The following is a 57,671-nucleotide window of genomic DNA, read 5'->3' on the forward strand; positions in this document are numbered from 1 at the left end:
TTCGTGCTAAAAGCTCCAATGCGGATTTAAGTGCTTTGACCGTAGACGGAACGAGCGTAGCGGATTTTGCGGCTAATACGATTGAGTACACGGTGAATGTGTCGAATGCGAAAACATCGGTCACGGCGGTGGGGACGATAGCTGAGGCTAATGCCAGCGTGGTTGTGGCAGGCGGAAGCAACCTAGTCGTGGGAAATAACACGATCACGGTGACCATTACGGCGCAAGATGGAACGACCGTGAAGACTTACACGGTAACGGTGGTTCGTGCTAAAAGCTCCAATGCGGATTTAAGTGCTTTGACCGTAGACGGAACGAGCGTAGCGGATTTTGCGGCTAATTCGATTGAGTACACGGTGAATGTGTCGAATGCGAAAACATCGGTTACGGCGGTGGGGACGATAGCTGAGGTTAATGCCAGCGTGGTTGTGGCAGGCGGAAGCAACCTAGTCGTGGGAAATAACACGATTACGGCGACGGTAACTGCGCAGGATGGAACGACCGTGAAGACGTACACGGTAACGGTGGTTCGTGCTAGAAGCTCCAATGCGGACTTAAGTGCACTGACGGTAGACGGAACAAGCGTAACGAATTTTGCAGCTGGCACGTTGGCATACACGGTGAATGTACCGAATGCGACAACATCGGTAACAGCAGTGGGAACGAAAGCTGATGCAACTGCGACTGTGGCTGTAGAAGGCGGAAGCAACCTAGTCGTGGGAGATAACACGATCACGGTGACAGTAACCGCGCAAGATGGAACGACAGTGAAGACGTACACGGTAAACGTGGTTCGTGCTAAAAGCTCCAATGCAGATTTAAGCGCATTGACGGTAGACGGAACGAGCGTAGCGAATTTTGCAGCAGGCACGTTGGAGTACACGGTGAATATACCTAATGCAACAACATCGGTCACTGTAACGGGAACGACCTATGATACAAACGCGAAAGTGGTTGTGACGGGCGGAAGCAGCCTAATCGTAGGAGATAACACGGTAACAGTTACAGTAACTGCACAGGATGGAACGACGGTGAAGACATACACGGTAACCGTGGTCCGTGCAAAAAGTTCCAACGCCAATCTCAGCGCATTGACGGTAGACGGAACAAGCGTAGCGAACTTTGCAGCAGGCACGTTGGAGTACACGGTGAATGTACCAAACGCGACTACGTCGGTAACGGCAGTGGGAACGAAAGCTGATACAGCTGCGAAAGTGGTTGTGACGGGCGGAAGCAGCCTAGTCGTAGGAGATAACACGGTAACAGTTACAGTAACCGCGCAGGATGGAACAACAAGTCAAGCCTACATCATTACGATTAATCGTGCAGCAAGTGGGAACGCACATCTGAGCGGCTTGACGGTAGACGGAACAAGCGTAGCCAATTTTGCAATGAGCACGTTGACCTACACCGTAAATGTACCGAACGCGACAACGTCTGTCACAGTAACGGGAGTTACCTATGATACAACGGCTACAGTGAGCGCACCGGTTGTGAGCCAATTGGTCGTAGGTAACAATGTGATTACCGTCACGGTTACTGCTCAGGACGGCTCAGTGAATGCATACAGAGTGACAATAGTACGGGCGCCGAGTAACAATGCAACATTAAGCAGTCTACTGCTATCGAGTGGGTCTTTAAGTCCTCTTTTCACATCAGGAGTATTGGAATATACGTCTTCAGTCACCAATGGTGTATCAAGCCTTACGGTAACTGCGAATGTGTATGACAGTCAGGCTAGTGTTACAGCGAATGTATATAACAGCAGTCATGTATCTGTGTTCGGTCCCATTGACCTAAAAAGTGGACAGGCTTCAGCTCCACTTCCGCTGCAGGTGGGTAACAATTCAATCAAAATTAAGGTGACTGCACAGGACGGAACAGAGGCTATCTATCTCTTAAATATTTATAGAGGTGAAGAACCTAGCACGGGCCCAGGTCCTATCACTGGTGGACCAGGCATTCCAGCACCTCCGGTGACACCTCCGATAACAGAAGCAGGGGTTACGAAATATTTGGTAGATACGGAGAAACTGACGAAAGCTTTTGGCTCAGACCAACAAGCACTGGCTACGTTTGAACTTCATACGACCGACCCTGTGGTCAAAATTGAATTCGCTGCATCGACGCTTTTAAATGAAGCAAGCAAGCGTCCGGGCGCATCTGTGGAGATAAAAGTGGATGGAACCATCTACACCCTTCCTCTCTCCATATTTAAAAATGTGTCTAAGGAAGCCATTATTAGTGTTACGATAACCAAAGTATCTGGTCAAATCAAAGAGGATATCAACAAAGCGGCAGCAGAGCAAGGCTATAAACAGTTGCTGAATGACCCTATTGACTTTTTAACACATATTGAAGGTAAGGCGGTTATCGACTTTAATGGTGTATATGTAGATCGTACGTTGACGTTACCGTCTGTCGTAGATGTCAGTAAGGTAACTGGCGTATGGGTGGATGAGAATAATACGATGCATTTTGTACCCTCTTTTATTAGTGGGAACACAGGCACTATAACGATTCATTCCCCACACAATAGTATTTACACGGTCATTCAATCTGATAAGTCCTTCACAGATCTGAAGGGTCACTGGGCCAAAGATGATGTAGAGCTGCTGGCTAATAAATTAATTATTAATGGTACAGCAGGCAACATGTTTGAACCGAATAATAAAATTACACGCGCTGAGTTTGCAGCTTTGCTGGTTCGTTCACTTGGCCTGCTCGAAGAGAAGCCGGGGCATACATTCACGGATGTAAAAGAGACGGATTGGTACGCAGGAGCTGTAGCTACAGCACAAAAAGTAGGTTTAATCAGTGGTTATGAAGACAATACGTTCAAACCTAATGCAAATATCACACGTGAGCAAATGGTGGCAATGATCGTACGGGCCATTCACGTGGGTGGAAAAGAAGTAAAAGCAGAAGGTAAGTCCCTAGAGCACTTCTCAGATGGTTCTACCATTGGGGATTGGGCCAAAGAGGCAGTAGCTCAAACGGTTACGGCGAAAATTATTGAGGGTACAACACCTACAACATTCGCGGCCAAAGAGAACGCAACACGCGCACAAGGGGCCTCGATGTTGAAACGGATGCTGCAATATTTAGCTTTTATTAACTAATCACTTAGTCCGCCATGCATGCATGGCGGACTTTTTCATTTGTGAGATGTGATTAACGATGGAGCGCTTGGAAGGAGAACAACATTCTTGGAAGAGGGTTTAAATCAAAAAAGGCGCCCGGTGTCCTCAAGTGGACTAGGGCTACTTCACTTTAATAACGTTCAACAACCGGAACACGACTGCAGCCAAGGCGCGCCAACAAGTGGAGCTGCAAGGAATACCCAAACTTGCGAGAGAGATTGCCCGCCAAGCAGAATCGCAGGCCCCAAGCTTCTTGCCGGATTGACTGAGGTTCCTGTTAAACCGATGCCAAGAATATGGACGAAGGCAAGTGTGAGCCCGATAACCAAACCTGCTACGTTGTTATTGATCTGGGAAGATGTAACACCTAAAATCGTATAAATAAAGACGAAGGTTAATGCAATCTCGACGATGATAGCCATAAAAGCGGAAATGCCAATCCCGTAACCAGTTCCGAAACCGTTTTGACCTAGACTCGTCACGGCTTTGCCGGTAGAATCCATGATTGCGTAAAGAAGTGCTGAACCTGCAATAGCACCGACAACTTGCGCTATAACGTAGCCTATGAAGTCTACGCCGGACAACTTTCGGCTAATCAACATGGCAAATGAAACCGCCGGATTAATATGACAGCCAGATACCGGACCGATAACGTAAGCCATTGCAACAATGGATAAACCAAAGGCGAAGGCGATTCCCAAATAACCGAGTTCCCCTCCCGCAGTTGCGGCGCTACCACAACCGAACAAAACGAGTACAAACGTTCCAATGAATTCGGCTGCATATTTTTTGAAAGATGTATGCATCGTATTCCCCCTTATTGATATGATTTTCTTTATTGTATGTCATATAAATATACAAAAACTGAACAAATGAGAACATGATCTATCAAGAGGTCGGGGGACCAAAGCATTGTGAAACAGATGGAACGTTTCGTTGACATCATGTTCCGTACCATCCATTTCAATAAAATGCAGCCAATAATAGAAAATAGTTGACTAACGCTTGGGCAGCATATTCACATATTGATCTGACAATTTCATTAATGTCATGACGTAGTCATAATCGCTTTTGTATGCTTTGAAGTCAGCAACGGGCTGAAGTGTCTGTAAGGAAACAGCCGTTCCGTCATCAAATCCTTTTCCCGGTACAAACAAAATATGGTCATTGAAAAAAGAGCCAGTAGGCAAATAATACCTCATGCCGAATGCATTTTTCTTTATATTTAATAGATCCTGACCAAAGTGAACGACTCCCTGCTCTTTCAAGGAAACGCCTACCAGATTGGCAATTGTCGGCATAATATCGAGCTGTCCCCCAACTTGATTAATCACTTCGCCTTTCGATTGACGCGGCATATGGATAAACAACGGAATGTTAAAGCGCGTAATCTGATCATGATAAGTAATTCCCAGCTCGCTGCTGAGCTTGTCAGCCTTAATATCCTCCGGCTGCAGCCCAAAGTGGTCGCCATAAGCGATGAAAAGGGTTTGATCCCACATGCCTGAAGTTTTCAATTGATCGATAAACTTCCCAAGCGCATAATCGGCGTAATTGGCCGCGACTAAGTAATCGCCGATTTGCTGCCCTTGCAAAGCAGGGGGTACGGCTATTTTCTCGAAACTGGCGGGAACTGTGAATGGGAAATGGCTCGATACCGTTATAAACTGCGTGTAGAATGGCTTTTTTTGATTGTGCAGCTCAGTTAGTTTTTCACTGCCCACGCGGAACAATTCTTCGTCAGAAGCCCCGAATGAATTAAAATTATCATTGGTGTAATAAGGCTTGTCAAAATAATGAGTAAACCCGATCGCAGGATACAATTTAATCCGATCCCAAAAGTGAATCTCATTTACATGAAAAGTGTCCGCTTCATATCCCTTTTCCTCCAAAAGTCTCGGCAGACTGGGGAGCATCCGGTCACCATAGCCGGTTGACATGGGAATTGTACCTGTTGGATAAATCGACGTATTGGACATAAATTCGGCGTCGGATGTGTTGCCTTGGCCGATTTGCTGATAAATATGCGGAAAGTAGAGGCTTTCCTCAGCCAAATTATTAAGAACCGGCGTAATCTCCTTCCCCTGGTAAGTAAGATGAATCAAAAAGTTTTGAAAAGCCTCGATCTGTACAACAACAACATTCATCCCCTGCTGCGATGCAAAATAGTTCGGCTTATCGGCAGGATTCGCCCCCTGATTATATCCATAGTCGGCTTCTACCTGATTGATGACCGTTAGGGCTTGCGTCAAATTTGCGAAATTCGTTTTGTTTTTTTCGCTGATTCCGTTAACGGCAACGGATACCTCATAATTCATAAAACCAAGCTGCTCAGCCCGGACGATTTCATTCGTGATATCCTTGTCTGTTTTGACAAACCAAGCGGACACCATGATACATACCAGTGTCAAAACGAAAAGAGCAGACCGGCGCATGGGTCGTTCGTTTATTAGAATAGCACCGTGCCGTCTCGTTGCAAGCCATATCATAAATGCCAGTATAAAGTCGGCAAAAAACAAGTAATCCATCGGATGAATCGTCGCTTTAATACTTGACGAAATTTGCAGCAACTGTTTGATCTCCAGAACAGATGTATAGGTGATAACCGACCCGAAATGCTCAAAATAAAGCGTAGCTGCAAAACAAATCAGCGATAAAATGGCATTAAAAGCCCAATATGCGGACCGCTTGGCCTGATTCGCGAAGCGAATCTCCATAAATCCTGTAAAGACCAAGAGACTGAACAAATCCAGGAGCCACCACTTCAAATCCACTTTCCCATAAAGAAAATACCTTAGCAGCGCAAACTTTGCCCACAAAATAATTGAAAATACAACAAAATAACTTCGCCATAACCTGTTCCATGAATGCGTCATTGCTACCTCCATCATTGTGTTTACTAAAATCTATTGCTGTCATATAGCATTCTTTGACCAAATAGTTTCAATATAAACATGCGGATAAAAGATAAAAAAAGAAACGCTCTTATTCATGGTTAAAGAGATAGCGTAGTAAGAGATCTCCACGAATGGAATTAGCGATTCTGCCATAAATACAAAAGAGGACAACCTTACTGGCGCGAAGGTGTCCTCTTTTGTATTTACTTAGCTGCAAGCCGTTTGTCTCTGCGATCCAGTCCGTAACTGACAAAGCCCAGAATCAGGCCAACCACGGGCAAGCGCCCCCATCTAACGCATAGCTCGTAATGAGCTGACCGGCTTGCGAAATCGTGACATTGAGATCGTCGGCCACATTGGGCAGAAGGCCCATAATGACAAACTCGGTCATACCAATGGCAAAAGCGCCTGCGGTTAATGAAAAAAGGGAAATGGGAAACCGTCCCTTCGCCACTCCATTTCCATCTAAAGCTTGATCTTGACTCATACGAGAGGGTTCCAACCTTTCTCAACTATGACGATGTAACTCTCTGGATGAAGCCGCAATGGCAAGCTATAAAATAGATACGATTATTCGGATATCTCTTTGAACACTTCCGCTACAATTTCATAAGATCTAAGACGAGCTGCATGGTCATAAATCTGACCCGCAACAATCCACTCGTTCGCGGCTGTTTGCTGCTGCAGCTTAAGCAATCGTTCACGCACCGTATCTCGGCTACCGACAATTGAGAAGCTTAATGTTTTTTGTACGTAGGCTTTCTCCTGCGGGCTCCATAAAGACTCCATACTGTCCACCGGAGGACTTAGCATACCGGGACGGCCCCTCACAATATTCAAGAATTGCTGATGCTGTGATGTCGCGAGATGCTGTGCTTCCTCATCCGTGTCGGCGGCAATAATGTTGATTCCAACCATGGCGTACGGTTTTTCTAACGCGTCAGACGGGCGGAATTCACGGCGATATAGATCAAGTGCCGCGTATAAATAGTCCGGAGCAAAGTGGCTGGCGAAAGCAAAAGGAAGGCCCAGCTGCCCTGCTAACTGGGCACTGAAATCACTCGATCCGAGCAGCCAGATTGGAATATCCAGCCCTTCGCCCGGCACGGCGCGCACACCGGGTATGCCTGTACCCAGCGCCGGGTTTAGATAGCCGCGGAGCTCGCTCAGCTGCTCTGGGAAGTTCTGACCGTCGCTGCCCAAGCCGCGGCGAAGCGCTCTTGCCGCCGGCTGGTCGGAGCCTGGGGCGCGGCCAAGGCCCAAATCGATGCGGCCCGGATGCATCGATTCCAACGTACCGAACTGCTCGGCGATGACGAGCGGTGCATGGTTGGGCAGCATGATGCCGCCGGAGCCGACACGAATTTTCTCTGTAGCCATCGCGACGTAACCGATGACGATGGAAGTGGCCGAGCTGGCAATGCCCGGCATATTATGATGCTCCGCAAGCCAATATCTATGGTAGCCCCATTTTTCAGCGTGTCTAGCTAAATCAACGGAACGGTGAAAAGAATCTCGGGGTGTACCTCCCACAATGACGGGAGCCAAATCTAAGACGGATATAGGAACCATTGTTATCAACCTCCATGGAATCTAACGATAAGCAAGTAACTACTTTAATTTATATAGGTATATTTTATATACGATTATACCAGTCGCTGTTCGTGGAGCCTACTGTTTATAATGAAGCTTACAATAGTATTGTGATTGTGGAGAAATAATAAACAAACAAAGCTCCTGTGTGAAAGGCATCTTGGCCTATCGCAATCAGAAGCTTGTTCGTATAATGTTTATTCTAGATTGGCATGTCGGCCATACATGGTCTCGTTGGAATATCCCTCTTTTTCCATCAACATCAAAATGAGAGCATCTGCAAAAAGGAGAAGCGTTTGTTCAAATAGGGAGCCCATAGGCTGAATGGTTGAATATGCGCGATGGAGAGGGTCCTTCGGCGATCCGGGGAGCTTCACGACATGATCTGCCAAACGCCCAATTGACGATTCAGGAAAAATCGTTACAGCTGCAACGGAAGCACCCAGATTTTTTGCTTTCTCGGCCATGGACAGCAAACTGCTTGTTTCACCGGAACCTGAGCCGATGATAAGCAAGTCCTGTGCTGATAAGCTTGGTGTTACCGATTCTCCAACTACATAAGCTTGTATCCCCAAGTGCATAAGTCGCATAGCTAGAGCCCGCATCATCAAGCCTGAGCGTCCAGCGCCAGCTACAAAAATCTTGCCAGACTGAGTGATACGCTCGACCAGCTTTTCTGCTTGATCCTCATCCAACTGCTTCGCTGCGATTTGCAGCTCTTGAATGATGTTGACCAGATAGGTATCATTTTTCATTGATATTAGGATCCTTGTTTGATCAGTTTTGCATTTCAGCCGCAGCGGCTTGCTTGTTTTCATGTCCAGTGATGCCACCGCCAACGATGACAAGGTCTGGTTGCGCTTGAATCACTTCCGGCAGTGTACTTAGCTTAATGCCTCCGGCAACAGCCGTTTTGGCATTTTTGACTACGCGTTTAATGGTCAACAAGTCCTCGAATGAGCTTTTTCCTACAGCTTGGAGGTCATAGCCGGTGTGTACACAGATATAATCCACGCCGAAAGCATCGATTTCACGTGCGCGCTCTTCCAGGTTTTTCACAGAGATCATGTCGACTAGAATTTGTCTGCCTTGCTTTCTTGCTTCTTCAACGGCGCCTTTAATCGTCATGTCTTCAGAAACGCCCAGTATCGTGATGATGTCGGCACCAGCCTCCGATGCTTTCATAACCTCGTAGCCACCCGCGTCCATGACTTTTAGATCAGCCAGCACTTTCAAATGTGGAAAAGCTTCCTTCATTTCTTTAACTGCACGAAGCCCTTCGTTAATGACAACTGGAGTCCCGATTTCTACGATATCTATATGGGCCTCTACTTCTTTCACTAGTTGCAGGGCTTGTGGAATGTCAACCAAATCTAGCGCTAACTGAAGTTCCATGAATAGCTCACTCCTCTGTTTTGTATGTGTTCGTTCATGGGCTTTATTCTAAGGTCTTACTTATAAAAAAGGAAGTACGCACTATTTAGTATCATAGTACCCATTAAGAAACTAAGGACAAAAAAGAGACCTATCAAAGGTCTCCTAAACATGCTCTTTTACTTTCTCTTGATGTTTCAGTCCCCACTCTGCCATGACGTCGAGAACTTCCTTAATGCTGGCGCCATAACTGGTTAAAGAATATTCTACCTTAGGAGGTACTTGGGTGTATATTTTACGGTCAACAATGCCATCTTCCTCTAATTCCCGCAACTGCTGGGTTAACATTTTTTGAGTGATATCAGGCATATCGCGTTTTAATTCACCGAATCGACGAATGCCATCAGTTAGATGGCAAAGAATAACAGGTTTCCATTTTCCTCCGATTACTTTCAGCGTCAACTCTACCGAGCTCTTGAATACGGGATCTCCCAAGCCGAACGACTCCTTTAGTATAATAATGAAAACTAGGTTACAATAAAGTGGATATTTGTTAATCAGTATATAACAAGAACGAAGCATTTGCTTAACGCATATTACGAAGCAGGAGGAGAGAAACGGATGAACTTACATAATAAAACAGCTATTATTACAGGAGCTGGCAAAGGGATTGGCAAAGCCATCGCCATCGCATTAGCCAAAGAAGGCGTTAATCTGGGGCTGATTGCGAGAAATGCGGCGGACTTAGAAGCTCTCCAACAGGCACTGGTGAGTACTTGTGGTGTCCGTGTTTATATAGCTACGGCGGATGTGGCAGACAGGGTTGAGGTGGATATTGCCATTGAGGCACTTATCCATGAGTTAGGTTCCATTGATATCTTGCTCAACAATGCCGGAACGGCTCAATTCGGTACTTTAGTGGATATGGGTACCGAAGAATGGGAACGTATTATTCAAACGAATTTAATGGGGACTTATTATGTTACCCGAGCAGTACTTCCATCGATGATTGCTCAGAGCAGCGGCAGCATTATTAACATCGCTTCTACAGCAGGAGAACGAGGCTTCGCTACGGGTTCCGCTTATTGTGCCTCGAAATTTGCTGTTCTGGGGTTAACGGAATCCCTTATGCAGGAAGTTCGCAAATTCAACATTCGCGTAACAGCTTTGACGCCAAGCACAGTAAATACGGAACTTGCCGTTAGAACAGGACTTCCCGTCGGTGATGAAGACCGCATGATGCAGGCTGAAGATGTTGCTGAGCTTGTATTGGCTACATTGAAACTACCGGCACGGGTTTTCATTAAAAATGCGGGCATTTGGACAACAAATCCGCAATAAACATACATGAACCATGCATTGCAAAAAGAGCAGCCTCCCACAGATCCATTGGGGCTGCTCTTTTTGCAATCTCTCACATGAAGTCAAGATAGGAGAAGAAGAAATCAAAATAACGTTATATTTACCTCTTGGGATTTTTCTATAATAGACACATAGAGAGTATACAAACATCAAGATAGAGGTGAAGATCTTATGAATGCTACAACGACTCAAACGCTAACTAAAGCCAAAACTCAACATAAAAGAAGGACATTGCGCCGGCAAGAAAGCCTCGCAGGATTCCTATTTGTTTCTCCAATGCTGATCGGTGTTTCCATTTTGACCTTATTGCCGATTCTCGCTTCGTTCGTACTCAGCTTTGCGGACTGGAATTTCGTAGCCGGATTAAATGGTCTCAAGTGGGTTGGTTTTGGTAACTTCGCCAAGCTGCTAACAGATGAAATCTTCATCAAGTCGCTCGGCAATAACCTTATTTTCCTAATTACCGTACCTATCTATATGATGATTTCGCTTGTTCTTGCTGTTTTAATTAATAAATATGTGTATTGGAAAAGTTTTTTCAAAGTGGCTTACTTCATGCCTTACATTTCCAGTACCGTTGCTGTAGCTATCGTTTGGCAAGTGCTGTTCCATCCCTCAGCGGGACCTGTTAATCAGTTCTTGATGTCGATTGGGATTCACAATCCACCGAAATGGCTTGCCGATCCTACCTTTGCCTTGTCATCCGTCATGATGATCTCGGTCTGGATTTCAATAGGCTTTAACCTCATCATTTATATGGCAGGCTTGCAGTCAATTCCGAAGGATCTGTATGAAGCTGCTGAAATCGACGGTGCAAGCCCGTGGGTACGTTTCACCAGAATTACATTTCCGATTTTATCGCCAACATCGTTCTTCTTACTCGTTACGGGTATTATTTCAACCTTCAAAGTATTCGAGCTTATCGCCGTCACAACCTCGGGTGGACCGCTTCACTCGACCAGTATGCTCGTTTGGAATCTATACGAAACTGCTTTCATTGACTTGCGCGTCGGTTATGCATCTTCCATGTCTGTTGTATTGTTCTTGTTCGTACTGGCGATTACCGTACTGCAATGGATTGGCCAGAAAAAATGGGTTAATTACTAAAGCTTATGTTTACGATGCAAGCTTTTCCCTGAAAAGCTTTTAGGAGGAGTGCCGAATGAAAGAGCCATTAAGTCTACCCAAAGTCCTTGCAACCATCATCCTGTTCGTCGTTGCGTTACTCTTCCTTCTACCCTTTGTGTGGATGTTATCCACATCCTTTAAAGTAGAGGCGGACGTTTTCAAATATCCGATTCAATGGATTCCAACCCACTGGAATGCTTTAGAGAATTACAAAACGGTGTGGTTTGGCAAAGCAGCTTTTTATCTATACTATTTGAATTCCATTAAGGTAGCTGTTATCACCACATTCATTTCTTGCGTGGTATCGGCGCTTGCCGCTTATGGTTTTTCCAAAATTGATTTTCCTGCCGGAAAGTGGTTGTTCCTCATCGTTCTTGCAACGTATATGGTACCGAGTCAGGCTATTTTGATTCCTCAATTCATTTTGTATCGTAATATTGGATTATTCGACAGTCACTTTGGTTTAGTTTTACTTGGCTGCTTTAGTGTACTTGGGACCTTTATGCTGCGTCAGTTTTTCATGGGTATTCATAACGAGTACATTGAGTCTGCGAAAATTGATGGAGCCGGGCACGGACGCATCTTCTGGCAAATTGCCTTCCCGCTTGTTCGTCCTGCAGTAGCAACGTATGCCATCTTGCGGTTTATCTGGACATGGAACGACTATCAGAACCCACTTATATTCTTACGCACAGACAAGTTGTTCACCATTCCGTTAGCGATGCAAAAGTTCGCTTCTTTGAACGGAGAGTTCTACTCCCTTATCATGGCGTGTGCGGTGTCTGCCATTGTTCCGCTCTTAATCGTGTTCCTTATTGGACAAAAAAGTATTATTGAAGGTATCGCAGCGGGAGGCGTTAAGGGATAACAAGTCATTCCCTTCTTGCCGATTAAGCGAATGCTTATAGAGTGTTATATAATGATGAAGAGGAAGACGCAGGTATCTTCCTCTTTGGTGTATCATTTTAAGGCAGAAGGGATGCTGAACCCCGTTGTTTACCAAACTATCTATGACTTCTTTCCGCGGCAAGCTGACAGCCGCTTCGATTGTTTGTATTTTAATTCCAGCGCTTGTCACGTTGATTGTCTATAACTATTTAACGCGGGATGCCGTGAAAGAACAGGCCGTATCCAATGCGCAGCAAACGCTGCTGCTTGTAGACGGACATGTGACGAATACCCTCAAGCACATGCTTTATTTGTTGAATTATATTCAGGTCGACTCTAATGGAATAAGTTCGACCTTCAAGCAATTCACAGCGGGGGACTGGGGAACGACCAATCCTGCATACGAAGAATACAAGGCTCGCGCTGACATATTGGCCAAGATTGAAAGCGCAACGGCAGCAGGCGAGCCGAGCTATTTGACGGTTATTCTAAACAATGGCATCTTCTTTATGAACTATCAGATTGATTTTTTCGATCCGTCGCGGATCCTTCAAGAACCATGGATTCCCAAGGTGCAAGGCTTGCAAGGGTTGGATTCTTATTGGGTTGGTGTAACCCCTACTGAATTTCGCCGAGATAAAGATATCAGCCCTTATCAATTAACAGTCGTTCGGCAGTTGGAAGGACAGAGGGGCTTCATCGTCGTAACGATCATGGAAAGTCAGATTCACGATTATTTCGGGCAAATCGAATCCGTGCAAGGTCAAGAAATTATGCTTCTAGACGAGAACAACCGTATTTTGTCGCATGCGGATACAAACCGAATCGGACAAGACTTCCCCTATTCCAATTCGCTTGCGAAAAAAGGTTCCGATATCGCCAAAATTGATGGTAAAGACTATCTCATCTCGAGCGTGTACTGAAGACGAACGGATGGAGGCTTGTTTCCCTCATTCCCTACAACGCAGCTGTGTCCACCATTAATTCCATCTTTGAAAATGTATTTACGCTCCAGATTATTTCCTTTGTGCTCTTTCTGGGACTACTTATGGTCGCGATTCGAACCTTCACGAGACCGCTCGTTAAATTGGATAAGGTGGCAAGCTCTGTTCAAAAAGGCGAGCTGCACCTGCGCAGCTCCATCCGCGGTCAAGATGAAATCGGCCGGCTGGGCAAATCATTCGATCAAATGCTCGATCGCATCTCGGATATGATTATCGAAGTGACGCGGACACAGGCGCGCAAACGTAAAGCCGAACTGAATATGCTGCAAGCGCAGATCAATCCGCATTTTCTTTTCAACGTATTAAATTCGATTCGGATGAAAGTACTCGGTAAGGGAGACCGCGAGAGCGCGGAAATGATCGCCTCGCTCTCCAAGCTGCTGCGCATGACCATTCAAGATAAAGGACATATCCCCCTCCATGATGAGGTGGATATTATCATGGATTATATGAAGCTGATGAATATGCGGCAGAAAGAAAAGGTGGATATCCATATCGATATTGATGCGGATGTATTCTTGGAACGCGTGCCGCGCTTCTTCCTCCAGCCGATTATCGAAAATGCTTTAATTCATGGTTTGAATCAACAAGCAGGCACGATTAGTCTAAGTGCTCGTGCTGAACTGAATTTTATTGTAATTTCCATAGCAGATAACGGTCAGGGGATGGATGCAGCAACCCTTGAAAAGCTTAGAAGCAAGATGTCTGTGGATTCCGAGGAACTGCTTCTCACAGAAACGGAGATGGAGAAACACAAGGGCTTCTCCAGTATCGGCATTTCGAATGTTAATGAACGGATGAAGTTGGCTTTTGGCGATGCCTTCCGGATGCAGGTGGAAAGTGAGCTAGGTCAAGGTACGAAGGTAACGTTATTGATTCCCAAGCAAAAGGAGGGACATGAACATGTATAAAGTCATGCTCGTTGATGACGACTATCCGGTTCTCGAGCTGCTGTCAAATGCCATTGATTGGAACAAGCTAGACATGGAAGTGATGGGTTTGTTTGAGAATGGTGCTGTCGCGTTGGAAGCGGCACAGGCTGAGACCCCGGACATTATTGTAACGGATATCGGTATGCCTAGGATGAACGGATTGGAGCTGATTCGCGAGCTTAAGGATAAGCATCCGCGCATTCGCGTTGCTATTTTATCCTGTCATAACGAATTTCATTTTGCTCAGCAGGCCATGAAGCTGAATGTGCAGGATTATTTGCTCAAGGACACCCTTGATCCGGAAGATCTGCAGAAGCTGTTGAAGCAATTCCGAACCAGTTTGGATGAGGAGAAAGACACACTGGAGCAGCAGAGCCAACTCCGCCATCTGGTCGATCGCAATCGTGAGCAGCATAAGGAAAGCTTCCTGCGGGCGACGATACATGAGCCGCTGTTGAATGAGGGTGTTTGGTCTAGGGAGGCGGAAGCATTTGGTCTCCGTATTAGCGGCCGCAGTTGTTTGCCTGTTGCCTGTTATATTGATAGCCAGCGTATGGCGAGACAACGTTTTGTGAGCGACGATGTGCTTCGGTTCGCATTGAATAACATGTTGGAAGAAGTGCTGCATAGCGAAGAGCCGGAGGCCGTTCATTTTACCTATGATGTGCTTCGTTCGTTCATTTTCATTCCTTCAGTTAATGGCATTAAGACGAATCCCTATGACAGAGTGTTGCCGCTGCTTGCCAAGCTGCAATCTATGGTGGATAAAACACTCAAGATCCGCATTTCTTTTATGATTGGCAAAATAGGTATGAATCCAACGGATATTAAGCAGGAGCTGAATGGGCTTCTAGGCGCTTACGGACAGCGTTTCTATATGAAAGCCAAATCGATTGCGAAGAAAGAGCCAGTGATCTATTCCGAGCGGGATCTGTTTGCTGTTTACGATGAGGCTGTCAGCTCCTTGCGTGAGATGTTGATTGAGAGCAATCCAACCAAGGTGCAGCCGATGATCGAGCATTGGATGGCGTATTTGCGCACGAATTGTTTTCCGCCGGAAACCGTCAAAGATTGGATTCTCAAGCTTGTTTTGGATTTGAAGTTGAAGCTAAAGAGCATGCAGCTGTTTCGGAATCATTTTTCCGTAGAAGTCCTGCATAGGGAATTGCTGGAGATGGATACCCTAGAGGAAATGGGAGAGTGGATGGTACACTTCTTCACCTCGTTCTATATCGTCGCTGAAGAGGTGAAAGTGCTAAGTAAGCGTCCGGAAGTGCTGGATGCGTGCCAATATGTCTCTCTGCATTTGAATCGAAAGATTAGTTTGGATGAAGTGGCCGAGCAGCTCTTTTTGAACCCCAGTTATTTCAGTCGTTTGTTTAAAAAGGAAACCGGAGAAACCTTCATTGAGTATGTATCCCGCATGAAAGTGGCGCGTGCCAAAGAACTGCTGGATCAGACGAATATGTCCGTTGCGCGGATTTGTGAATCGCTTGGTTACGATAATCACAGTTATTTTATTAAAATGTTTAAAACGGTTGCGGGAGCTACCCCGCTTGAATATCGCGGCATCTCCGAAGGGAAGGATTACAGGATAGAAAAGTAAAAATAACGTCGATAGTAGTCAATATCACGTCATTATTACAGAGGGGCCTCTTGCTATAATGAGGTCAAGTAATGGCGTAAGCGCTTTAGAATAACGATAAACGGAGGGTCACTCATGAAAAAGAGATTATTAACAGGACTTGTTTGTGGAGTCGTTACAGTTGGCTTATTAGCGGGTTGCGGCGGTACGAAACCGGATGCAGCAGCAACGAATACAGCAACAGCTACTGCGGGAGCCAAGCCCGTAACACTTAAGTTTCATGCTTACGGAAGCGAATCTCAGCAAAACTGGAGTAAAATCATTGAAGGATTCCAAGCCAAATATCCAAACGTCAAGGTTGATCTGATTAACCTTAGCGAAAAAGGAGATACGCAAGAATATTCGAAAAAGCTTGATCTTGCGGCGGCCTCCGGTGAAGACATGGACGTAATGATGTTCAGTGAAGCAGGGATGTATGCACAGCGCGTAGCACTGGGCATGGTCGCTCCTTTGGACGATTATATTACGAAAGAAGGCTTTAAGGAGCCTGAAGAATATAAAGTAGACACGCAGCTGAACGGCAAGTATTATGCGCTTCCGGGTAAATTCAATCCTTGGTACGTCTTGTTGAATAAAGATAACCTTAAGGAAGCGGGTCTAGAAGTTCCTAAAGAATGGACTTGGGATCAATTCCGCGACTACGCGAAAAAGTTGACCAAAGGTGAGGGAGCTACGAAACGGTATGGTACGTATTTCCATGGACCTCAAGGCGGAGGCTGGTTAGAGTTTGCTCGTCTGGAAATGGCGAATCAAGCTGATGGCGCTGACTACTTGAAAACGGATGGAACGTCGAACCTAAGCAGTCCGCTGTTCAAAAAATCCATCGAGCTTCGTTACAACATGGAGAAAGTGGATAAATCATCCACACCTTACACGGATATGATTTCTCAAAAATTAAACTATCGTCCACAATTCTTCAACCAAAGCGCGAGCATGATCGTGATTGGCAGCTGGATGAATTCCGAAATTGGGGGTACAGATCAGTTCCCGCTTAACTTCAATGTCGCTGTTGCGCCATTCCCTAAAAATAACGCATCGGATCAAGGCGGCTACTCCATGGTAACAACGGACTTCTATTCGGTTTCCGCGAAAGCGAAACATCCGCAAGAAGCGTACAATTTCGTTCGTTACTTGTCTACAGATGGTTTACTTGTACAAGGTAAATACGTACCTTCATGGAGCAAAGTAAAAAATGAACAATTAAGTTCAATTGTTGATACTATTCTCAAAGGTACCAAAAATCCTGAAAAAGTCGACAAAGATTCTTTGATCGCGGTATTATCGAATGCTAAAGCTTCCAAACTGGTTCCTCCAACTTCTTATCAAGCCGACGTCTACAAAGTCATTAATGAAGAATACGAAAAATTGATTTTGGATAAAGAAGATCTGGATACAATGGTTAAAAATACGCAAGATCGTACGCAAAAATTAATCGACGGAGCTAAAAAATAAGCAAAGCGATCGTTAGACAAAAAAGCATACACTAGGTTATAGGGAGAACTTCGGTTCTCTCTATTTCTCCTTGTGAGACGTTAATCGGATACAAGCATTAGTAGGTTCCGATTGGAGAAGTTCTCTTTTCAATAATTACGATAGAGGTGAATCATGACCATTCCACAGAATTGGGCACAAGAAGCTTGGGACCAAACAACTGCTAAAATAGCTAGAACGAGTAAACGAATTGGTGACGGTTTCCCACACGCAAGTGTGAAAGGGGAATACAAGCTGGAGCCTGCTTATTGGTGGACGGCCGGCTTCTGGCCGGGGTTGCTTTGGCTCATTTATCGGGAAACCAAAGATGAACAGCTGAAGGTGTTAGCTGAATCCTGCGAGCAGCAGCTCGACCAAGTTATCACGGACTATTACCGCCTAGACCATGATATCGGCTTTATGTGGACGCTCACCAGCGTAGCTCGCTATAAGCTGCTCGGTGCCGAGGATTCTAAGCGCCGCGGGTTGCTAGCGGCCAACCTGCTTGCTGCACGTTTCAACGTGCAGGGCAATTTCATCCGTGCCTGGAACCCTTGGCACGAAGGAGAAGACAACGCCGGCTGGGCCATCATCGATTGCCTGATGAACCTGCCGCTGCTTCATTGGGCCTCCGCTACAACCGGAGACCCGCGTTATAGGCAGATCGCCACTCGGCATGCCGATATGGCGGTAGAGCATTTCATCCGCCCGGATGGCTCGGTCAATCACATCGTGATCTTCGACCCGGTTACGGGCGAGCAGCTTGAAGTGAACGGCGGTCAGGGGTTCGCGCCAACGTCCGCCTGGTCACGAGGTACAGCATGGGCCATCTACGGCATGGCGTTAAGCCATCTCTATACCGGAGATGAGAAGTACCTGCATGCCGCTAAGCGCGCTGCGCATTTCTTCATCGCCAACCTGCCGGAGGACGACGTTCCTCACTGGGACTTCCGTTTACCCGAAGGTATAACGGCTTACCGAGATTCTTCGGCGGGCGCCTGTGCCGCCTGTGGGCTTCTCCTGCTGGCTGAGCAGGTCGGAAAGCAGGAAGCTGCGCTCTACTGTCAAACCGGTGAACGTATCCTCTATTCCCTCTACAGCAACTATGGCGCTTGGGATTCAGAGACAGAGGAAGGTCTTATCCTGCATGGCACAAGCCATTATCCTGAGGGGAAAAATATCGACGTCCCGCTTATTTATGGCGACTATTATTTCGTAGAAGGCCTCTCTCGTTTATTGGGGCATGGAGAGCTTTTTTGGTAATAGAATTGCTATCTTTTTAGGAACAAGTTAGAACAAAACAATTACAATCTCCTTATGGTATGAGCTGTTAAGAATCCACGATTTTAAAGGGTTTTTAACGGTTATTAACCATAAGGTTTTTTTATGTAAAGAGGGATTCTATATGTACAAAATGAATCTTATGGGAGTATGATAATAAAGGTTTTATCAAGCTTGCTAGGAGAGAGGGAGTTGATTATTTGCATGGGTAGTCGAAATTCGGTAGAACCTGAGCCTGATAGTAGCATGGAGGAAGTCATGTTTAAAACCTCGTGCAATGCTCTCCCCAAACATAAGGTTTTCATGTGACTTCTTCCTAATTAATGGAGGAGATGAACCACATGGCCAAAAAAAATTATTTTCAATGGAAAAAAGAATATAAAGAAGCATCTACCATACAAGGATTCGATATCGAACTGAATCAAGAAAGCACCAAAAGGATTGACCGGCTGGTCGACCATTATGAAAAGAGCATCCTTACTCATTTAGACGAGGAGTACGTGAAGAAGACGAGATGGTCGGACAGAATTGCCGATCGTTTTGCTTTCTTTGGAGGCAGCTGGAGATTTATTATTTATTTTGCTATATTTTTGATCATTTGGATTGCTTGGAATACGATTCCGTTTACCCCTTTTCATTTTGATTCCGCACCATTTATCTTATTAAATTTGTGCTTATCCTTTGTTGCCGCCTTTCAAGCACCGGTCATTATGATGAGTCAGAATAGACAGGCTGCGCGGGACAAACATGAATCTATCATTGATTTTGCAATAAATTATAAAGCAGAGCAAGAAATTGACGATATGCAGAGCCATCTTCACCGAATCGAAAATGAACTATTAGAAGTAAAGAAGCTTCTTCTCGCTTGCACGCCGCAGAGAAATAATTCAGACAGTGTGGAATAGTTGTATCTTCACCACCTTAATGGTGGTTTTTTGTTGCAAGGGTGAGCAAACCAATTTTGTAGCTTACATAGACTAAATGATGGATCTGAGAAGAGGTAGCGTATGTTCAATGAGAACAGCAACTGAAAGAGATTTTCCAGCACCATAGTGGCAGCCTCTAGTTTTTTTGACGTCACAGGGCCTCGCCAATTCCAAGTGCAGCTCGCCATTGGCGCAACAACTGCTCACGATGCTGCGCAGCGAGATCAAAACGATAGGTGGCGAGGAGATTCTCCAGCTTCACGGGTGAGAGTAACAGGTTCACTGGAATATCCGGCGCTACGGGAAACGAAAAAGCTGTGTTCATATAATCGGTCTGAACCTCTTTGGATAACATGAAATCAACAAGCTGTTTGGCTGCTTTTGTATTGTTGCCGCCCTTCAGGATCGAGACAGCGCCGATCTCCCATCCGGCTTGCGGAGGTATGAACGAGCTGATGTTGTAGCCCGAGTTTTTGAATCGCAGCTGGTCGCCTAGGAAAGAGACGACGGTCGCGACTTCGCCTTCAGCCAAGCGCTGGGCGCTGGTAATGCCCGCAAACGTCGTCGAGGCGCTTTGCTTCTTCAGCGCCTGCATCAGGCTGATCGCCTGATCTTCGCCTCGCTGCTGGGCAAGTGAAGCGAGCAGCGTATACCCTGTCCCCGATGTCTCGGGATCGGGGATTTCAATCTTGCCCTTCAGCTCAGGCTGCAATAAATCCTCGTAACGCTGCGGCAGCGGCAAAGACGCCAGCAAAGGATCCTGCTGCCAGACTGTTTGATTGACGCCGATGGATAGCGCGCCCATGTACATGCCTGTCCAATAGCCATCGCTATCCTTGTATTTGCTAGGGATACTGCTAACGGCAGAAGATGAGTAGCGAAGGGATTTGCTTTTATTTTTCAGCTGCTCGTGCAGATCGGCCGGTCCGCCGAGCACGACGTCGATGCCCGTTTTGCCGAGTGTCAGCAGATGATAGCTCGCTTCCCCACTGGACATCCGAATGATTTCATACGGTTGATCCGTCTTTTTCTTAAACGTTTCCAGTAGAATGCGCCCTTCATCCTCCTGAAAGATGACATACACCTTAAGCGGCTGATTGCTCTTCTTCTCTCCGAGGAAGGTATAGCCCAGGAACAATACTACAACGCTGACAATGAACACGAGCAAACCTTTTTTCCACATGTGCCAAACCCTCCTGAACAGCCAAAAAAGGAAACCAAAGTTTCCCCTTTCAACATGCTTCTTCTATTTATGCCCTATCCGCTATTCTTGATTAAGTGAATCTTATCATCGGCTGCGCTAATAGTGACATTGCCTTGAAATCTCGTCAGACCGATGTCATAGGCATCAACAATCCATTCTTTCATGTTATCATCCAGTATAAAATACCGCTCCTTCTCACCAAGAAACATGGAAGATTTCACGAAGCCGCTTACTACAAATTCGCCGTCTTCGCTTGCATTAATCCGCATGGACTCGGGACGGATACTGAGCAGCACCTTATCTCCGGGCGTCACAGCTTCATCGATGGTCACGCTTGCTATACGACCACTTGTGCCATATTCCACAGTTGCTTTTCCATTTGCAGACTCTCGGACAACGGCATCTACGAAATTTGTTGTGCCGATAAAGTCGGCGACATACGGCGTACGAGGCTTGTAATAAATTTCGTGCGGTGTACCGTATTGATCAATGGCACCTTTATTGAAGACGACGATATAATCGGACATCGAGAGTGCTTCAAGCTGATCATGGGTAACATAGATGACCGTCAGTCCCAGCTCTTGTTGGATGCTTCTCAGCTCCACACGGACTTCTTCACGCAGCTTTGCATCTAAGTTACTGAGCGGCTCGTCGAGCAGAATGATCGGTGAATTCATTACTAGAGCCCGTGCCATGGCTACCCGCTGCTGCTGACCCCCGGACATTTCATGAGGATAGCGCTCCTCAAGGCCTGTTAGTTTCACTTTCGCCATCGCGGACTTCACGCGATCTTGTACTTCCGCTTCGGGGCGCTTCTGAATATCAAGCCCATACGCGACATTATCGAACACGGTCATATGGGGGAACAAAGCGTATTCTTGAAACACCATTGGTGTCCCGCGTTTATAAGGAGGCAGATCGTTGACGAGCTGTCCGTCGATCCATATCTCACCTTCATCAATCGTATAAAAACCTGCAATTGAGCGCAGCAGAGTTGTTTTGCCACATCCGCTTGGCCCAAGAAATGTAATGAATTTCCCACGTTCAATTTGTAGCTGAATCTGCTTGAGAACGTGATTATCTCCAAATACTTTACTGACATTTTTTAAATCTAACAATACTTGTGAACTCATGTTTTTCACTCCTTAGAGCTTTTCGTGAGAAAAGCTGGCATCGAAAGCATTACTGAGCTTTTCGTGAGAAAAGCTGACATCGAAAGCATTACTGAGCTTTTCGTCAGAAATCGAATATTTTGACCTTTGAGCGGAAAATGAGCTTCATTACGCCGAGCGTAGCGAGCGTAGTACCCATCAAACCAACGGCGACAGCGGCCGCCCAGTAATAAGTGCCCGTTTCTGCATAGTTGAAGATGGATACGGCGGCAACGACCCATTTGGGCGTAATGAGAAAGACGATCGTGCTTAAGGTATTCATATTTTTCATAAAGGCATAGACGAAATTCGCGACAATGGTCTTTTGCAGCATCGGGAATACGATGGTAGTCAGGGTGCGGCGGCTGTCTGCCCCAAGGTTCGTTGCGGCTTCTTCAATTGATTTATCTACCTGTTTGAAGGAAGCGGTGAGACCGCGATAACCGACCGGCATCTGCTTGAGCAACATCGCCACGATAATGAGAATAGCAGAGCCTTGCAGCATAATAGGTCCTGAGCTGAAAGCGACGATTAGGGCTAAACCAACGAACGTCCCTGGCAAAGCAATGGGCAGTACCGCAGTGAAATCCAGCAGTTTTTTGCCGGGAAAGGGCTTGCGCACGACCACATAGGCCAGCACCAAAGCGAAGCCAACAGCCAGAATTGAGCTGATAAGCGACAGCACCAAGCTGTTCAGTACAGCAGGGCTGGATGGATTGAACACAATTTTGAAAATATGATCCAGTGTAAAGGTATTGTCACGTCCGAAATTTTTCGTAAAGGCAAACAAAAGGGTGATGATGAACATGGATAAAATGAAGAGTGCCATAATGCTGTTAAAAATAAAGAGTAGGATATCCGTTTTGCGAGAGGTCATTACTCGCTTCAGGCCGGAAACGGGCTTGCCTGTAATGGTCGAGTAGGAACCTTTGGACAGCAATTTCCCCTGAATGACGAATACGAGCAAAGCAGGGATGACGAGAATAATGCCCATCACGGACGCGAGCCCCGGCTCATTATTAATAATTTCTCCGTAGATTTCAACAGCCAAAAGAGAATAATTTCCCCCTATCAGCTTGGGATTTCCGAAGTCGGCAAAGCAGTTGATTGCGACTAGCAAGAAGGCGTTAATGACGCCAGGTAGCGCTAATTTAAACGTAATGGTGCGGAAAAGCTTGAAGCCTCTTGCGCCTAGATTCTGGGCGGCGATTTCTAAATTAGGCGAAATGGACCGAAGGACGCCTGTAATCGTCATGTAGGCAAGAGGGAAATACGAAATGGTCTGCACGATCCAGAGACCAGGCAGCCCGTATAAATCCAACTCGACGTTAAACCATGCTTTCAGTGTTTGCGAGACCATGCCACCTCTTCCGAATAAGAGCAGGAACGCAAGGCCGGTCATGACTGAAGGCGCTAGAATCGGGAGGAAAGCGATAAAGCGGAAAAACTTTTTCCCCGCGATGTTGCTGTAATGAATGGAGTAGGCATAAATAAAGCCGCAAACGGTTGCCGTTAGAGCAGATAGAGATGAACTGACGACCGTATTCAGAAGGGCCGTACCATACCGACCTTTGCTAAAAAATGTGGTCCAATCGGTTGCTCCCGGCAGGGCAATCACGTAAATGAGCGGGTAAATGACGAAGAGACAGAGAACAGCGAAACTGATGAGCACAAGGATCAGCGATGATGGATCTTTCATCAGTTTGCTGATCGACGAGCCCATACCCTTTTTTTCTATGATCATAAGGGGCTCACGACCACCTTCCGAATTCATTGTGTAGGAGGGCATTGTTTAACACGACAGGCGTGCTTCAATGCCCTGTAAACGTTTGCTTTTATTTGAGGTTTTTCAGCGCATCTTGCAGCTCTTTACGCTGTTCGGCAGCTTTCCACAAGCTGTAGGTCGTGTTGTATTTGGTTGCTTTGATATCGATACCGCCTTTCGGAATCGGTACGGTTGGCTTCACAGAGCTGGCAAAGGCAGACTCTGTATATAGAAGTCCGGGTTCATTCGTCAGCATGTAATCCATCAGCTTTTTAGCGCCTGCGGTGTTAGCTCCGCCCTTGACGATCGCCAATCCACCGACTTCATAGCCTGCGGCTTCTGGTACGATACTGACAATCGGATTACCTTGATTTTTCATTTTTAGCTGATCACCGAGGAAGGTAATACCGATGGTATACTCGCCTTTGGCTGCCTTCTGAATCGGCTCGATGCCGGACTTCGGTCTTTCTTTGAGGTTCGGCAACAGCTTTGCCACATATTTCAGCATCTCATCTTTGCCCCAAACTTGTGCTAGGGATGCTACTGCGGTGTAGGCCGTACCGGATGTAGCTGGATCAGACATCCCGATCTCGCCTTTAAATTTGGGATCAAGCAGCTCTTGGAAGGTTTGCGGATAAGTGGCTGCGCCGTATTTCTCTTTCCAACGCTGCTCATTGATACCGATCGCAATCGGGTTTAAGTAAAATCCGGTCCAAAAGCCTTCTTTATCCTTCATATTGTCCGGAATATCTTTGGAATTCGGTGAAATGTAAGCTTCTAGTGAACCTGCCTTCTTTAGCACCTCGTGTGAATCTGCGGGACCGCCCATCAGGAAGTCGGCCTGAGGTTTACCCATCTCGTTTTGTACTCGGGTTACGGCTTCGCCGCTCGGAAGACGAAGTACATCGTAGTCGATACCCGTCTCTGCTTTAAATTTATCTAAGATTTTACGTGCTTCTTCTTCTTGGAAGATGGAGTAGACGGTAATTTTGCCCTTCGATTTGCCACCAAATACCCCAGACTTATACAGGAAAAACCCTGCCACCAATACGACAACAATGACCGATACGATCAAAACAGAGCTGTTACTTTTTTTTCTAGCCATTTCATCAACCATCCCCTCGACATGTTAGGAGGCATCACTTAATTTGAAATAGGCTTTATGGTTGGTTTCATCTAACAAATCGAAAACGACGAAGTAAGCGTTATCATAACGATCAACATGCAGCCAATGCTTGCGATTCGTCCCTTCATCGCTCAACTGCACGACAAAATGGGCGCTCGGCTGTTCAGCTGTAAATTCAAAATGGCTGAAATCAATAAGCCGGACAGCGGACCGCATTTGCAGCATAAGCGCGACTCGATCAGAGCTGGATAGCGTTGTCAGCAGACCATTTTGCAAACGGAATACTTGATGGTTTACGTTCTCGATAGCCGCACCTACCGTATCCGCAGTGAGGGTCTTGTCGATAAGCATACTTTGCAGCTTTCGAACCTCTGCACTGATTTCCAACGAATGGATGGACTCGGTCCCGAAGCGAAAGCCGCTGGTACCAATTTGGAAAGGAACATCCTCCTGATCCAAATAAGCGATAGAGCCCGTTAACAGCAAGCGTGAAGCGTTTGCACGATTGGACTGTTTGCCTGCGCTTAATAGACGTGAAAATGAAGCTTTCCAAGCTATCAGCTCTTTCGGATCCTCAATTGCAATCGTTCCGATCCCTGGATACGTCACATTCATGCGCATAGGAACACCGTCGAACATGTCGCGGTTGTTCGGATCCTTCGGTACGATCCGCACTTGATCCACCCCGATGCGAAACGCATAGGCAAAAATGCCGATCAACGTACATCCGATAACGATTTGTAACAAGATGAGACGCAACCATGAAAGCCCTTTCTTCTCCTCTTGCATGTAGATTACTCTCCTTTTATCTCAAAAAAATCGTTGATTTGTATCAATTTTGTAACAAAATTTGTGGGGGAATTGGCTCGGTCTGAAAAATGAGCTTCACTTCCGTTCCTCTTCCTTGATGACTTTGTACAGAGATGGTGCCCCCTTGCAGCTCCATAAATTGTTTGCAGAGCAGGAGACCAAGCCCATGGGAATGAGGAGAAATAGGACGGTGCTGCTTCTGTTCAGGAGGAAGGAACAACGCGATTGCTTCCTGTTCGTTTATGCCCTTACCGTTATCCGTAATGCGCACAGCGCATTGATAGTCATGCTGCTCTAAGCGAATATGCAAATGTGTGCACTCGCTATGTTTAATGGCATTGTCGATCACATTAAACAGTACCTGCTGGGTGCGCTTGGGATCGGCATAGACCTCACAAGGGTCGACATGCAAGGTCGTCGTGATTGATGATTTATGGAGCGTAGGCTCCAGGATGCGCATGCTATCGGTTAGGATGGCGGATAAATCGGTTCGCTCCAGTTGCACACGCCAAGCTTCATCGCCTTTGAGCGACGCTTGCAGCAGCTCTTCGACCATCTGCAAGAGACGTGTACTCTCCTTACGGATATACACATTGCATGTTCGAATATCATCGATACGCTCCATTTTGTCAATCAGATCGGAGAATCCGATGATGGAGGTGAGAGGTGTTTTGAGCTCATGGGTGACATTATCGTAAAATTTCTTTTGCTTGCCTTGTTCATAATGCAGCAGCTCAATATGCTCTTGCAGCGCCTCCGACATTTGGTTGAAATCATCGGCCAGCTCACGCACTTCGTCTTGACTGCGGACGACTATTTTTCGGCTGAAATCACCAATGGCGACCAGCTTCAGGGCTTGTTGGAGAGCGTGCAGCGGTTTCATTAGAAAGAAGGAGAACGAGTAGCTGGCGAGTAAGGCGATTAGCAGGCAGCCAAGGGCGACACCAATAAACCAGGAGCGCATCTCGGCCAGAGTTTGTTCATGTTGATTGAGATCGAGCAGATAGCGGAACCCACCTACAATTTTACCTTCATAACTGAAAGGCGAAGCATAAATGAGAACCTTGCCGCCCTCGCCTTCGGTAATGACCGTTGCCGTTTGTCCATCCAGCGCCGCTTCGATATCACTGCGTTTGATCAAATCTTCTTTATTACTGCTATCGCCAATGATCGTACCTTCCGAATCGAACAACTGAACTTGAAAATTGCTGTTCGACGCGAGATGGGAGGCGATAAGTGGGGCATAGGTGCCGGAAAAGAGCTGTTCGATGCTGATTTTCTTATCGTTAACGATTTTCAGGGCTTCAATGCGATGCAGAGAGTAGTATTGACTTAAGGTCTGGGTATCGCGTTCGATCATACTTTTGCTCAGCGTATAATTGACTACCACATACATAGCGGCGAGCAGCATGATGATCGTAATCGTGTGCTGGATGAACAGTTTATTGCGCAGTCTCATTGCTTAAACCTCCAGCTTGTAGCCTGTACCGTGAACCGTAGCAAGCACATGATCGTAGGGCTTCATTTTCTCGCGAAGACGGTTCACCATCATATCGACAGACCGCGTCTGTCCGTAGTATTCAAAACCCCATACTTGGTCTAAAATGTGCTCACGCGTAAAAACCTTTTTAGGATTTTTACTTAGCAGCCACAAGAGATCGAATTCCTTGCTTGTCGTTTTAATGAGTTTGCCAGCTACCTTCAGGGTGCGCTCGTTTTTATCCATTTCAATGACACCCACTTGCAGGATGTCTGTCTGCTGTAAAGAATCCGCTTTCATTCTTCGCATAACGGCTCGAATTCGCATAACGAGCTCACGCGTTTCAAAAGGCTTCGTCAAATAATCATCGGCCCCTAATTGGAAGCCCAATATTTTATCATTCATTTCATTTTTGGCTGTAAGTACGATGACGGGAATTTCTTTGTAGGCTTGCTGCAAGGTCTTGAGCAGCTCGAAACCGGATTGATCAGGCAGCATCAGATCCAGCAAAATTAAATCGATAGGGTTTGCAGCTAATTCCTCAAGACCGGCTGCAATTGTGCCAGCAACGGTTGGTTGAAAACCCTCCACCTCGAGGCTTAGTTTAAGCAGCATTTGGATGCTGGAATCGTCTTCAATGATTAATACATTCATAAGAAAAGTCCTTTCTACCTACCATTATGCTTTTAGCATTCGTCGTGTATGGAGGGAGTTCCTACACGGAAGTGTTAAGCTTCTACTTCTTTTAATACTACTCGTTCGTTTTGGGCGATAGCTACCTGCAAAATATGTCTATGGAAAAATAAGCAGCATGTGGTAACGATAACGCTGCTGTCAGCTAGACGCAAGCCCCAACAGCATCACTAGCTGCCACAGCTTCTGCAGTCCCATCCACCAACGCAAAAGCAAGTGCACAGCCTGCTGTAAGACTGTCGAATAACTTCTGAGAGTTTGGCCCCCGAAAGAGTTGTTCGACAGTATCTATTCCCAAAAGGAAGAAGGTTGACGATATTTTAATGTGGTTGGACTTCTTTTTGCACATGGTGTGTTTTATAATGAGAATTATTCTCATGGTAAGAGGGTGGAGGCATTGCTGCTCTGAACATCTGTGAACATGTGAAAGGCTGCCTTGCGGCAGCCCGTTATCCATGATTATTTAAAGGTTCTACTTGTATAAGCAGCTTATTTTAGCGTTGTTGAAGGATCCTTTGGCCATCCACAGGAATAGACGGTTGTGAAAGTGGCGTGGTATGTTGAAAGTCTGGCATGAAGGTTCGTGTCCCTTGCGATGTCATATCCCCCGGATAATGGGCAATCGAGTAGGCACTGAGCCCAATAGCTGCTAGCAAGATCGTTACAAGTAGGATTTTGTGCTTGTGAAGTTGAAAATAGGACATACGCGTTCTCCTTTCTGAGACCGTGCTCTTGCTCCCGATTATGAGGGGAGGACCTGAAATAGAGCTTAGCGAGAACTGAACGTTCACTGAAAGGCCACATTTTTTGAAGAGAAAAGGAGAGACTTTTAGGTTGGAAAAGGGGTTCATAGATAGCTAAGATTGGCAATAATTCCGTTAGTACGCTAAATATTGCATTTTACAAAAAGCGCCCTGGAACTTATGATGATCTAGTTACGTGATATTTCTTCTCGTATAACGGGAACTTTTATTCGAACTCAACGTAGTACAACAAGACACGAAACAAAAAAGTTCCGAACGCATCGGGAAGAAGGAGTTTTATTAGAATGACTCATGAGGACAAAGGTGGGTGGCGATCCGACATCGCACCTTACGAAAGACCACATATTAAGCACAGTGTGTGGCAGATAATCAATACGCTGGTGCCATTTTTCATTCTCTGGTATTTCGCCAATTTGAGTCTATCGGTATCTATTTGGCTTACACTTGCTTTAGATGTGATCGCGGCAGGATTTTTAATCCGGATTTTTATTATTTTTCATGACTGTTGTCACAAATCTTTTTTCAAAAATAAGGTCGCCAATGAAATTGTGGGGACGATAACTGGCATCTTAACTTGTGTGCCGTATCATCAATGGCGCCATACTCACTCGGTTCATCACGCTTCAAGCGGAAATTTGGATCGCAGAGGGGTAGGTGACATCTGGACGTTAACGGTAGATGAATATATATCCTTACCACCACTTAAAAAGCTCGTGTATCGGTTGTATCGCAATCCGTTCGTTATGTTTATCATAGGACCGATTTATATTTTCCTTATCGATTACCGTTTTAACCGTAAAAAAGCAAACACCAAAGAGCGTATCAACACGTATATTACGAATTTCGGTATTATCGGAGGTTCTGCACTGCTTTGTTGGTTAATTGGTTGGCAGTCTTTCCTTCTGGTTCAAGGTCCGATGTTCCTCGTTTCGGGAGCTGCGGGTATCTGGCTTTTCTATGTACAGCATCAATTTGAGGAATCGTATTATGAGAATGAAAAAGAATGGGATTATGTGAAAGCAGCGATGCACGGAAGTTCATTCTACAAGCTGCCCAAAGTTCTTCACTGGATAACGGGGAATATCGGTTTTCATCATATTCATCACTTGAGCCCTCGCGTTCCTAATTATTATTTGGAGAAAGCTCATAATAAAAACGAAGTTTTGCGAGATGTGCAAACCATTACGTTATGGACAAGTCTCAAATCGCTTCAATTCCATATCTGGGATGAAGATGCCAAAAAATTTATAGGTTTTAAGGATTTGAAACGTTTTGTTGCTAACAGAGTCGTGAAGCCCGTGGAAGTTGAGTAAACGGTTACAGCTGTCGCCCCCAGTAGTTATGGCTACTGAGGCCGGCAGCTTTTTTATTTTTACCAAACTTAAACTTGTGAATGGGCGACGACGTCCTCACTAAATGGACATACGACGTCAAAAGTGAACAGGTGTTTATTATATGCAAGTTTTAAAAGATGACTTGAAAAACAGCATTCGTCAAGCCGCGTTATCGGAGTTCAAGCAGCATGGGTATGTTAAAGCATCGATGCACCTTATTGCGGATTCCGCAGGCAAGTAAGACGAATGAATAGGCAAGCGGACTCAGCAGCCGTTATTTGCTGTTTATCCCTGGCCATGCGCCTGCTTCCGGACATAGGTTCCGTTAAGGGCAGTGAATTCTTAGATATCGGCCCCTTATCGCTCGAATAACGGCGTTGATGTCCGCTAAGTTCCCAATCGGCCCACTCAAGACCACAATAACGGCTCCACGGTCCATTCATCAGTCCTTCATCGTTCCATTCATCGCCTCGGCCCTCCTTCACCCTCTATCCTTTCGTCAAGCGCCGATTTCGATGTTAAGCCTTCAAGTCAGTCCTCATTTTTTGTCTCAATAAGGAACGACTGTTTACTAACGGAATTTGGAGAGGAACCACAGAAATGAAACAAATTATTAAATGGTGCGCCGGACCATCGTCGCCTTATGGTTGGTAGCCACTATCCTATTGAGCGTATTTCAGCCCAATTTTTTTGCAGCCGGTGCTGCTTCCGGCATTGCTGGCCATGTCGGAAGCGCTGCGTGCGAAGCACAAGCCGGCTAAGCAGATTGTCTACGGAGAATAGAAAGATGCAGCCCTTCATCAGGGATCCAAATCGGATCGATGAAGGGCATTTTTTTCATCTAAAATCATAAGCAAGCTAAAGGCATTTCATCGCCCGATATCAAGAAATTCTCACAAACCTATAAAAACTAAACATCATACCTATATTTCGCACATTGTAAGGGCTACCAGTATGGAGGCATAATAAAGACATCAAATAACGAGGGGGATTCACATTGATAAAAAAATACAAAGCACTTCAGATGGTCACAGTAGGCGCAGTTGCTCTTAGCTTAACAGCTTGCGGTGCAGGCGGCAGCAAGCCAACCAGCACACCGGATCCTAAAGCGGCCGCAACAGCAACACCAAGCGAGACCGTACAACCTAAGAAACAAGAAAACATAACGATTACGTTCCAAAATATATATCCAGATCCAACAGATCCGAAGAACGGCATGCTGAAGAAAATCGTTGCTGATTATCAAGGGAAAAATCCAAATATCAAAATCGAGCTTGATTCCTTGAACACAGACCAACAAAAGTTGAAGCTCAAAACACAAGCTGCTTCCAAAGAAGTTCCGGATATCACAATCGTGAATCCATCCGCACAAATGAAGCCTTTCGTTGATGCAGGCCTATTCGCGCCATTAAATGATATGGTTGAGCAAAACGGACTCAAAGGAACTTTCCAAGATGGAATCCTAGACTTCTACACATTCAATAAGAACATTTACGCACTTCCAGATGGCAACAACATCGGTGTTGTGTACTATAACAAAGATTTGTTCAAGCAAGCTGGCGTTGAAGTGCCGAAAACGTTCGAAGAGATGATAGCAGCGGTTAAAACCATGAAAGGCAAAGGCATTCAACCGATGGTTATCGGTGAAAAAGACTCGTGGACAGGTTCCTTCTTGTTCATGAACATCTTGCTTCGCACCAACGGTGGACCTGGCTTCCTGCAATCCGTTGTTGATGGTAAGAAAACTTTCGCAGATCCTGCATTTACAGATGCAGTAAGCAGCTTTGAAGATTTGATTCAAGCCGGCGCGTTCCAAGAAGGCGCAACATCCTTTGACTACAACGCAGGTGAAAACTTGTTCAAAACAGGTAAAGCAGCTATGTACTACATGGGCAGCTGGGCAACTGGCGGTATTGAAACTTCTTCCGTTAACGGTAAAGTGGGCGTATTCAAATTCCCGACTGTTAAAGGCAAAGGTAACCCAGACGAATTCATGCTTGCTCCAGGCAGCGCATTCGCGATCTCTGCAAACAGCAAACATTTGAAAGAAACTAAAGATTTCTTGAACTACTTCATGTTGAACTACCCGAAAGAAGCTTTCGCAGTTAAAGGCGCAGTTGGTGTTGCACAGAAAGTGGATGGCGACTTCAAAGCTGCCGGATACTCCGATATGGCGATGGAAGTACTTGGCTTGTTCAAACAAGTTAAAGGCGGCGACATTGCATTTGATAACACAATGAACCCAGGAACAGCACAAGGTCACTTAACAAGCATTCAAAACCTATTCGTTCAGAAGAAAGATCCTGCTGAAGTAGGTAAAGAACACCAAACAGCTTACGACACGAATAAAAAATAATGAATTAGCAGCCAAATCGGAATTTATCCTTAAGCGCCGTGAGTGGCACTGAGGGTAAGTTCCGAATTGGTTATTATCCGCATGAAGGAGGCGAGCCAAGTGAATGTGTTAAGAGTCTCCAAATGGACGATTGCCATGTTTGTACTGCCGTGTTTAATTATCTATGTCAGCCTTGTTTTCGTTCCTATTCTCGTATCGCTTTATAGCGGACTACTAGATTGGAATGGAATTGGCGATTCGACATTCGTCGGTTTGAAAAATTTTCACACCCTGCTTTTCGCTGATCCCGTGTTCTGGCCATCTGTGCGCCGCACGCTGATGTTTGCCGTGTTTTCTATGTCTGAAATTCCTATCGCATTAGGAGTCGCTATTCTGTTGAATCGTTTTATCAAAAAACCGAATTTTCTCGTTTCCAGTTACTTTTTACCGGTCATTCTTTCTGTTGTTATCATCGGTCAATTATGGAAAACCATATATAACCCTGCCGCTATGGGGGGCATGCTGAATCAAGTGCTGGATATGCTGAACTTGCATAGCTGGACTAGATCATGGCTGACAGAACCAAAGATTGCGATGTACTCCCTTTATTTTGTGGCTCTTTGGCAGTACTTGGGCTATCATACGCTGATCCAGTTTACCGGAATTCAGAATATCCCTGCTGATATCTATGAAGCGGCCCGAATCGATGGTGCCGAGGGGCTTAAAGCCGATTGGCACATTACCTTCCCTATGAACATTCCGATTTTCAAAATATCGATCGTCCTTGCCTTCATTGGCTCGCTGCAAGCGTTTGACATGGTCATGGTTATGACAGCAGGTGGACCAGCTCATGCCACGGACGTCATTTCCACACATATGTACAACATGTCATTCCTCTCCATGAAATACGGATATGGAAGTGCGATTGCAGCTTTCTTGGTAGGCGTTTGTTTAATCGCAACGATTATTATTAATTACGTATTCAATCGACTAGAAAGAAGATTTTCATGAAGGAGGAGAGTGTCGCCATGCAAGCAACAACAGGTATAACTTCGGTGAAACCTATCACCACAGTGAGACGCAAACGCCTCTCCGTCGCCAAAGTCATCGTGATTATTTTGCTTTCCGCGCTAGTAGTTACACAAGTATATCCGCTGCTTTGGTTATTCATTTACTCGCTAAAAACCAATGAGGAGATTTTGTCCGGTAAATTTTTCGCCTTACCGCACGTCCTTCAATGGAAAAATTTTAGCGATGCCATCAAAGCGGGACATTATTTTCAATATCTAAAAAACAGTCTTTTCGTGACTTCGGTAACCATGGCGTGCGTTCTTTTGCTAAGTTCACTAGCATCATTCGCCATTAGTCGATTTCGCTGGAAATACGGACAGCTGGTCATGGTCATCTTCCTCATCGGGATGATGGTGCCGCTGCAGGCGACCTTGCTGCCGCTCATGATTATTTTCAAAAATTTACACGCGCTCAACACGCATATCTCAATTATTCTTCCCTATATCGCGTTCCAGACGCCTATAGCCGTTTTTATTCTAAGTGGATTTATGAAGTCCATTCCGAGTGAGATTGAAGAGTCAGCGGTTATGGATGGAGCAGGCGTGTTTCGAATATTTGGAAGCATCATCTTGCCAATTTCGATTCCTCCAATGATGACCGTTTGTATTCTGACCTTCATCAGCATATGGAATGAGTACATTTTGGCTGCAACCTTCATATCGTCCGAGCGGCTGAAGACGCTGCCTTTTGGGGTAAACAGCTTCGTCAGTCAATACTCCGTGAACTATGGAGCCATCGGTGCATTTCTTGTACTCGGCGCTCTGCCGGTCATTCTGATTTACTTTTTATTAGCTGATAAAATTACAAAAGGTATGGTAGCGGGAGCGGTGAAAGGTTAATTTCACCCCTCTCTTTTTGCCGTTCACAGGCTTGTGGTAGAATGGAATGCAGGACTTAACGAAGGAGGATTGACGACAACATGACTCGGGGTCTGCATTCTATTCATAATCGTTTATTTCTTTTGTTTATCTCTTGCATGCTTGTTCTCGTACTGCTTGTAAGCATCCTCTACTATCAGAAGACTACAGAAATAATCCATAGCAAAATTAGTGATTTAGCGGAGAAAAATATTTCTCAAACCGTAGGGCTGTTTGACTTACTGCTGCAAGGCTATGATAGCGTCAGCAAGTCGTTGAACAGCAATTATGAGCTGCTCCGCTTGATTGAAGACCGTGAAGCGAACAAGGATCTAGCTCTTAGCATAATTAATGAACGCTCCATCACAAACATGCTGGGTGCTGTGTATTATTCGCGGGATGACATCGTAGGTATTCATGTCATTACAAATGGGGGCAAAAACTATAACTACGAGCGCCGTTTCGCCGGTGTTTTCGATGCTAACTATTCATCGTCTGATTGGTACCAGAAGCTGTCCACTTCCTCCGGTGAAATGATATGGCTTGGCTTGTTCCAAGGCTCGGTCATTAACCGTTTCCAGGAAGAGCAGCTTTTCGTCTTCGGACGCAAGCTATATGACTTAACGGACCACCGGATGATTGGGGTCATGCTGATAGAGGCAAATCCGCAGCCGATTCTCGCGGCACTTTCGAACGTAACGATAAGTCCAAACAGTCGAGTCTACATTGTGGACAAAGAAGATCGAATGATTGCTTCAACTGAAAAAGACAAAGTAAAACCGCCTTCCTTCAGCGGGCTTCCGCGTCCTCAGAACAGCGAGGTTATCGTTGATAACCGGACAGACCAACTCATCGTTGCCGCGAAAGCGAAGATGTCGGAATGGACCGTTCTCGGGTTAACCCCCAAAGGGGACATTAACGCCGAGGTTGTGAAAACCAGGGAGTACTTGTATGTCGTTATCGTCGTACTTGTTATTTTGTCCACTGTGCTGGCTACCATCATTTCTCGCAACATTGCTTCACCGCTAAAGCTCCTCATTCGTGAGATGAAACAGGTCGAGATGGGGAACTTCAAGGGCTCTGTAACGGTCAAGTCGTTCGAAGAAATCAACTCGTTAGTCTCATCCTTCAACCGCATGGTGAATCGAATGGATGAATTGATTGAGCGGATAACGCTATCTTCCATCAGTGAGAAAAACGCAGAGCTGCAGGCGCTCCAATCCCAGGTTAATCCTCATTTTTTGTATAACACCCTAGATATGATTTATTGGATGCTTGATGAACGGGAGAACGACCGGCTGGGCAGGGTTATATTGGCTTTATCTCATATGTTCCGCTACAGCAGTGATTGGGAAGAAGCTTCGAAGACAACACTGAGACAAGAACTGGACCAGATGCGTCATTATATGACGATTATCGAAAGCAGGCTAGAGGGCAGGGTAAGCACGGAGATCGACATTGCGCCGGAATGGCTCGATGTGAGCTTGCCCAAGATGACGCTTCAGCCGATTATTGAGAATGCTGTTAAATATGGTCTGGAGCCGCTTAATCAGCACGGTAAGCTTCATGTTTCCACAGAAGTAAGAGAGCAAGAACTGCTTATTGTGATCCAGGATAATGGTGTAGGGATAGACGCTGACACTCTGGAACAAATGCAGGCGATGTTGGCGGATGATTCGACCGCTATGATGCAGCAATCGAATTATACGGACGGTAAGTATAGTGCAAGTACTTCTACTCCAACGAATAGCTCTACATCCAAAAAAGCAAGAAGAGGAATTGGACTTACCAATGTTCATCGCCGTGTGGCTCTGATGTTCGGAGATGCTTATGGCCTCAGGGTGCATAGTAAACAAGGGGAAGGCACAACGGTTATCATTGCGATGCCACTTCCTAGAAAAGGTGGATAAAGTCATGGATATTTTGATCGTTGATGATGAAACAGTTATTCGCGAAGGTATTCAGAGGACCCTGCAAAATAGGTTTCCCGAACACCACATTCATCTGGCGGCCAATGCGGAACAAGCTATCACTATGCTGCGCGGCCATCACATTCATATTGTGCTTACTGATATTTTAATGCCGGGGATGACCGGACTTGAGCTCATGAACATGTCTAGGGGTCGCCATCCGCATGTAAAGTGGGTCGTCATATCCGCTTATTCGGAGTTCGTCTATGCACAAGAGGCCGTTCGGCTGGGAGCGAAAGATTATTTGCTTAAGCCCATTGGCAAGGAAGTTCTTGCCGAGATGATTGGTAAATTGAGTGAGGAAATCGCTCGCGAGACAGAGTTGACGGAAGAAACTGATCTGTTGAAAATGAATCGCAGATACTTGCAAGAGGCAGTATTCCAACGTTGGGCGCTAGGCCTGGACATCGGTCGTATTGACATGACGCCGTTCATGGAGCAGCATCCTTATTTCAATCTGATTATGGTGAAAATGGAAAGCGACAAAGTTGTTCATCTTGAGAATTTTATAATTGAGAACGTGCTTCAGGAGCTTATTAAACAATATGGCAAAGGATTTGTAACCGTGCATGATAGCAAGAGTCTATTAGGGCTGGTTACACTTTCTGAAAGTGGAAGCTTAACGCTGCTCATTGATGAACTGCGGAGCCATCTTGTTAAATATTTAAAGGTACCATTTCAAATCATGAGCACTGAGCGCATTGAACAGTTCCAGTCTGTGCCTTCCGAGGTTCAGCGAATGAGGCAAGCCGCCATCACACAGGTTTACGAGCATTACGCTAGCGGCAGTGACCGCTCTATCGAAGTCGCGCTGCAATATATCCGCACACACTATCACGCAGATTTGTCACTGGAGAAAGTGGCCGCTATCGTCTACTTGAATCCTGTCTATTTCAGCCAGCTTTTCAAGCAGAAGACGGGACAAGGATTCAAAGAATACGTCATCCATCTGCGGTTGGAGCAAGCTAAGCAACTGCTTATGAATCCCAAACTGAAGCTTGCAGAAGTTGCAGAACGCATTGGCTACCAAGACATGCGCCATTTCTCGCAAGTGTTTCGTAAGAAGTACGCCGTCACGCCTTCGGAATACCGTCAGGAGCAGCAGTTGAGCATCACGGATAAATGTTAGTCAGTTTTTTTGATAACCTTGTTTAAAACTAAATATAAGAAATTACTTAAGAGGTCGCCTATTGGCGACTCTTAGTCATACTAGAGAATCCCAAAACCTAGCTCTCTACAGCCGTAGTTTGTTTCTTGTTTAGGGAGGGAAGCACGAGCCCAAAGTAGCAACCGGCACCGAGCAAGCACACGCCAAGTGCGTAGTAAAGCATATTCACGGATAGCCAGGCAGGGAAAGCAATGGCGATGAGGCCTAACGCAGCAGAGTGGGCCATCATCATAAGCGGATCCATCCAGGCCGTTACGCGGCCCATCTGGGTGGGGAGGACGATTTCCGGTATCCAACCGCCAATGACAACATTGACAGGGGCAAGCGCACAGCCAATAAGCGCTACAAGCGTAAGGAACAGCCAAATGTGGCTAAGCGTGCCTAGCACCATGGTCAGAACGCCAACCAGCAGTAATCCGCTGATAAGTATGTTCATCTTGCCGAACTGCTTTACTAATGTAGCAGCTAAGGCGCTGCCTATGAGGAAACCGATTCCTAAGCATATGGTTAACAAGGAGGCGTAGGTTTGGTAATGATCAGGGCTTAGCTTGTATTTCATCGTAAAGATAGGAAGCACAGCGAATCCGCCGTTGACGAAGCCGAGCACAACAAATCCACTAATCATTGCTTTCAGCAGCTTGTGTTCCTTGATATATCGTAGCCCTTCCCGAAAGTCGGTGAAGATTAGGCTGAAGTTGATGTCTTTTAGCTGGGTGCGACCATTCGGCAGCCGCACTTCTTGAGGAAATCGGCAAAGCGCCACAAGCGTCCCTGAGATGAGGAAGCTAACCCCATCGATGATGATGGCTGCTTCAATGCCCAGATACTGATAAGCGGCTGCGCCGAGCCCCATCCCAAAGAGCATGAATAGACCCATTAGCGTCTGATTGAGGCCAGCGGCTTGCACATACTGATCAGGCTCCATGATGCCTTGTAGCAAACAAGACTCTGCAGGCGCAAAGAAGCGGGCTACCGCACTGCGCAAGAACAAAATAGCGAATGCGGCTATAAGCCAATTACTGTGAACGCTAAGCAAAAGCAATACAGTAAGACCTGCTCGAATCCAGTCGCTGTTCGCCGCGATTCGCTTGCGATCCAAGCGGTCGGCAATCACGCCGACGAATAAAAAAACCGCGAGCGTTGGCAGGGCGTACATAAGCTCGGCGATCGTCGCATAGAAGGGCTGCGAGCCGAAACGGTCAAGCAAGTAAAAAGCGAACGCCATGTTGCCAACAACGGTACCAAGCTGGGAGGCGAAGTTGGCGAGAAAAAGTCGGGTGAAAGAAGCGTTGCGAAATAAGCTCATCATAGGCACACACTCCGATTTATGGATGGACAACGCCCAACAGCTGTTTGCTGTAAGCGATTAGTGCATCGATTTGATTTTCCACTTCGGCTTGCTCATGACCTACGGCTAACGTATGCGTGAGAATACCGTCTAATTGGGCAGCGATAATTTTCGCAATAAGCGGCACCGATAGCGTTGGCTTGAACTCCCCTCGTTCAATTCCTTTCTCAATCAGAGTGGTGAAGATCCCGAAACCGCTGGCGTATCTGCCTGCTAGCTGTGCCTTTCGTTCTTCGCTGCGCCAACCTGAAATGAAATACTCGTACATGACTGAAGCCATGCTGCTGGAACTTTCCGCGAGATCCTCTTTTTGCTGATCCAATAAAGCAGCGACGGTCTCCCACATGCTGGATGATTGAGCAAGCTGATTTTCCACCTGCTTGGTATTGTCCGCATCCATTCTTTCAACAATGGCCGCGAAGATTTCTTCTTTCGATGAAAAATAAAGATAAATCCATCCACGGCTCATCTCCGCCTCTTCTACGAAATCCTTCATTGTTGCAGACTCATAGCCTTTACGGATAAATACACGCTCCGCTGCATCCAGCAACTGTCGTCTACGTTGTTCTTTATGCTCATCGGATACCTTTGGGGACATCATCTTTCTCCTCTATATATGAATATAAATGAATCATGTGTCATTTATTATACTGACACACGATTCATTTTACAACTGATTTTGGAAAAAAAGGCGAGTGTGTTAAAATAAAAGTTATTCAGCAAATTTCAACAAAAAATAAATATTCCATTTTAACGGAGGCAGGCACAGTGGCATTCCATATCAAGCTGAAAGAGCTGCGGCAGCAGCAAAACCTTACTCTCCGTAAGCTCGGTGAGAAAGCTGGAGTCAGTTATTCCATTTTAAACTCGATCGAGAATGGTCGAATTACGCCGTCGGAAGATGTCGTTATAGCGCTATCCATCGCACTAAAAGTTGCGGACAGGGAAGAGCTGCTAGCCTTAGTAAGAAATCCCTCTTAGGATAAATTGCATTACCGTTTATTGTGTGGTAAAGTAATAATAGTTCTTAAAGATTTAACCTGAATTGCGTATTGCAAAGGGTTGTCATTTAAGTGATGAAACCTTTTCCAATGTGTAATTTTTTTGTTCGAAACAAGAAAAAAGACATGTTAATAAAACTTTGGAGGTATTACCCATGGCAGTAGGAACAGTTAAATGGTTTAACGCAGAAAAAGGATTTGGATTTATCGAAGTTGAAGGTGGAAACGATGTATTCGTACATTTCTCCGCAATCACTGGCGAAGGTTTCAAATCTTTGGACGAAGGCCAACGCGTTGAGTTCAACGTAGTTCAAGGCAACCGCGGACCACAAGCTGAGAACGTTGTAAAACTGTAAGCTTCAGCTTGCACATATAGCATTCTCGAAGAACGACCCTCAACTTAGGTTAAGGGTCGTTCTTTTTTGCGTTTATTTAACCCGGATAAGGGTTTTTTACTGCCTTAACTGTGTAAGTGTCGTTTTTGGAAGAGAGGACGAAATCCGGTTTGCCGTGTTTGCGTTCTTGACGATGACCCTCCAGATGAGGCTCGCTCAGCTCCCATTGTTTCCATAATCTTTCGTTTTCCCAACGAATCATCACGATAATTTCTTCCTCGCCTTTGCGGGCTTGCTTGACCATAACGCTTAGATCGACGAACCCTTCCGCTTTCTCGACGGCTGCTTCTGCTGTGAACCGTTGGACCACCTGATCTGAAAAGCCTTCTTTCACAACAATAGATAACATTTCTATTAGCATCAAGGATAAGACTCCTTTCTTGAATAAACATAATTCTCATTCTATTGATATTCATTCTCACTGTCAATTTCATCTCCAATTTGAATTTGTTGGAATGGTGGTTTACAAAAGCATTTATTCGAAGGTAGAGTATTCATATGAGGAAAGTGAGAACGTCAAGGAGAGTCGGGTACACGTGGCAATCAAGGATATCGAAATGTTCAAAGGATTTTCTAACTTGGAATTAGCCAAGCTTTTAGGCAAATTAGAAAAAATAGAGATGCCTGTCGGATCTTCCTTGTTCGAGCAAGGAGAGTTCGGGGACAGCATGTATCTGATCAAAACCGGGAAAATTGAATTATTTTCTAAGACTCAAGAAGGAACTCATCAGTCGCTTGCCTTTTTATATGAAGGGGATACGTTGGGTGAGATGGCGTTGTTAACGGACGAGCCCCGCTCGGCCACGGCTGTTGCGGCTGTTGATAGCGTTTTATATCATATTGATCGAGAAACATTTGATCGCTTGATCGTGGAGCAGGGGCAGATTTCCGCGTATTTTATTCGGCTTCTCTCCCAACGGTTAGTCATGACGAATGAACGATTGCAAGCATCCAAGGAAGCGAAAGCGCATTGGCTGGAGAAGGAATTGGAACAACTGCCGAAGCCGTTGGTAAAGTTCCTGTTTTGGCTTGCTTGTTTGCCGCGAGTGAATGACGCATTAATTACCTATGCGTTTCAATTTGATTTTGATGAGAACGTGAAAGCTTACCCTATTCTGCAACAGTTCATACATATAGATGACACTAAAGCGCCATGGCTGCAGTTACGAGCCGAGTTTGCACAGGAGCTTCGAAACATCTTTCCAAGGCACTATGCATACGTGGATCAACAGGCATGGGCAGAAGAGGCCGCAGCCTTCTATGAGGCGCAAGAAGAATGGTCATCTGTGGTGGATATTTATGCATCCCGAGGCGAGTGGGGGAGGGTGCTTGACGTGGTGGAGCGCGCAGAAGGCGCTCTACCGGAGTCTGATCCGCGGCTGCAAGAGATCGGCCATGCGCTTCGGCGCTGTCCGGAGGCGCTGCTGGTTGAAAGCTATGAGATTTTGATGTTCTATGTCCGCTACTGTGTGGAACACGCACCGGAAGCGGGCTTGTCGGTTATCGAGGCTACGCTGGATAAGCAAGGGGCCGTCTATGCTGCGCAGCAGCTCGTCACCATCTACGAGTGGGGAGCCGATCTGTGCCACAAGCTCGAGCGTAAGCAGCTGGCTCTGGAATATTTGCAGCTGGCGGAAGCAACCGCGTTGTCGCAATCGGGGTCTTCACAGCCGCAGCGCAGCGAAGAGCGAATCTATGGTCTGGCCAAGCAGATGCTGGCCAGACGCAAGAGCCAGCTCCTCGCCGAGAAGGCGGGAAGGCTTGGGCAGCGCAGCCGCTTGCTTGGCTTCGCGGCGGTCATTCTTGCCGTGCTGTCCATGCTCGGCTTTCACTATGTCGAGCCAGTCGCCGGCTTGTCGCGGCACGGCATGGACTTCATCGGGATCGGCCTCGCGGCCGTGATCCTGTGGATCGTCAACATCATGCCCGACTACATTGTCGCGCTGGGCATGGTCATGCTCTGGGTGCTCGGCGGATTAGTCGAGCCGCAGGTTGCTTTGTCGGGCTTCGCCTCCCCGACCTGGCTGTACATGATCTTCATCATGGCAATGAGCGCTGTCATTACGAAATCCGGCTTTCTCTATCGCTTCTCGCTGCATGCGTTGAAACGGTTCCCCTCTCATTATCGGGGACAACTCTGGGGCATCGTGGCCGGCGGGATCATCCTGAATCCGATGATTCCCTCCTCTTCAGCCAAAGTATCGCTTGGCGTTCCGATTGCTCAAACGCTATCCGAATCGATGGGATTCGGGGCACGCAGTCATGGAGCGGCAGGGCTAGGGTTAGCAGCTATGATTTTTTATGGGTTTACGGCACCGTTCGTACTGACAGGCTCTTACACGAATGTACTGGCATACGGTCTTGTTGCTTTATCAGCACCGATTTCATGGGTACAGTGGTTTTTTTACGCACTACCAGGATTTCTTATATTTAGCGGTGTTCTGCTAGCTATCCTATTTATGATGTTCCGAAATACATCGGCAGCCAAGCCGATTTCCAGTGAAGTGTTGAACGAGCAGCTTCGTTTGCTCGGGCCATTATCGCGTGAAGAGCGTATTGCTGTGTCAACCGTGCTGGGCTGCATAATCATGATGGTGCTTCAGCCCTTGCACGGTATCGATAGCGCGTGGATCATGCTCGTTGGTTTTGCCGTGCTTGTTATTAGCGGCGTGTTGGATCGGCCTACGATGGCCAGTGGCATCGATTGGACGTTTTTGCTCTTTCTGGGTGTGGCCTTTAGTTTCTCGGCAGCCACCAATGAGCTCGGTCTTGTTGAGGCATTATCCGCCTTTCTTGGTGAACATATGGGTATCTTCATTTCGTCACCTTATTATTTCCTGGCAGCGGTTATTGTGCTGTCGTTCGTGGTGACGCTCATCGTCAGAGATGACCCGGCAGTTATCTTACTCGTAACGGCTCTGCTCCCACTCGCGCAGAAGGTTGGCATTCATCCATGGATCCTTGTCTTCGTGGTGCTGTTATCCACTGATCCCTTCTTCTTCGCTTATCAATCGCCGACTTACCTGACAGCTTACTATAGCTCGGAAGGGAAATCCTTTAGTCATAGGCAAGGCCAGAAGATTGCGCTTGGCTACGGCTTAGCCGTTTTACTTCTGGCGATTGTTTGTGTCCCCTATTGGAAATGGCTGGGCTTAATTCAGTAAGCTAAAATCAGCAGATGACTTATGAAAAATATGAGCTTTGATGTGCTTACGGAGTCAGCACATAGGTGAGGCCACTGAAAAATCGCTTTTAATAAAGTGGAAAAAAGTAAAAGGCTCTCCTTTCAGAATCCATGCTTGAACTTTAAACAATCGGGTACGAATGGCACCCTGTGAATTAAGACCCGCCCGTCTGGACATAACAGCCGTTATTTGCCCTTTATCCCTTGTCTTGCGCCTGCTTCCGGACATACGTTCCGTTAAGTGCGGAAAAATCGTAGACATCGGCCTCTGATTGCTCGAATAACGGCGCTGCTGTCCGTTAAGTTCCATATAGGTCATTCAAGACGACAATAACGGAACCACGGTCCTTTCATCAGTTCGTTCATTGGTCCATATATCGGTTCGGTTATCTCCTCCCCCTCTTGCACCCTCTTACCTTTCTTCAAGCTCCGATTTCGATGTTGAGCACCTGAAAAAGACGACTCTAAATTCAAGCAATGAATTGGAGTCGTCTTTTTTGATACAACTATTTAATTCACTAAAAAAACGGAAGGTTTTCAGTGGACTCTACATGTGTGCCGCTCCGTTTTTTCTTCGAACCTACATGCTAATGGTGTGTCGTATCTCGTTTTTGTAAAGAGCAGGCGTAAACATTCATTTATATAAATCAACCCAAATTTGACAATGATAATCATTATCATTTAAAGTATAGAAAGAAATAACTAGCAAGGATGTGGACAATGATGTTAAAAAGCACCTGCTCCGGTGTCCCTGCGTTGCATTATCAAAAAACGGACGAATGCCATATTGAGAGCAAAACGACACTGGAGCTTCCGCCTCGCGATGGATATATGTTTGCTTTTGTTCGGGATGAGATCATTCGAGTCACGTTGGAAGATGAGACCCATCGACGGACGGCTAAGGTGCTGACAGGTGAACTGTTCTACATCCCTCCTCATTGTCGCTGCGTATTGAAAAATAGCGAGCCTCACGGAGCGAGCCTCGTTCTCATACATTTCCAAAAGGAATTATTTCCTGCTTCATCTTGGCGTAAAGAAATATCTGATTTCTTAAGTATGGGAGAGCTGCAGCTGTATAGCTTCCGTATGCCGCATATCCAGCATTGGATTCCTGATTTTCTCAGCGATTGCGGTCAACCTGACCTTTCCTTGTATTACCAGCTGCAATCGCATCTTTACATGATGGCTGCCTCTTTTGGGACGTTCTTGCAAAGACCGAAATCGGTTGACGATGATTTGGTCGAGTATGTCGAACAAACGAAACAATACATGTTGGAACATTATAATCAAACCATAGACATTGATGAAGTCGCTCGCCTCTCCGGTTCCAGCAGACGTTTTTATCAAGCCTTCCGAAGTATGACGGGACTTAGTCCGCTTAAGTTCGTTACGACAATTCGCTTAAATCGCTCACTCAGCCTTTTAGGCAGCTCCCCCTCTTCCATTATGGAGGTTGCGCATACTGTCGGTTATTCGGATGAGCTCTATTTCAGCAGGTTATTCAAGAAGCATATGGGGATATCCCCCAGTGAATATATGAAGCAGGCTCAGACGCGGATTACGAATCTCTGTCCTATTTTTCATGGTGATTTGGCGGTTCTCGGCATTAGTCCCAAAGTTAGTTTGCATAAGGATTGGTGGCTAGAAGACGATCTGCAGCCTTACATCGAACAAATCCGGAATAGTCAGCCTGAATTAATTTTATCAGGTCCTATAACAGATGAACTGTACATGACGTTATCCGAAATCGCTCCGGTTAAGGTTATTGAATGGCGTTCGTATACTTGGAAAGAAACCTTGCTGAAGATCAGTTCATATATCGGCTTGTTCAGTGTTGCACAGCGCTGGCTCACCTATTTCGATATGAAGGTAGAGAATGCGCGTGAGCATATTCGGGAGCATCTCGGTGGAAAACCGTTCCTGCTCGTTAGTGCATTTGAGAAACATTATCGGGTTTATGGCTTGCATCGCAAAAAGATGAAGGACTTATTTTATGACGAATTGCAAATCACGCCCCCACCACCAGCGGACAAGGTAGATTTTCTGGATACGTATACGTTGAACGAGGTTGCTTCGCTTGATTGCGATAATGTTCTGTTCTTCGTCTCTACTTCCCTCTCCAATGAATATTGTATGAAACTCGAATCCTCCTGGCGTCGTCTGAAAAAAGCTCAAAGCCTTCAAGAGCAGCGATGTCTGATGATTCGCCATCAAGGATTGCTCCTTTACAATGCTACGATGCATGACAGTTTAATTGATGAAACCGTTTATCATTTATTGTCTAAATGATGGCGCTGCAAGAAAATCCATTCCGAAAACAGAAAAGTCCATTCACGTTCTCTTTCTTTCATGCAAGAATAGAATTCGTTGATAACGATTATCAATGATAAGTATTCTCATTATTCCTGATCTCGGAATGACAGATAGGAGGACGTATGGAATTAGCCCAATTACTGAAGGAACGACGTTCGGTACATGTATTTGAGAATCGTCCTGTTGCCTTAGAGCTGGTGAAGGAACTATTGGATACAGCCGTATGGGTCCCGAATCATCGGATGACACAGCCGTGGCGCTTCGTTATTGTGCAAGGCGAAGGACGCCGTAAGCTGGCAGACATTGTTCGTACGCTGCGGGAAAAAAATGAGTCTGATCCGGCCAAGGCAAAAGAAATCGGCCAAAAATTTTATGATAAGTTCATGTCGATCCCGATGTTTCTCGCGGTAGTGATGACAGAACATACACATCCGGTTACAAGGGAAGAGGATTATGCTTCCACAAGCTGCCTCATTCATAATTTCAGCCTGCTGGCTTGGGAGCAAGGCATCGGCCTAGTGTGGGAAACGTATCCGCTGCTGCATCTCACAGAGTTCCGCGAAGCGTTGGGGGTAAAACCGGGTGAGAAAATCGTCGGAAGCCTGCACGTTGGCTATCCCGCCCAAGTCCCAGCTGCACAGAAACGCAAATCAGCCAGAGAGCTTGTAACCCTTATAGAGTAACTCTTACCCTATTATTGAAATGTTAGGATGCGTTATGAAAAAGAGATATTTAGTCATCGCCCTGGTGCTGCTATCGGTGGCATCGATCTTTATTGGCGTCAAGAACATTACACCGCTTGATCTGTTTCACTTATCGGAAGATCAGGCACATATATTACTTGTGAGTCGGCTGCCCCGCTTGATCAGCATTTTGATTGCCGGAGTCAGTATGAGCGTAATCGGTCTCATCATGCAGCAGTTAACCCGGAATAAGTTCGTATCGCCGACTACGGCGGGTACGATGGACAGTGCCCGGTTAGGCATACTCGTTGCAATGATGTTGTTCGCCAATGCGACGCCGATTCAGAAAATGCTTGTTGCTTTCATATTTGCGCTTGCAGGAACGTTCGCGTTTATGAAAATATTGGACCGTATTCGCTTCAAGGATACGATTTTCATCCCGCTGGTCGGATTGATGTTCGGGAGCGTAATCACGTCGATCTCAACTTTTTTTGCTTACAAGTATAATCTCATCCAAAACATTTCTTCCTGGCTGCAGGGCAACTTTGCTACGGTGATGAAAGGCCGCTATGAAATGCTGTATATCAGCATTCCCATGCTTATCATTGCCTATCTTTATGCGAGTCGGTTCACGATTGCGGGGATGGGAGAAGATTTTGCAACAAATCTTGGATTGAAATATCGACAGGTCGTCAATCTGGGCCTCATCATCGTAGCAGTCGTAGCATCCGTTGTTATTTTGAGCATAGGCACCATCCCCTTTCTGGGTTTGATCATTCCGAATATCGTTTCGATCTATCAAGGGGATAACCTAAAGAAAATTCTTTCGCACACCGCTTTACTGGGAGCAGTTTTCGTGCTGTTCTGCGATATTCTGGGTCGCGTAATCATTTATCCCTATGAAATTCCGATTGGCTTAACGGTAGGTGTCATTGGCAGCGGAATTTTCATTTATTTGCTGATGAGGAGAAAGGCTTATGACGTTTAGATTCAAATTGAGCCTTCTTGGTATCATAGCCGCAGGCTTAACTGTTGCTTTTCTAACTGTGCATGCGGGCGGCAATTGGGACTACATCCTCCCCAGAAGAGGCGTGAAAATCCTCAGCATCATCCTAACTGGCGCAGCTATTGCGCTCTCTACCGTTTGGTTTCAGACGATTACGAACAATCGTATCCTTACGCCCAGCATTATTGGGCTCGATGCCTTATATATGTTGATGCAGACCGTAGTTATTTTCTTGTTCGGCTCCAAAAGCGTGCTTGCTGCCAATGTGAACGCAAATTTTGCCCTCTCCGTGGTTGGCATGATGCTCTTTTCGTTATTGCTGTTTAAGCTGCTGTTTAAGCGCGAAGGAAGAAATTTGTATTTTCTCTTGTTGGTCGGCCTTATTCTGGGTACATTTTTCAGCAGCTTTACGACATTCATGGAAGTGCTCATTGATCCGAATGAGTTTGCGATTTTGCAAAGCCGCTCATTTGCCAGCTTTAACAATGTGAATACGAAGCTGCTGCTCGTCGCCATTGTCGGAATTGCCGTTGTTCTGATATACAGCATGAAATTCATCAAATACTTGGATGTGATTTCACTAGGCAAAGAGCACGCGGTCAATCTTGGTGTTCCGTACGAATATGTGGTCAAGCGCATTTTGTTGCTTATTGCTGTTCTTGTTTCTATCGCGACAGCGTTGGTCGGTCCGGTTACGTTTCTTGGCTTGCTTGTGGCAAACCTTTCCTATCAATTCATGAAGACGTACAGACATCGCTATTTGCTCCCCGGCGCCATGTTGATCAGTGTAATTGCGTTAGTCGGTGGTCAACTCATTGTTGAGCGAATCTTCACCTTTTCCACACCGCTTTCTGTCATCATCAATTTCGTCGGAGGCGTTTACTTCTTATACCTGCTGTTAAGGGAGAATAAGTCATGATCGAAGTCAAACATGTAACCAAGCGGTATGGCAATAAAGCAGTCGTTGATGATGTATCCCTACGGATCGCTAAAGGGGAGATTACTTCCTTCATTGGTCCGAACGGTGCGGGTAAAAGCACCTTGTTGTCGATGATAAGCCGACTCATTACGAAGGATAGCGGTGAAATCTATATCGATGGCGAGGATATCAGCAAAGGCAAGAGTCAGCAACTAGCTAAAAAAATCTCCATCCTTAAGCAGTCCAACCATATCAATGTCCGGTTGACCGTGCGAGATTTAGTTAGTTTTGGACGGTTTCCGTATTCGCAAGGAAAGCTGACCAAGGAAGATTGGCAATTCGTGGACGAAGCCATCGACTATATGGAACTAGGCGACATGCAGCATAAATATTTGGATCAATTGAGCGGTGGCCAAAATCAGAGAGCCTATATCGCCATGGTCATCGCTCAGAACACCGAGTACATACTTTTGGATGAACCTCTTAACAATCTCGATATGAAACATTCTGTACAAATTATGAAGGTGCTCCGCCGCCTGGTGGAAGAGCTAGGAAAGACGGTCATCCTGGTTATACACGAAATTAATTTCGCCTCGTGCTACTCGGATACGATTGTAGCCTTGAAGCACGGGAAAGTGGTCAAGGAAGGTCCTACGGATCACATTATCGACTCCGCAGTTTTAAAAGAAATCTATGACATGGATATACAGATTCACGACATTCATGGAAACAAAATATGCGTCTATTTTGCTTAACGGCTAATCAAAGAAAATGAAAGAGGTATCTATGATGAGTAAAAAGCTATCTATTCTTGTTTTAACGTTAATCGTTGCTATTTTCGCAGCAGCTTGCGGCAATGGAAGTAAAACGAGCACAGAAACATCCAAACCTGCGGCAGCAAGTCCTCAAGCGTCGGCAGCAGCAACCCCTGAGGCGCCAACGGAAATTACCGTTAAGCACAAATTGGGCGAAACGAAAGTAAAAACAAATCCGAAAAAAGTATTCGTCTTTGACTACGGTGTGCTGGATTCCCTGGACCGTCTAGGTGTAGAAGTGGCGGGCGTTCCGCAAGCCAATCTTCCTTCCTATTTGAGTAAGTATAAGGATGCCAAATATATAAATGCAGGAACTTTGTTCGAACCTGATTTCGAAAAAATCAATGCCTCCAAAGCAGATCTTATCATTATCTCGGGACGAGCAGAGAAAGCTTATCCGGAACTGAGCAAAATTGCACCTACGATTTTCTTGGCTGTTGATAATGCGAACTATTTAGGTTCCTTTAAAGAGAACGCTGAGATATTGGGTAAAATTTTCAACAAGGAATCGAATGCCAAAGCCGAAGTGGCAAAAATCGAGGATGCTGCCAAACAACTGCAAACGAAAGTAACAGCTTCGGGTAAAAATGCGCTTGTGGTTCTCGTCCAAGATACAGCGCTTAGCGCTTATGGTTCAGGCTCCCGCTTTGGCATTATTCATGATGTTTTCGGGTTCAAGCCTGCTGATGCCAAAATTGAAGTTTCCACTCACGGACAAAATATTTCCAATGAATACATTTTGGAGAAAAATCCAGACTACCTTTTCGTCGTTGACCGCGGAAAAGTCGTAGATGGCAAATCAACCGGTAAACAAATCATTGAGAACGAGATCGTGAAGAAAACGAATGCATTTAAAAATGGCAATATCATTTATCTGGATGCTAACTACTGGTACCTGTCCGGTGGCGGACTGATCTCTGTTGAAGGTATGGTGAAAGAAGTGGCGGCTGGTGTGAAGTAAGATGAAAGAGTAAATAAGAAATTAAATGTTTGGTTTGGGTTAAGCGGAAGCTTAACCCTTTTTGATTTTTTGTTAAAATGAGGAGTCAAATCTACTTATGATGATGTTTGGCGATGAACGTAATCATGGGGATGCGTTAGTAAAAAATCATAAGGAATATATAAGGTTAAATGTTCCCTATAAAGTACCCAAATTGAAGAACTTCACGGAAAGGGCTTACACGGTTAGGCTGTGAAGGATGCCATGATATATGAAGAGAGTCCCGCAGGGAAAAAGCTCCCGCAAACTGACTGCTGTAACACTGTTTTTCAGTGTTACAGCAGTCAGTCAAAGCCGTAAACTCCACTATAACGCTGATAAACGTGCTTACAGATAGACAAGTCGATCAAAAGTGACATATTTGCAACTTTAGCACTGTTTTTCAGTGTTACAGCAGTCAGTCGAAGTCGCAACCTCACTATAACGCTGAAAAACGTGCTTACAGATAGGATCGACAGGATCTTCTGGCGGTTTTTCTCGAGAGATAAGAATGTATATGTTTGGGGTTTGGGTTAAGCGGAAGCTTAACCCTTATTTGATTTGGTAGCGCGCGGCACAACCTACTGTGCGGTTAGCGAAGGTTGGCGCGCTTGAGTAGCCGCTGGATGGAGCGATTGGCTTCGGGCAGGACGATGTCTTTGTCGATCGTCCGCATAATGCGATTTTCCATCACGATACGACCATTAATGATCGTCGTTTCCACATCGGCGCGTGTCGCAGAGTACACGATACGCGAAATCGGATCTACGTCGAAGGACGGATACGTATGGAAATTGTTGAGATCGAGAATAGCCAAGTCAGCTTTCTTGCCGACTTCGAGACTGCCGATCTCCTTCTCCATGCCAACGGCACGAGCTCCGCCAATCGTAGCCATGCGAAAAACGGTTTGGGCATCCATCGCAGTCGGGCCATGGATGGGTTTCTGGATTAATGCGGCGAGGCGCATTTCGTTGAACATATCGAGATTATTGTTGCACGGAGCGCCATCGGCACCCAAGCTGACAGAGATATCAAGCTTCAGCATCTCCGGTGTCTCGGCAATACCCGAGGCAAGCTTTAAGTTAGAACCTGGACAGTGGCTCACGTGCACGCCTCGATCATGGATGATGCGTTTCTCCTCTTCATCAAGCCAGATGCAGTGTGCCAGGATGAGACGTTCATTGGCTAAGCCGAGATGATCGAGATAGACGACATTACGCATGCCGGTTTCCGCTTGCACGATTTCGATCTCTCCCAGATTCTCTGAAGCGTGTGTATGCACTTTCACTTGGTACTTCTCGGACAAGCTGCGCACCTCACGCAGCAGATCTTCCGTACACGAGATGACGAATCGCGGGGAAAATGCATATTGGATGCGCCCACCGTCGTGGCCGTTCCATTTCTCCAGCAAATCTACGCTTTGTTGGAGTGAATCGAAGGTCTTCTCCTGCAGGGCAAACGGGACCTCGTCCCCTTTGTCCATCATTACTTTGCCGGATAGCGCACGAATCCCGGTCGTAGCAATCGCTTGAAACGCGTAGTCGGTATGGTGCACCGTCTCCATATCGACGATCGTTGTCGTACCGCTTTGAATCAGCTCACCGATCCCGAGCATAGCGGAATAATAGATCGATTCCTCGTCATGCGAGCCTCCAGCGGCCATATTCGCTTTTTCAACCAATCCATTAATTCCAGATCGTCCCCCTTGCCGCGGAACAGTGTTTGGCATAAATGAATGTGGGTTTGCACAAAGCCCGGAATGATCGTGCGATGTTTGGCGTCAATCACCTTGTCCACGTGCGCGGGGGTCAAGTCTGGGCCTATCGCCGTAATTCGATCATTTTCGATCAGAATATCCCCTGTAAGTATATCTCCGTTGCGGTTCATGGTTACAATTTCTGCATTTTTAATTAAAAGGGTCGCCATCGTTATAAACCTCCTACTTCTGTCTATTGTATGAAGTCAGGGGACACAAAAAAACTAGCCATGAAAAATATGCCGATGCGCACATTTTTCGTAGCTAGAAATTTACGGTTTCTAAGTAGAGACCCTTAATCCAATTATTAAGGTTATACGAAATGGATAGTATTCAGTTCCGTTCCTGCTTTCCTACATCGTAAACGGATCCGAAACATTTGTCAACACTGTGTTATGTATGCTGACATTATCATGCAAAAGCTTTTTATACACTTCTAGGGCAGATCGTTGTAAAATTAAATAAGGGTAGTACAATCCTGAATGAAAGGCGTGACGAGCATGAATATACTTATAGTTGATGATGAGCCTATGATTCGCAAAGGGTTGCATAAGATGACGGAGAGCTATCCACCCGGAATCGGTTGGATTGAACTAGCGGAAAACGGCGAACAAGCCATGAATCAAATCACTGCACGTGCGCCGGACCTGATACTGACAGATATACGTATGCCCAAAAAAGACGGACTTGAGTTATGTAAATGGGTTTATGAGACTCACCCGTTCATTCATATGGTGGTTATTTCCGGTTATGCAGATTTTGAATACGCCCAGCGGTGCATCCAGTATGGCGTTAGCGAGTATTTACTAAAGCCTGTGGATCGTACGGATATTCATCGCGCCCTCGATAAGGTCCGCGGCAATAAAGATAAGGGTATGATCTCCTTGGTCAAAACCGAGGATTGGATTGGTGAAATCACAGAGAAGATATGGCATGTGAAGTTGGATGAGATTGCTCCATCCCTTGAACAGTGGAGGGAATACTGTTTATCCAACAAAATGACGCCGGAAATGCTCAAGGCAGCGCTGATGGAGTGTTTAGGCATGCTGCTTAAGCGCCTGAAAGAACGTGGGTATGAACCTCGGAATCAGCAGGTTAGTATGCTTGCTCATCGTACCGCGGAGGATTTATTGACGTCTTTCGAGGAAGAGATTAACCGTGTCGTCCAAGAGATCCTGATTCGTCGCGGTAAAAATATGAAGGACCCGATGGAGGAAGCGAAGCGATATATCGATGAACATCTATTCAAGGAAATCACGCTGGAGGAAGTTGCGGAAATGGTCGGGCTAACGCCCAATTATTTTAGCGTAATCTTTAAAAAGACGATGAATGAGTCCTTCGTTCAATATAGGACCAACCGAAGAATGCTGCATGCCAAGAAACTGTTGGCCATTCCTCATTACCGAATTATTGATGTGGCGATGGAAGTTGGATATGGGGACTATCCGCATTTCACCAAAACCTTCCGCAAGGTAACCGGGTATTCTCCTACCGAGTATCGCGCCATGCTGGGGATCAAATGAATAAATGGATAGCTAAGAGGAGCCTGTTTTTTCGGTTGTTTATGTATTTCATTATCGTTGTCTTCGTCTCCATCAGCCTGCTAGCCGTAACAATTTATGTGCAAACCGCGCAAAAAGTGAATGAGCAGATGCAGAGCAATATGTCCCAAGTCATCGATAATGCGCTTCATTACACGGAATCGTATATTCATGACTATGATAATTCTACGCTTTCGCTTATATCAGATACGAACATTATGCAGTTTCTCGACAGCGTCAACCTGGATGACTATGAGCAATATCGCTACAACGCACTCATTAAGGAAACCGTATTCACACCGATCTTCATCCGACATCCGCAGGTGGTTTCCGCCTATTTGGTGAGCACGGACGGGAGGTCGATATTCGGTTACAATGGGACTCCCGGTCTTCCCCCAACGGATACGAAGGCCGTCGAGCATCTGAAGCAATTAATGAATGAAACGAGGGAAGACGGCGGGCTGACGATTTTTAACGCGAGTCTTGCTGCAGCCAACCAAGGTCCTGCCATAACTTTAACGCGGAGAGCCAGAGGGTACTCATCAACCCACAAGGGGATTATCGCGATCGAAGTAAAAAGTGAAGGCCTCTCCAGCCTATGGCAGGGGATCAATTTAAGCGAGAGCGGCACGTTCATGATTGTCGACCGTCAGAATCAGGTTGTGTATCATTCGGATAAGTCAAAAATGGGGAAAGACTATGAAGGGCAGCCTATTGTGGAAGGGCAGCCTGTCGTAATGAATGATGATAGCGGTCAAAAAAGGCTGTATATGAGCAGGTTGTCCAAGCTGACAGGATGGAATCTGGTCGTTTCCTTGCCTTACGAAGATTTGAACCGCCCTATCCGTAATATCCGTACAAACACCATTCTAATCGGATGCCTAACACTCGCCATTGCCATGATCGTAGCTTACCGCTTCGGAAGATCTATTACCCGACCGATCAAGGAGTTGCAGAAGGGGATGCGCCAGACGGAAAAGGGGGAGTGGACACGGATATCACTGTCCGGCAAATCGAATGAGGTCGATTCCTTGATTACCACGTATAATTCCATGGTCAGGAAGTTGTCCGACCAAATTGAAGAAATTTATGAAGCCAATTTACGCAAGCAAGAAGCCCAAATGGAGCGGCAAAAGGCGGAGTTCCAAGCGCTGCAGCTGCAAATCAATCCGCATTTCCTTTACAACACACTGGAGACGATTATCTGCTACGCTGCATTCCAGGAATCCGATGAAATTACCGAAATCGTCAAATCTATGGCCTACATGATGCGCTATTCCGTTCAAACGAGTCTGGAAGAGATCACGGTTGTGAATGAGCTTAAGCATGTTTTGAATTACATGGTTATACTTAAACATCGACTGGGACGCGAATTTGAAATTGATGTGGCCGTGGAACCACAGTATTTCCTTAAGAAAATGGTCAGGCTGACGCTTCAGCCGATCATCGAAAATATATTCCAACATGCGTTTCCGGATGGGATCGAGGAGCATCATTTCATCCGTTTGGATGCGATTGAGGACGGACCCTACTTCCTATTTTCGGTGCAAGATAATGGTGCGGGTATGAGCAGTGAGCGGCTGCAAACGCTGAAAGAAAAGCTCAACGAAAATCGTTTGGCGGATGTGACGGGCAACCAAGGCGGGATTGGGGTGTTGAATGTCCATCGGAGAATTCAGATGGTTTTCGGTGAGGAATACGGGTTGCAAATTGAAAGCCTTGAAGGTCAGGGTACGATAGTGCGAATGTATATGCCGCGAGACCAATAACATGTAAACCATGCGTATTTTACGTATGGTTTTTTGGTTTAGATCTGAAAGTGGGGAATGTTGGCTCTGAGGTCCTCCGCGACGAGCTGTAAAATCGTATAAAATGACAAGGCCACATAGTTTACCCCATAGTCGCTGTTTGCTCTTCAAGATAAACTAAGTTTATACAACATGTTTTATCGAAAAGGAGATGGACATATGGCTGCAGGTAAAATACAGCCCGCCGATCAGGTCCGGATACAATTCCGAGACAAAAGTGAAAAGTGGCGGTTTATAAAGAAATACAAGGCATTATATCTCTTGTCGCTACCAGGAATTCTTTATTTTTTGGTTTTCAAATATGTCCCTTTAGCTGGATCTTTGATGGCGTTTCAGGACTATGACTTGTTCAAAGGATTTACGGGAAGCGCGTGGATCGGGTTTGACCATTTCAAGAGCATGTTCGCTTATCCCGACTTCATGCGGATTTTAACGAACACGCTGCTTATTGCGATTTATAGTCTCGTGTTTGCTTTTCCGATTCCGATTATTTTGGCCCTCTTACTGAATGAAGCCAGAAAGGTCATGTTCAAACGGACCATTCAAACCATCATTTACATGCCGCATTTTCTCTCTTGGATAGTCATTGGTGGTATTTCCATTGAAATCCTGTCCCCGTCTACGGGGTTAGTTAATCATTTCATCGTTTGGTTAGGATCGGCTCCTATTTATTTCATGGGGGAAGAAGCTTATGTGAAGGCCATTATCGTACTGACAGGTATTTGGCGGGATGCGGGCTGGGGCACCATTATTTATTTAGCTGCACTGTCGGCTGTTAATCCGGACCTCTATGAAGCTGCGGAAATCGACGGCGCAAGTAGATGGAAGCAAACAACGGCTATCACGATTCCGGTGTTAATGCCTACCATCACCATTCTGTTTTTGCTGCAAATCGGAAATTTCCTTGATTTCGGTTTTGAACGAGTATTCGTCTTTTTGAATACGCTTAATGCGGACAAGGGTGAAATCCTCGACACTTACATTTATCGAGTAGGATTAATCGATAAGCAATACGGTTATACGACAGCAGTCGGATTGTTTAAGTCAGTTGTGGGGCTTGTATTGATTATGCTTGGTAATACGCTCAGTAAGAAAACTACCGGAGAAGGCTTGTACTAGGAGGTGAGCAATCATGAAATTAAGTAAAGGCAGACAGACGTTCGCGGTATTCAATTATGCATTTTTAATCCTTATAGGTTTAACGATGGTGTTGCCGCTGCTCCATGTTATTGCTCAGTCGTTTAGCAGCAATCCGGCCATTAATGCAGGCAAGGTGTACTTATGGCCAGTAGAATTTACCGCTTCCAATTACAAACTCGTTCTGGGAGAATCTTTGATATGGCGCTCTTTCTTTGTTAGTATTTACATTACCGCAGTTGGGACAGTAATTAACTTAGCCATGACAGCATTGTTGGCCTATCCCTTATCAAGATCAGAATACGTCTTCCGTAAACCAATCTTGCTGCTGGTACTAGTGACCCTCATATTCCATGCGCCTTTAATACCGAACTATTTGCTAATTAAATCCCTAGGCATGAATAACTCGCTCTGGGCCCTGATGATTCCAGGCGCTATATCCGCCTTCAATTTGTTTGTTATGAGGTCATTTTTCCTGGCGCTGCCGAATGAATTAATCGATTCCGGTCGGATCGACGGTTGTGGAGAGCTAAGGATCTTGTGGAATATCATTCTTCCGCTTTCCAAGCCGGCGATGGCTACATTAGGCATATTCTATGCCGTTGCGCATTGGAACAGCTATGCAAACGCGCTTTACTTTATCAATGACCGGATGAAATATCCACTGCAAGTACGATTACGCGAATTTTTGATTACAGATAGTTCAACGATCAATGCTCCTGCGAATGATTTACTGGTTTCCTCTCCGGAGGGAATTAAAATGGCTATTATTGTCGTGGCGACGGTGCCGATTATGATGGTGTACCCTTTCCTTCAAAAGCATTTTACAAAGGGCATGCTGGTCGGTTCTGTAAAGTCGTAAAAAAACACACATCGACATGATTCCCGACATACGAAGTTGATTTCAACATCGTATAGTTGGTTTGTAAGTGAAAGCGTTTTATAACAAATGAAAGAGGGGTCTTACCATGAGAAAATGGATGAATGTCGTCATAACTTCCTTGCTCGTTACCTCAATAGCGGCAGGTTGCTCAGAGAAAAAGCCGGCAACTAACACCGGAGCATCCGCTTCACCTGGAGGCGCAACAACATCGAAGCCTGCGGAAAAAACTGCGTTTACGATGGCAAGAGGTACTTTGCAGATTAAAGGGGTTGAAGTAAGCCCTGACATTAACAAGGATAAAGGCCTGCTCGAGCTGGAAAAACGGACCAACGTAGATGTGAACATCAACCTGTTGCCTCACGCCGAGTTCAAGCAAAAAGTGTCTCTGATGTTTGCCAGTAACGATATTCCTGACGTTCTGGTAGCCTACCAATCCATGACGCCTGCAAGCAAGGACATGCGCGGAGCTGTAGACAACAAAATGTTCATGCCGCTTGATGACGCTTTGAACAAGTACGGTCAAAACCTGTTG

Annotated in this window: 51 protein-coding genes, 2 pseudogenes and 1 riboswitch (1 of these 54 running past the window's edge); of the genes and pseudogenes, 31 read left to right on the plus strand and 22 right to left on the minus strand. The window is 45.8% G+C overall.

Features of this window, described 5'->3' with window-relative positions; all coding sequences use genetic code 11:
- The coding region (locus FU659_RS17990; protein WP_147948843.1) for a cadherin-like beta sandwich domain-containing protein at positions 1-3,122 on the plus strand (3,122 nt) is incomplete at its 5' end.
- A 161-nt stretch (positions 3,123-3,283) separates the two neighbouring features.
- On the opposite strand, the gene FU659_RS17995 is transcribed toward FU659_RS17990, so the two are convergent.
- From FU659_RS17995 to FU659_RS18025, 7 genes and pseudogenes are all read right to left on the minus strand, one after another.
- Positions 3,284-3,949, minus strand: coding sequence for an MIP/aquaporin family protein (locus FU659_RS17995; RefSeq protein ID WP_187274222.1), 666 nt, complete (start codon positions 3,947-3,949; stop codon positions 3,284-3,286).
- Positions 3,950-4,141: 192 nt separating this feature from the next.
- Entirely contained in the window at positions 4,142-6,019 is a 1,878-nt protein-coding gene (locus FU659_RS18000) for an LTA synthase family protein (protein WP_147948844.1), read from the minus strand.
- A gap of 313 nt (positions 6,020-6,332) precedes the next feature.
- Positions 6,333-6,527 (minus strand): annotated as a pseudogene (locus FU659_RS18005) (MFS transporter); the annotation flags it as partial.
- An 83-nt stretch (positions 6,528-6,610) separates the two neighbouring features.
- A complete protein-coding gene (locus FU659_RS18010; protein WP_147948845.1) occupies positions 6,611-7,612 on the minus strand; it encodes an LLM class flavin-dependent oxidoreductase in 1,002 nt (333 codons plus the stop codon).
- A gap of 218 nt (positions 7,613-7,830) precedes the next feature.
- On the minus strand, positions 7,831-8,388 hold the full coding sequence (gene hxlB, locus FU659_RS18015; RefSeq protein WP_147948846.1) for a 6-phospho-3-hexuloisomerase: 558 nt from the start codon (positions 8,386-8,388) through the stop codon (positions 7,831-7,833).
- A gap of 22 nt (positions 8,389-8,410) precedes the next feature.
- Positions 8,411-9,028: a 3-hexulose-6-phosphate synthase gene (gene hxlA / locus FU659_RS18020; RefSeq protein ID WP_147948847.1), complete on the minus strand. Its 618-nt coding sequence runs from the start codon at positions 9,026-9,028 to the stop codon at positions 8,411-8,413.
- 144 nt (positions 9,029-9,172) lie between these two features.
- The gene (locus tag FU659_RS18025) at positions 9,173-9,502 is read right to left on the minus strand and encodes a winged helix-turn-helix transcriptional regulator (RefSeq protein WP_261807893.1); all 330 of its coding nucleotides are present in this window, start codon (positions 9,500-9,502) and stop codon (positions 9,173-9,175) included.
- A gap of 126 nt (positions 9,503-9,628) precedes the next feature.
- Here FU659_RS18025 and FU659_RS18030 point away from each other — a divergent pair, with 126 nt between their 5' ends.
- From FU659_RS18030 to FU659_RS18065, 9 genes are all read left to right on the plus strand, one after another.
- The gene (locus FU659_RS18030) at positions 9,629-10,348 is read left to right on the plus strand and encodes a 3-ketoacyl-ACP reductase (RefSeq protein WP_147948849.1); all 720 of its coding nucleotides are present in this window, start codon (positions 9,629-9,631) and stop codon (positions 10,346-10,348) included.
- Between the two features lie 192 nt (positions 10,349-10,540).
- A complete protein-coding gene (locus FU659_RS18035) occupies positions 10,541-11,476 on the plus strand; it encodes a carbohydrate ABC transporter permease (protein WP_147948850.1) in 936 nt (311 codons plus the stop codon).
- Between the two features lie 55 nt (positions 11,477-11,531).
- Positions 11,532-12,365 carry a carbohydrate ABC transporter permease gene (locus FU659_RS18040; protein WP_147948851.1) on the plus strand — a complete coding sequence of 278 codons (834 nt, stop codon included), beginning with the start codon at positions 11,532-11,534 and terminating at the stop codon, positions 12,363-12,365.
- A 142-nt stretch (positions 12,366-12,507) separates the two neighbouring features.
- Positions 12,508-13,308: a cache domain-containing protein gene (locus FU659_RS37320; protein WP_261807894.1), complete on the plus strand. Its 801-nt coding sequence runs from the start codon at positions 12,508-12,510 to the stop codon at positions 13,306-13,308.
- A gap of 47 nt (positions 13,309-13,355) precedes the next feature.
- On the plus strand, positions 13,356-14,300 hold the full coding sequence (locus tag FU659_RS37325) for a sensor histidine kinase (RefSeq protein WP_261807895.1): 945 nt from the start codon (positions 13,356-13,358) through the stop codon (positions 14,298-14,300).
- Positions 14,293-15,927 (plus strand): response regulator transcription factor, encoded by a 1,635-nt coding sequence (locus FU659_RS18050; protein ID WP_147948852.1) that lies wholly within the window; start codon positions 14,293-14,295, stop codon positions 15,925-15,927. Before FU659_RS37325 ends, FU659_RS18050 begins: the two co-directional genes overlap by 8 nt.
- A 114-nt stretch (positions 15,928-16,041) precedes the next feature.
- The gene (locus FU659_RS18055) at positions 16,042-17,418 is read left to right on the plus strand and encodes an ABC transporter substrate-binding protein (protein ID WP_147948853.1); all 1,377 of its coding nucleotides are present in this window, start codon (positions 16,042-16,044) and stop codon (positions 17,416-17,418) included.
- Between the two features lie 153 nt (positions 17,419-17,571).
- On the plus strand, positions 17,572-18,699 hold the full coding sequence (locus tag FU659_RS18060; protein ID WP_147948854.1) for a glycoside hydrolase family 88 protein: 1,128 nt from the start codon (positions 17,572-17,574) through the stop codon (positions 18,697-18,699).
- Positions 18,700-19,058: 359 nt separating this feature from the next.
- Positions 19,059-19,622, plus strand: coding sequence for a DUF1003 domain-containing protein (locus FU659_RS18065; RefSeq protein ID WP_147948855.1), 564 nt, complete (start codon positions 19,059-19,061; stop codon positions 19,620-19,622).
- A gap of 172 nt (positions 19,623-19,794) precedes the next feature.
- Here the strand turns inward: FU659_RS18065 and FU659_RS18070 are convergent, their stop codons facing one another.
- The 9 genes from FU659_RS18070 to FU659_RS18105 form a co-directional block, all read right to left on the minus strand.
- A complete protein-coding gene (locus FU659_RS18070) occupies positions 19,795-20,826 on the minus strand; it encodes an extracellular solute-binding protein (protein ID WP_147948856.1) in 1,032 nt (343 codons plus the stop codon).
- A 74-nt stretch (positions 20,827-20,900) separates the two neighbouring features.
- The gene (locus FU659_RS18075) at positions 20,901-21,980 is read right to left on the minus strand and encodes an ABC transporter ATP-binding protein (RefSeq protein ID WP_147948857.1); all 1,080 of its coding nucleotides are present in this window, start codon (positions 21,978-21,980) and stop codon (positions 20,901-20,903) included.
- A gap of 103 nt (positions 21,981-22,083) precedes the next feature.
- Positions 22,084-23,742, minus strand: coding sequence for an ABC transporter permease (locus FU659_RS18080; RefSeq protein ID WP_222708571.1), 1,659 nt, complete (start codon positions 23,740-23,742; stop codon positions 22,084-22,086).
- A 91-nt stretch (positions 23,743-23,833) separates the two neighbouring features.
- Entirely contained in the window at positions 23,834-24,868 is a 1,035-nt protein-coding gene (locus FU659_RS18085) for an ABC transporter substrate-binding protein (RefSeq protein ID WP_187274224.1), read from the minus strand.
- A gap of 24 nt (positions 24,869-24,892) precedes the next feature.
- Positions 24,893-25,678: a DUF3919 family protein gene (locus FU659_RS18090; protein ID WP_147948860.1), complete on the minus strand. Its 786-nt coding sequence runs from the start codon at positions 25,676-25,678 to the stop codon at positions 24,893-24,895.
- Positions 25,679-25,721: 43 nt separating this feature from the next.
- Complete coding sequence (locus FU659_RS18095) at positions 25,722-27,158, minus strand: sensor histidine kinase (RefSeq protein WP_147948861.1); 1,437 nt, start codon at positions 27,156-27,158, stop codon at positions 25,722-25,724.
- 3 nt (positions 27,159-27,161) lie between these two features.
- Entirely contained in the window at positions 27,162-27,833 is a 672-nt protein-coding gene (locus tag FU659_RS18100; RefSeq protein WP_147948862.1) for a response regulator transcription factor, read from the minus strand.
- A gap of 184 nt (positions 27,834-28,017) precedes the next feature.
- Positions 28,018-28,221 carry a hypothetical protein gene (locus FU659_RS36415; RefSeq protein ID WP_222708572.1) on the minus strand — a complete coding sequence of 68 codons (204 nt, stop codon included), beginning with the start codon at positions 28,219-28,221 and terminating at the stop codon, positions 28,018-28,020.
- A gap of 145 nt (positions 28,222-28,366) precedes the next feature.
- Positions 28,367-28,576, minus strand: a complete 210-nt coding sequence (locus tag FU659_RS18105; protein WP_147948863.1) for a hypothetical protein — start codon at positions 28,574-28,576, stop codon at positions 28,367-28,369.
- Between the two features lie 344 nt (positions 28,577-28,920).
- Here FU659_RS18105 and desA point away from each other — a divergent pair, with 344 nt between their 5' ends.
- Positions 28,921-29,949 (plus strand): Delta(5) desaturase DesA, encoded by a 1,029-nt coding sequence (desA, locus tag FU659_RS18110; protein WP_147948864.1) that lies wholly within the window; start codon positions 28,921-28,923, stop codon positions 29,947-29,949.
- Between the two features lie 236 nt (positions 29,950-30,185).
- On the opposite strand, the gene FU659_RS18115 is transcribed toward desA, so the two are convergent.
- The gene (locus FU659_RS18115; protein ID WP_147948865.1) at positions 30,186-30,455 is read right to left on the minus strand and encodes a hypothetical protein; all 270 of its coding nucleotides are present in this window, start codon (positions 30,453-30,455) and stop codon (positions 30,186-30,188) included.
- Positions 30,456-30,587: 132 nt separating this feature from the next.
- Between FU659_RS18115 and FU659_RS35605 the strand changes: the two genes are divergently transcribed.
- From FU659_RS35605 to FU659_RS18140, 6 genes are all read left to right on the plus strand, one after another.
- Complete coding sequence (locus tag FU659_RS35605; RefSeq protein WP_187274225.1) at positions 30,588-30,731, plus strand: hypothetical protein; 144 nt, start codon at positions 30,588-30,590, stop codon at positions 30,729-30,731.
- Between the two features lie 236 nt (positions 30,732-30,967).
- Positions 30,968-32,326, plus strand: coding sequence for an extracellular solute-binding protein (locus tag FU659_RS18120; protein WP_397355999.1), 1,359 nt, complete (start codon positions 30,968-30,970; stop codon positions 32,324-32,326).
- Between the two features lie 99 nt (positions 32,327-32,425).
- Positions 32,426-33,316 (plus strand): carbohydrate ABC transporter permease, encoded by an 891-nt coding sequence (locus tag FU659_RS18125; protein ID WP_147948866.1) that lies wholly within the window; start codon positions 32,426-32,428, stop codon positions 33,314-33,316.
- 17 nt (positions 33,317-33,333) lie between these two features.
- Positions 33,334-34,215, plus strand: coding sequence for a carbohydrate ABC transporter permease (locus FU659_RS18130; RefSeq protein WP_147948867.1), 882 nt, complete (start codon positions 33,334-33,336; stop codon positions 34,213-34,215).
- Between the two features lie 80 nt (positions 34,216-34,295).
- Positions 34,296-36,143, plus strand: coding sequence for a sensor histidine kinase (locus FU659_RS18135; protein WP_147948868.1), 1,848 nt, complete (start codon positions 34,296-34,298; stop codon positions 36,141-36,143).
- 4 nt (positions 36,144-36,147) lie between these two features.
- On the plus strand, positions 36,148-37,332 hold the full coding sequence (locus FU659_RS18140) for a response regulator (RefSeq protein WP_147948869.1): 1,185 nt from the start codon (positions 36,148-36,150) through the stop codon (positions 37,330-37,332).
- 97 nt (positions 37,333-37,429) lie between these two features.
- Here FU659_RS18140 and FU659_RS18145 read toward each other — a convergent pair whose 3' ends face one another.
- Complete coding sequence (locus FU659_RS18145; RefSeq protein WP_261807896.1) at positions 37,430-38,680, minus strand: MFS transporter; 1,251 nt, start codon at positions 38,678-38,680, stop codon at positions 37,430-37,432.
- A 16-nt stretch (positions 38,681-38,696) separates the two neighbouring features.
- Complete coding sequence (locus tag FU659_RS18150; RefSeq protein WP_147948870.1) at positions 38,697-39,320, minus strand: TetR/AcrR family transcriptional regulator; 624 nt, start codon at positions 39,318-39,320, stop codon at positions 38,697-38,699.
- Positions 39,321-39,487: 167 nt separating this feature from the next.
- Between FU659_RS18150 and FU659_RS18155 the strand changes: the two genes are divergently transcribed.
- The gene (locus tag FU659_RS18155) at positions 39,488-39,700 is read left to right on the plus strand and encodes a helix-turn-helix domain-containing protein (RefSeq protein ID WP_187274226.1); all 213 of its coding nucleotides are present in this window, start codon (positions 39,488-39,490) and stop codon (positions 39,698-39,700) included.
- 175 nt (positions 39,701-39,875) lie between these two features.
- Entirely contained in the window at positions 39,876-40,076 is a 201-nt protein-coding gene (locus FU659_RS18160) for a cold-shock protein (protein WP_028555213.1), read from the plus strand.
- Between the two features lie 76 nt (positions 40,077-40,152).
- Here the strand turns inward: FU659_RS18160 and FU659_RS18165 are convergent, their stop codons facing one another.
- Positions 40,153-40,476, minus strand: a complete 324-nt coding sequence (locus tag FU659_RS18165; RefSeq protein WP_147948890.1) for an antibiotic biosynthesis monooxygenase family protein — start codon at positions 40,474-40,476, stop codon at positions 40,153-40,155.
- A gap of 175 nt (positions 40,477-40,651) precedes the next feature.
- Here FU659_RS18165 and FU659_RS18170 point away from each other — a divergent pair, with 175 nt between their 5' ends.
- On the plus strand, positions 40,652-43,279 hold the full coding sequence (locus FU659_RS18170; RefSeq protein ID WP_187274227.1) for an SLC13 family permease: 2,628 nt from the start codon (positions 40,652-40,654) through the stop codon (positions 43,277-43,279).
- A gap of 54 nt (positions 43,280-43,333) precedes the next feature.
- On the opposite strand, the gene FU659_RS18175 is transcribed toward FU659_RS18170, so the two are convergent.
- Entirely contained in the window at positions 43,334-43,618 is a 285-nt protein-coding gene (locus FU659_RS18175; protein ID WP_187274228.1) for a hypothetical protein, read from the minus strand.
- Between the two features lie 401 nt (positions 43,619-44,019).
- On the opposite strand from FU659_RS18175, the gene FU659_RS18180 reads away from it, so the two are divergent.
- The 6 genes from FU659_RS18180 (at position 44,020) to FU659_RS18205 (ending at position 49,996) form a co-directional block, all read left to right on the plus strand.
- A complete protein-coding gene (locus tag FU659_RS18180) occupies positions 44,020-45,588 on the plus strand; it encodes an AraC family transcriptional regulator (RefSeq protein WP_187274229.1) in 1,569 nt (522 codons plus the stop codon).
- A gap of 146 nt (positions 45,589-45,734) precedes the next feature.
- The gene (locus FU659_RS18185) at positions 45,735-46,295 is read left to right on the plus strand and encodes a nitroreductase family protein (RefSeq protein ID WP_147948875.1); all 561 of its coding nucleotides are present in this window, start codon (positions 45,735-45,737) and stop codon (positions 46,293-46,295) included.
- Between the two features lie 34 nt (positions 46,296-46,329).
- Complete coding sequence (locus FU659_RS18190; RefSeq protein WP_147948876.1) at positions 46,330-47,283, plus strand: ABC transporter permease; 954 nt, start codon at positions 46,330-46,332, stop codon at positions 47,281-47,283.
- Complete coding sequence (locus FU659_RS18195) at positions 47,273-48,220, plus strand: iron chelate uptake ABC transporter family permease subunit (RefSeq protein WP_147948877.1); 948 nt, start codon at positions 47,273-47,275, stop codon at positions 48,218-48,220. Before FU659_RS18190 ends, FU659_RS18195 begins: the two co-directional genes overlap by 11 nt.
- Entirely contained in the window at positions 48,217-48,975 is a 759-nt protein-coding gene (locus FU659_RS18200; RefSeq protein ID WP_147948878.1) for an iron ABC transporter ATP-binding protein, read from the plus strand. Before FU659_RS18195 ends, FU659_RS18200 begins: the two co-directional genes overlap by 4 nt.
- Positions 48,976-49,009: 34 nt before the next feature.
- A complete protein-coding gene (locus FU659_RS18205) occupies positions 49,010-49,996 on the plus strand; it encodes a siderophore ABC transporter substrate-binding protein (RefSeq protein ID WP_147948891.1) in 987 nt (328 codons plus the stop codon).
- Positions 49,997-50,606: 610 nt separating this feature from the next.
- Here FU659_RS18205 and FU659_RS18210 read toward each other — a convergent pair.
- Positions 50,607-51,940: pseudogene (locus FU659_RS18210) on the minus strand (5'-deoxyadenosine deaminase).
- A 71-nt stretch (positions 51,941-52,011) separates the two neighbouring features.
- A riboswitch (purine riboswitch) is annotated at positions 52,012-52,111 on the minus strand.
- 159 nt (positions 52,112-52,270) lie between these two features.
- On the opposite strand from FU659_RS18210, the gene FU659_RS18215 reads away from it, so the two are divergent.
- The 5 genes from FU659_RS18215 to FU659_RS18235 form a co-directional block, all read left to right on the plus strand.
- The gene (locus FU659_RS18215; RefSeq protein WP_147948879.1) at positions 52,271-53,293 is read left to right on the plus strand and encodes a response regulator; all 1,023 of its coding nucleotides are present in this window, start codon (positions 52,271-52,273) and stop codon (positions 53,291-53,293) included.
- Positions 53,290-55,080: a cache domain-containing sensor histidine kinase gene (locus FU659_RS18220; RefSeq protein ID WP_147948880.1), complete on the plus strand. Its 1,791-nt coding sequence runs from the start codon at positions 53,290-53,292 to the stop codon at positions 55,078-55,080. The genes FU659_RS18215 and FU659_RS18220 overlap by 4 nt, the downstream gene beginning before the upstream one ends.
- A gap of 198 nt (positions 55,081-55,278) precedes the next feature.
- Positions 55,279-56,238 carry an ABC transporter permease gene (locus FU659_RS18225; RefSeq protein WP_147948881.1) on the plus strand — a complete coding sequence of 320 codons (960 nt, stop codon included), beginning with the start codon at positions 55,279-55,281 and terminating at the stop codon, positions 56,236-56,238.
- 13 nt (positions 56,239-56,251) lie between these two features.
- Positions 56,252-57,118 carry a carbohydrate ABC transporter permease gene (locus FU659_RS18230; RefSeq protein WP_147948882.1) on the plus strand — a complete coding sequence of 289 codons (867 nt, stop codon included), beginning with the start codon at positions 56,252-56,254 and terminating at the stop codon, positions 57,116-57,118.
- A gap of 106 nt (positions 57,119-57,224) precedes the next feature.
- On the plus strand, positions 57,225-57,671 hold the 5' end (the start) of the coding sequence (locus tag FU659_RS18235) for an extracellular solute-binding protein (protein ID WP_147948883.1). Its footprint extends 1,152 nt past the window's final position; 447 of the gene's 1,599 nt are visible here — the first part of the coding sequence; the start codon lies at positions 57,225-57,227; its stop codon lies beyond the right edge, outside the window.

It is taken from the genome of Paenibacillus sp. N3.4 (assembly GCF_008017805.1).
Classification (GTDB): domain Bacteria; phylum Bacillota; class Bacilli; order Paenibacillales; family NBRC-103111; genus Paenibacillus_E.

What these genes read in the sequence shown, in the direction of transcription:
- FU659_RS18085 (WP_187274224.1), bottom strand. Translation starts at nt 24,868, where the DNA reads ATGGCTAGAAAAAAAAGTAACAGCTCTGTTTTGATCGTATCGGTCATT.
- FU659_RS18000 (WP_147948844.1), bottom strand. Translation starts at nt 6,019, where the DNA reads ATGACGCATTCATGGAACAGGTTATGGCGAAGTTATTTTGTTGTATTT.
- FU659_RS18060 (WP_147948854.1), top strand. Translation starts at nt 17,572, where the DNA reads ATGACCATTCCACAGAATTGGGCACAAGAAGCTTGGGACCAAACAACT.
- FU659_RS18040 (WP_147948851.1), top strand. Translation starts at nt 11,532, where the DNA reads ATGAAAGAGCCATTAAGTCTACCCAAAGTCCTTGCAACCATCATCCTG.
- FU659_RS18140 (WP_147948869.1), top strand. Translation starts at nt 36,148, where the DNA reads ATGGATATTTTGATCGTTGATGATGAAACAGTTATTCGCGAAGGTATT.
- FU659_RS18135 (WP_147948868.1), top strand. Translation starts at nt 34,296, where the DNA reads ATGACTCGGGGTCTGCATTCTATTCATAATCGTTTATTTCTTTTGTTT.
- FU659_RS18010 (WP_147948845.1), bottom strand. Translation starts at nt 7,612, where the DNA reads ATGGTTCCTATATCCGTCTTAGATTTGGCTCCCGTCATTGTGGGAGGT.
- FU659_RS18095 (WP_147948861.1), bottom strand. Translation starts at nt 27,158, where the DNA reads ATGAGACTGCGCAATAAACTGTTCATCCAGCACACGATTACGATCATC.
- FU659_RS18150 (WP_147948870.1), bottom strand. Translation starts at nt 39,320, where the DNA reads ATGATGTCCCCAAAGGTATCCGATGAGCATAAAGAACAACGTAGACGA.
- FU659_RS18105 (WP_147948863.1), bottom strand. Translation starts at nt 28,576, where the DNA reads ATGTCCTATTTTCAACTTCACAAGCACAAAATCCTACTTGTAACGATC.
- FU659_RS18050 (WP_147948852.1), top strand. Translation starts at nt 14,293, where the DNA reads ATGTATAAAGTCATGCTCGTTGATGACGACTATCCGGTTCTCGAGCTG.
- FU659_RS18175 (WP_187274228.1), bottom strand. Translation starts at nt 43,618, where the DNA reads ATGACCTATATGGAACTTAACGGACAGCAGCGCCGTTATTCGAGCAAT.
- FU659_RS18055 (WP_147948853.1), top strand. Translation starts at nt 16,042, where the DNA reads ATGAAAAAGAGATTATTAACAGGACTTGTTTGTGGAGTCGTTACAGTT.
- hxlB (WP_147948846.1), bottom strand. Translation starts at nt 8,388, where the DNA reads ATGAAAAATGATACCTATCTGGTCAACATCATTCAAGAGCTGCAAATC.
- FU659_RS18220 (WP_147948880.1), top strand. Translation starts at nt 53,290, where the DNA reads ATGAATAAATGGATAGCTAAGAGGAGCCTGTTTTTTCGGTTGTTTATG.
- FU659_RS18195 (WP_147948877.1), top strand. Translation starts at nt 47,273, where the DNA reads ATGACGTTTAGATTCAAATTGAGCCTTCTTGGTATCATAGCCGCAGGC.
- FU659_RS18145 (WP_261807896.1), bottom strand. Translation starts at nt 38,680, where the DNA reads ATGATGAGCTTATTTCGCAACGCTTCTTTCACCCGACTTTTTCTCGCC.
- FU659_RS36415 (WP_222708572.1), bottom strand. Translation starts at nt 28,221, where the DNA reads ATGTGCAAAAAGAAGTCCAACCACATTAAAATATCGTCAACCTTCTTC.
- desA (WP_147948864.1), top strand. Translation starts at nt 28,921, where the DNA reads ATGACTCATGAGGACAAAGGTGGGTGGCGATCCGACATCGCACCTTAC.
- FU659_RS18030 (WP_147948849.1), top strand. Translation starts at nt 9,629, where the DNA reads ATGAACTTACATAATAAAACAGCTATTATTACAGGAGCTGGCAAAGGG.
- FU659_RS18230 (WP_147948882.1), top strand. Translation starts at nt 56,252, where the DNA reads ATGAAATTAAGTAAAGGCAGACAGACGTTCGCGGTATTCAATTATGCA.
- FU659_RS18130 (WP_147948867.1), top strand. Translation starts at nt 33,334, where the DNA reads ATGCAAGCAACAACAGGTATAACTTCGGTGAAACCTATCACCACAGTG.
- FU659_RS18200 (WP_147948878.1), top strand. Translation starts at nt 48,217, where the DNA reads ATGATCGAAGTCAAACATGTAACCAAGCGGTATGGCAATAAAGCAGTC.
- FU659_RS18065 (WP_147948855.1), top strand. Translation starts at nt 19,059, where the DNA reads ATGGCCAAAAAAAATTATTTTCAATGGAAAAAAGAATATAAAGAAGCA.
- FU659_RS18075 (WP_147948857.1), bottom strand. Translation starts at nt 21,980, where the DNA reads ATGAGTTCACAAGTATTGTTAGATTTAAAAAATGTCAGTAAAGTATTT.
- FU659_RS18190 (WP_147948876.1), top strand. Translation starts at nt 46,330, where the DNA reads ATGAAAAAGAGATATTTAGTCATCGCCCTGGTGCTGCTATCGGTGGCA.
- FU659_RS18070 (WP_147948856.1), bottom strand. Translation starts at nt 20,826, where the DNA reads ATGTGGAAAAAAGGTTTGCTCGTGTTCATTGTCAGCGTTGTAGTATTG.
- FU659_RS18215 (WP_147948879.1), top strand. Translation starts at nt 52,271, where the DNA reads ATGAATATACTTATAGTTGATGATGAGCCTATGATTCGCAAAGGGTTG.
- FU659_RS18185 (WP_147948875.1), top strand. Translation starts at nt 45,735, where the DNA reads ATGGAATTAGCCCAATTACTGAAGGAACGACGTTCGGTACATGTATTT.
- FU659_RS18205 (WP_147948891.1), top strand. Translation starts at nt 49,010, where the DNA reads ATGAGTAAAAAGCTATCTATTCTTGTTTTAACGTTAATCGTTGCTATT.
- FU659_RS18090 (WP_147948860.1), bottom strand. Translation starts at nt 25,678, where the DNA reads ATGCAAGAGGAGAAGAAAGGGCTTTCATGGTTGCGTCTCATCTTGTTA.
- hxlA (WP_147948847.1), bottom strand. Translation starts at nt 9,028, where the DNA reads ATGGAACTTCAGTTAGCGCTAGATTTGGTTGACATTCCACAAGCCCTG.
- FU659_RS18160 (WP_028555213.1), top strand. Translation starts at nt 39,876, where the DNA reads ATGGCAGTAGGAACAGTTAAATGGTTTAACGCAGAAAAAGGATTTGGA.
- FU659_RS35605 (WP_187274225.1), top strand. Translation starts at nt 30,588, where the DNA reads ATGGTGCGCCGGACCATCGTCGCCTTATGGTTGGTAGCCACTATCCTA.
- FU659_RS18180 (WP_187274229.1), top strand. Translation starts at nt 44,020, where the DNA reads ATGATGTTAAAAAGCACCTGCTCCGGTGTCCCTGCGTTGCATTATCAA.
- FU659_RS18080 (WP_222708571.1), bottom strand. Translation starts at nt 23,742, where the DNA reads ATGATCATAGAAAAAAAGGGTATGGGCTCGTCGATCAGCAAACTGATG.
- FU659_RS17995 (WP_187274222.1), bottom strand. Translation starts at nt 3,949, where the DNA reads ATGCATACATCTTTCAAAAAATATGCAGCCGAATTCATTGGAACGTTT.
- FU659_RS37320 (WP_261807894.1), top strand. Translation starts at nt 12,508, where the DNA reads ATGACTTCTTTCCGCGGCAAGCTGACAGCCGCTTCGATTGTTTGTATT.
- FU659_RS18165 (WP_147948890.1), bottom strand. Translation starts at nt 40,476, where the DNA reads ATGCTAATAGAAATGTTATCTATTGTTGTGAAAGAAGGCTTTTCAGAT.
- FU659_RS18225 (WP_147948881.1), top strand. Translation starts at nt 55,279, where the DNA reads ATGGCTGCAGGTAAAATACAGCCCGCCGATCAGGTCCGGATACAATTC.
- FU659_RS18100 (WP_147948862.1), bottom strand. Translation starts at nt 27,833, where the DNA reads ATGAATGTATTAATCATTGAAGACGATTCCAGCATCCAAATGCTGCTT.
- FU659_RS18035 (WP_147948850.1), top strand. Translation starts at nt 10,541, where the DNA reads ATGAATGCTACAACGACTCAAACGCTAACTAAAGCCAAAACTCAACAT.